Source organism: Microbacterium sp. KNMS, assembly GCF_053851835.1.
In genome coordinates this window covers 1-50035 of sequence record NZ_JBSQBP010000026.1, presented here as the reverse complement: position 1 = coordinate 50035, position 50035 = coordinate 1, and the positions used below count along the sequence as shown (strand labels likewise).

The following is a 50035-nucleotide window of genomic DNA, read 5'->3' as shown; positions in this document are numbered from 1 at the left end:
ACCAGGCCCGAGGCGAAGAAGAACAGCGGCATGCGGAACGTGTCGAGCAGGTTGATGTACCTCGCCCACGCCGAACCTGCGCCCAGGGGTGCGAGCACCAGCGTCGCGTGAAACACGACGACCGCGATGATCGCGATGCCGCGGGCGGTGTCGACCCATTTCACGCGAGACATGGTGCCCGAGCCTACCCGGACACCGAACGACTTCCCAACCTCCCCGCGCTAGAAGCCGGGTGCGTTCCACCACCCAACAGAGAGGAGGCCGCATGGCCGACAACATCGTGAGGACCGATGGCTGGCCCGTCGCAGTCGGCACCGCGTCGGGGTTCGGTCGTCTCAAGGCAGCTTTCGACGCGGCTTTTCCCGGGGTGACGTTGCACGTCTACTCCGGGTACCGCTCCTATGCGGAGCAGGAGGCCATCTTCCGATCCCGCTACCGGGCCGGTGCGTACTCGCCGTTCGGGGACTACCGGTGGTGGAACGGGACGCGGTGGGGTCGTGTCTCCGGTGAGGGGACGGTCGCTGTCCCGGGCACGTCGAACCACGGCAACGGACGCGCGCTCGACATCCGCGACTCCGGGAACGACGCCGGAGTGACCCGGGCAGGGAACGCTCGGTCGAACTGGATCCGCGCGAACGCGCACCGATTCGGGTTCGACCCCGCGGGCTACGGGTTCGGGGAGCCGTGGCACATCGAGCTCGACGGGAACCTCGACCCCTGGCAGGGCGGTGCCCCGGCCGGAACAGACCAGGGCGCAGCGGCGCCCGCAGACGACGACGGCACGGCCGTCACGACTCCCGAGGGGGACGACATGGCAACCACCGATCACCGCTTCTACCGCCACCAGAAGGACGGACGCGTGTTCGTCGTCGCCGGCGGCAAGAGCGTCGACCTCAACGAGGCGGATGCCCGGAAGCTCATCGACATCCAGCGGCTCAACCACAAGCTGAACCCGGACTACTTCCTGCCCGCCCCGGAATTCAAGAAGCCGGAGACGTTCTTCAACCTCGACCAGGCGGGCTGGAACCTGCTCCGAGCCCTCTACCCGCCCCGAGGCTGACCTGTGGTGGCCCGGCAGGTCGTGGCCCGGCGAGCAACCCTCGTCGCGGTCACGGCCCTCACCATGTGGGCGCTCGGTATCGCAGGGTGCGCGTGGATCGTCTCACGCACATACGGAGGTAACGCATGATCGAACTCCCAATGGGCATCTGGAACCTCACACCCATCGGCGGGCTCGTCGGAGTGATCGTGATCCTCTACTGGCTGCTCGCGTCCGGGCGACTCGTCCCGCGCTCCACGCTCGAACGGATCGAAGCGACGAACGCGATCGTCGTCGCGGCGGAGAAGAAACGCGGCGACGAGTGGAAGGAGACCGCCATCGACCAGCGGGCGGTGAACCAGGAGATCCGCAAGCAGAACACACTGCTCCTCGAAGCCACCCGCACCTCGGCACACTTCTTCTCGGCGGTGACACCGCAGGTCGACGGGGAGGTGCCTCGTGTGGCCCCGTAAGCGCCGCGTGCGCACCCCAGTGCCGACCGTCGAGCAGGTCGAGCAGCGCCTCGAGCAGTCCGACGTCGGAGAAGCCCGAGAGCTGCGGCAGGAAGCGACGGATGAGATGCGTGTGCTGAAAGCGCAGTCGTCGACCGTCGCTGTCCTCGCGGACAAGCTCATCGAGCGCCGGAAGATGAACCGTTTCGGCGAGGAGCTGACGGTCTCGTGGACACCCAGGAGGCTGCACGGATGACAGACACGCTCATCATGGACGTCGGTGACATCGTTATGACGGTCACCATGCTCGGGACGGCCGCGTTCGCTGTCTCCTATGCCGTGTTCTTCAACTGGCGGAAGACGCAGGCCGGCAAGTCTCTCATGTACTTCGTGCTCGCCCTGGTCCTGTGGGCCGGTTTGAGTACGTTCACTCGCCTCGTCGGGGGCGAGTTCCCCGGGCGCCCGTATGTGCGCCTGGCCGTGTTCCTCGCGATCCTCGCGACGGTCATCCGGCTGCTCGTCGTCCTGTGGCGACGGTGGCGGAACACGCCCCAGCGAATCGAACCCCGAAACAAGGAGACGCCATGAGCATCCCCAGTAACCAGACCCCGAACGTTGTCATCGAGAACCCGAAGACGCGTCGGGTCATCCGCACCGTCCTCGACGTTCTCGGTCTGGCGCTCGCTACGACCGTTGCCGTCGACCTCGCCTCGGAGGCGTTCGACATCGTCGCCTTCACCGCCCCCATCACGGCAGGCCTGATCGTGCTCCGCTCCGGCGTCGGGCTCGGCATCGACAACCCGAACACGCCCACCGCCTGACTTCAACGAATCCGCCCCGTCTCAGCGACCCTGCTGGGGCGGGGCGATTTCGTGTTCCGCTTAACTTCCCACCCAGTGAAGCAGAACACTTACGCATATCGGGCAGGTGTCCGAACATGCGTCTACACTCCACCCCATGCACGACTACCACCCCATGCTCCGCACCCAAGAAATCAACCCCGGACACTGGATCATGGGCGACAGCGTCTCCGGCACCTACGCCGAGATCGAACTCCGCCGCGTCAAGATCGGCGTCCGCTACAAGGTCACCGTCCACGGGGAAGTCGCAGGGTGGACAACCACGTTCAAAGACGCATGCGAAGGCGCACACGCGAGGCATGTGAAGATCCAGGACGCGAAGTATGCCGGACCACCCAACGGGCGCCGCTAACCCAGGTACTCGAGCAGCATCCGGATCAGATCGTCCACGTCCTCAGCACCCGCCACGGCCAGCAGGTCGCGAACCTCAGACGGCGTCAACATGGTGATGATCGTATGTCCGTGGTCCGCGAGAGGATCACCCTCATGCCGACCATGCCCACACTCATCGACTTCGAAACCCAGCACCCCGGACACGACTGGATCAAAGAAGAGAAGATCCGGGATGAGCTCGGCACCACGCCGGCCCGCTACTACGTCCTCCTACACCGGGCAGCGATGAGCGCGGAAGGCATCCGGCACAACGCCCTCACCTGCGGACGGGTGCGGGCACAGATACGCGCGGCCTAGCCCCCGCGGAATCGCGTTAGATTACGATTCGGATACACGGGCGGATACACCGAGCGGGGTTCGCGGTAGGTTGATACAGGAAAACCCCGGGCTAAGCCGGGGTTCCTTGTGGCTCCGACGGGCGTCGATCCCGTGACCTCACGATTTTCAGTCGTGCGCTCTACCAACTGAGCTACAGAGCCGAGCTGCAGAAAACTGCCGCTTCCTAGACGAAAGGCCTTCTCGAAAGAAGGCCCGTCGCTTGGAGCGACCCTGACGGGACTTGAACCCGCGACCTCCGCCGTGACAGGGCGGCACGCTAACCAACTGCGCTACAGGGCCATGAATGTGCTTTCGCACACGATTTTCAATTGTATCAGCTTGAGTGACCCCAACGGGATTCGAACCCGTGCTACCGCCGTGAAAGGGCGGCGTCCTAGGCCGCTAAACGATGGGGCCGCGGTGTGAACCCGGGGCTCACGCTTGCCGACGATCAAGCATACGCAGACGCTCTCCGAAAATCCAAACCGCGCCCGCGCGCCGGGCGTGCCGCGCCGCCGATCCGGGTGAGGATGGCTCTGTTCCGCGCCCCGAAGCGGATCTTTCATAGTGCCAGAAGTGAATGATGTTGCTACTGTTGCGGATGTGATTGGCCGGAGAAGGGTGTGATGGAAGCCGAGAAGAATCTCGCGGAAGAGTGCGGCTGTGCGCCCACCGCCGCTGAGCGACGCATTCTCTGGAACCCCATCTCGCGGCGCAACGCCCTCGTGATGGGCGCGCTCGGCGTCGCCGCCATCGGCGCGGCGACCGCCACGAGCCCCTTCGGCCCCGGTGTCTCCGGCGCGTTCGCCGCGTCGTACAACCCCGACGACTATCCCTCCTGGGAGGACGTCGAGGCAGCCCGCAACAACGAGGCCGCCAAGGCGGCCGAGGTGCAGCGCATCGAGGGCCTCATCGCCGGTCTCAAGCAGCGCGTCGCCGAGACCCAGGCGGCCGCGAAGGCCGCGGCCGACGCCTACTACGCCGCACAGCAGGCCTTCTACGAGGCGGCCTACCGCGCCGACGAGCTCCAGAAGCAGGCTGACGAGCAGGCCGAGAAGGCTGATGCCGCCGCGCTGACCGCGGCCCGCCTCGCCGCGCAGCTCTCGCGCTCGGGCGGAGACGACACCTCGCTCGAGCTCCTCTTCGCCGGCTCGGCCGAGAACGCCGACCAGCTCCTCACGCAGCTCGGCCAGATGGACAAGCTCATCGAGCGCAACGAGTCCGTCTACGCGGAGGCCGCGTCAGCCCGCGACTCCGCGCAGTCCCTGAGCGATCAGGCCGAGGTGGCCCGCGCCGAGCGCGACCGCCTGCAGAAGATCGCCGAGGAGAAGATGGTCGCCGCCCAGGAGGCGCAGCAGGCCGCCGAGGCCGCACTCGCCGACCAGGAGGAGAACCTCATCACCCTCGAGGCACAGCTCGCGGCCCTCAAGGACACGACGAGCAAGACCGTCCAGGAGTACCAGGAGGGCGTCGAGGCCAAGCGGAAGTACGAGGAGCAGCTCCGCCGCGAGGCCGAGGAGCGCGCCCGCAAGGAGGCCGAGCGGCAGCGCGAGCTCCTCCGCCAGCAGCAGCTCGAGCAGCAGCGCCAGCTCGAGCAGCAGCAACAGCAGCAGAACAGCGGCGGTGGCGGCGGCGGTGGTGGAGGCGGCGGCCAGCAGGCACCCGCCGACAACGGCGGCGGGGGCGGCACGACCCAGCCCGGAACGGGCGGATGGGTGCGCCCCAACAACGGCACGCGCACGTCGGGCTACGGCCCGCGCTACCAGATCTGCGGCTCGAGCTACTGCTCGTCGTCCTTCCACGCGGGGGTCGACCTCGCCGCCGGCTGCGGCGCGGGCATCTACGCGGCACACTCGGGCACGGTCGTCTACGCCGGCTACAACGGCGGCTACGGCAACTACATCCACATCGACAACGGCGACGGCACGGGCACGGGCTACGCGCACATCGTCGACGGCGGCGTCCTCGTCGGCTACGGACAGTGGGTCGAGGCCGGCCAGCTCATCGCCCTCGAGGGCAACACGGGCAACTCGTTCGGCTGCCACCTCCACTTCGAGGTCTACGTCAACGGCGCGACGGTGAACCCGATCGACTTCATGGCGGCGCGCGGCATCTGGGTCTGACCGCCGGACACGCGAAGGGCGCCTGCCGGCCGGCAGGCGCCCTTCGCGTATCCGCAGCGCGGGATCAGGAGCGGGAGTCGGGCAGCTCGCCCTCGCCCTGCGTGCGCGTCTGGCCCTCGTGCTCCTCGAAGCGCTCGAACGCCTCCTTGACGAGGCGCTCGGCCTCGGCGGCGTTCGCCCACTCGTCGACCTTGACCCACTTGTTGGGCTCGAGGTCCTTGTAGTGCTCGAAGAAGTGCTCGATCTCCTTGCGGGTGTACTCCGGGAGGTCGTCGACGTCCTGGATGTGGTCCCAGCGCGGGTCCTTCGCGAGCACGGCCACGACCTTGTCGTCGCCACCGGCCTCGTCGCTCATCTTGAGCACGGCCACGGGGCGGACCTTGGCGCTCACGCCCGGGTAGATCGCGTGGTCGAGCAGCACGAGCACGTCGAGCGGGTCGCCGTCCTCGCCGAGGGTGTTGTCGAAGAACCCGTAGTCGGTCGGGTAGCCGAAGGTCGTGTAGAGCACGCGGTCGAGGTACACGCGCCCCGTGCCGTGGTCGACCTCGTACTTCACGCGGCTGCCGCGCGGGATCTCGATGACTGCGTCGTACGCGCCCATGCGAGTGGTGTCCTCTCGTAAGGAAATCTGACGTCAGCAAGCGTAGCCGCGCCCGCGAGCCGCGACGAAGCGGGGTCCGCGGGGAGGGCGATCCGCCGCGGGCGGACTACCGTTGACGCGTGCTCGATCCCGCCATCGCCGCCGTCCGCCTCGCCGTGCGCACCGCGCTCGCTCCGCTGGAGGGATCGGCCGCGACCGTCCTCGTCGCCCTGTCCGGCGGCGCCGACTCGCTCGCGCTCGCAGCGGCCGCCGCCTTCGAGGCCCCGCGGCTCGGCCTCCGCGTCGTGAGCGTCACGGTCGACCACGGGCTGCAGGAGGGGGCGGCGGAGGTCGCCGCGCGAGCCGCCGAGCAGGCGCGGATGGCCGGGGTGACGGATGCCCGGATCGTGCGCGTCGAGGTGGGCGCGGAGGGCGGCCCCGAGGCCGCCGCCCGGACGGCGCGCTATGCGGCCCTGCGCGAGGCCGCGGCGGAGACCGGCGCCGTCGCCGTGCTCCTCGGCCACACCCTCGACGACCAGGCCGAGACCGTCCTCCTCGGGCTCGCGCGCGGCGCGGGCGCGGGGAGCCTCGCGGGCATGGCCCCGCGCCGCGCCGAGCGCGGACTGGCCTGGATCCGCCCGCTCCTGGCCATCCGACGCGAGCAGACCCACGGCTTCTGCGAGGCCTCGGGGCTCGAGCCGTGGCACGATCCCCACAACGCCGACGCGCGCTTCTCGCGGGTGCGGGTGCGGCGCGCGGTCCTCCCCATGCTCGAGGCCGAGCTGGGCCCCGGCGTCGCGCTCGCGCTCGCCCGGACGGCCGAGCAGCTGCGCGAGGACAACGAGGCCTTCGCCGAGATGATCGACGAGACGATCGAGGACATCGTCGAGCACATCGAGGCGGGCATCGCGATCTCGGTGCCCGCGCTCGCCGCCAACCCGCCCGCGCTCCGGCACCGGATCATCCGCCACGTCGCGCAGAGCGAGTTCGGCGCGAGCCTCACGCGCACGCAGACCCTCGAGGTCGCGCGGCTCGTCTCCGACTGGCAGGGCCAGGGGCCGATCGACCTCCCGGGCTTCGTCGCCGACCGGCGCGGCGCGCTCATCGCGTTCACGGCCCGCGGCGCGGAGCAGGGGAGCGAGGAGCAGGGGGGCGCGGGGTGAGCGGACCGCGCGACATCGAGCCCCTCCCGGTCGGGCCGGCGCTCGCGTTCGCGGCTGGCCTCGCGCGGACGACGGGTGGGGCCTTCGTCGCCTCGGGGATCGTCTTCGTCGTCGTGCTCGTCACGGGCATCATCGGCGAGGAGGCGTACTCCCTCCCGTCGGTGTTCGACGCGATGCTCCGCGCGCTCATGGGCGGCGTCCTCGTCGTCACGGGCGCCGCGCTCCTCGTCGAGCTGCTCCGCGGCATCGCCGAGCGGAGGATGCGGCTGCGCGCGGCCGAGCGCCGGCACGCCCAGCCGGCCGCGCCGCGCGTGCCGGTCGTCGAGGCGCGGCGCCTCCGCGAGGATCCGTACGGCGGCATCATGGTGCTCGCCTGGTTCGCCGTCGTCCTCGGCCCCGTCACGGCGCTCGTCGACCTCGTCTCGGGCTTCGACTACGACGGCATCGCCCTGCTCGCCGGAGTGGGGATCACGCTCGCCGCGGTCGCGCTCTTCACGCTGCGCGGCTGGCTCGGCCGGCGCTGGGAAGCGCGGGTGAAGCGCCTGCCGGGGCCCGGCGGCGGCGCGCGGATGGCCCATCCGCGGCCCGCAGGCGCGAAGCGGCGCCAAGGGCGGTGGGCCGCAGCGGGCTTCGCGCTGCAGCTCGGCGCCTACGTGTTCTTCGCGGGCGTCCTGCTGCGCCAGCCGTGCCGCGACTGCGACCCCGTCGACTACGGCGGCGGCCCGATCGAGGGCGTCATCGATGCGCTGGTGAGCGTCGGCGGGGTGCTGATCCTCATCCCGATCGCCCTCCTGCTGCTCTCGACGGTCCCGTTCCTCGTCCGCACCGCGGTCCTCGAGCGGCGGACGCTCCGGGCCGCGCGCGAGGGCGCCCTCTCGCCATCCGCGGACGTCGACGCGCAGCTGACCGGAGCCGGCGCGCTCTCGCACCTCGCGTCGGGCCTCACCGTGATCGGCTTCCTGCTCGTCATCCTCGGCGCGACCCCGTGGACCGTGCTCGCGAACGACTCGGCGGGCGACGACGACATCGCGGCGCTCGCGGCCTTCCAGCCGCTCCTCGCCCCCGGCTGGGCGCTCATCGCCGCCGGGCTCGCGGCGGGCATCGCCGCGGTCGTCGAGACACGTGCGCGGAGGGCCGCGATCCACCGCGCGCTCCTGCACTACGACGTCGGGGTCGCAGCGGAGGAGTCGTAAGATGGCCTCCATGCGTGCTGCCGACATCTCCGGTGACCTCGACCGCGTTCTCGTGACCGAGGAGGAGATCCAGGCCAAGCTCCGCGAGCTCGCCGCCCAGGTCGAGAAGGACTACGAGGGCAAGAAGCTCCTCCTCGTCGGCGTGCTCAAGGGCGCCGTCATGGTGATGGCCGACTTCATGCGCTGCCTCACGCGCGAGGTCGTCATGGACTGGATGGCGGTGTCGAGCTACGGCACGAGCACCAAGTCGAGCGGCGTCGTGCAGATCCGGAAGGACCTCGACACCGACCTCGAGGGCTACCACGTGCTCATCGTCGAGGACATCATCGACTCCGGCCTCACCCTCAGCTGGCTGCTCAGCAACTTCGCCTCGCGCGGCGCCGAGTCGATCGAGGTGCTCGCCCTCCTGCGCAAGCCCGACGCGGCCAAGGTCGAGATCGACTGCCGCTACCTCGGGTTCGACATCCCCAACGAGTTCGTCGTCGGCTACGGCCTCGACTACGCCGAGCACTACCGCAACCTGCGCGACGTCGCCGTGCTCGCGCCGCACGTCTACGCCTGACGTACGCCGTGGGCGAATCCCAGTCGGCGCATAGACGCGCCGGGGTAGCCTGAGACGACTACGCGCTCGTCGCGTCGACGGGAGGAAGTCACCCCAGGTATGGACGTCAAGAAGCTCACTCGCAACCCGCTGATCTACATCCTGCTGGTCGGCGTGCTGCTGATCGTCGGGTTCTCGCTCGTGTCCAACCTGGGCGCCCCGCGCCAGGTGTCCACGCAGGAGGGGCTCGAGCTGCTGGACGGCGACACCGTCAGCAAGGTGCTCATCACGGATGGCGACCAGCGCGTCGACATGACCCTCACGAAGGCCTACGAGGGCGCCACGGACGTGCAGTTCTACTACGTCTCGGCGCGTGCCGAGGAGGTCGTCGACGCGGTCGAGGCGGCGGCTCCCGCCGACGGCTACGACGACGCCGTGCCGCGCGCGACGATCTGGGACAGCCTGCTGTCGCTGGCCATCCCGATCCTCCTGCTCGGCCTGCTCTTCTGGTTCCTCATGTCGAGCGCCCAGGGCGGCGGTCGCGGCGTCATGCAGTTCGGCAAGTCGCGCGCGAAGCTCATGAGCAAGGAGCACCCCGACGTCACGTTCGGCGACGTCGCGGGCGCCGACGAGGCCATCGAGGAGCTCCAGGAGATCAAGGAGTTCCTGAAGGACCCGGCGCGCTTCCAGGCGGTGGGCGCGCGCATCCCGAAGGGCGTGCTGCTGTACGGCCCTCCCGGCACCGGCAAGACGCTGCTCGCGCGCGCGGTCGCGGGCGAGGCGGGCGTGCCGTTCTACTCGATCTCGGGCTCGGACTTCGTCGAGATGTTCGTCGGCGTCGGCGCGAGCCGCGTGCGCGACCTCTTCAACCAGGCCAAGGAGAACTCGCCGGCGATCATCTTCATCGACGAGATCGACGCCGTCGGCCGGCACCGCGGCGCCGGCATGGGCGGAGGCCACGACGAGCGCGAGCAGACGCTCAACCAGATGCTCGTCGAGATGGACGGCTTCGACCCCAAGGTCAACGTCATCGTCATCGCGGCGACGAACCGCCCCGACATCCTCGACCCCGCGCTTCTGCGCCCCGGCCGCTTCGACCGCCAGATCGGCGTGGACGCGCCCGACCTCAAGGGCCGCCTGCGGATCCTCCAGGTGCACAGCCGCGGCAAGCCGCTCGCCGACAACGTCGACCTCGAGGTCGTCGCGCGCAAGACGCCCGGCTTCACGGGCGCCGACCTCGCGAACGTGCTCAACGAGGCGGCCCTCCTCACGGCGCGCTCGAACGCCCAGCTCATCGACGACCGCGCGATGGACGAGGCGATCGACCGCGTCATCGCGGGCCCCCAGCGCCGCACGCGCGTCATGAAGGACAAGGAGAAGCTCATCACGGCGTACCACGAGGGCGGCCACGCCCTCGCCGCGGCGGCGATGAACCACTCCGACCCCGTCACGAAGATCACGATCCTGCCGCGCGGCAAGGCCCTCGGCTACACGATGGTGCTGCCCCTCGAGGACAAGTACTCCGTGACGCGCAACGAGCTCCAGGACCAGCTCGCGTACGCCATGGGCGGCCGCGTCGCCGAGGAGATCGTCTTCCACGACCCCACGACCGGCGCGTCCAACGACATCGAGAAGGCGACGAGCATCGCCCGCAAGATGGTCACGGAGTACGGCATGACGACCGCCGTCGGCCCCGTCAAGCTCGGCAGCGGCAGCGGCGAGGTCTTCATGGGCCGCGACATGGGCCACGGCCGCGACTACTCGGAGCGCATCGCCGAGCACATCGACGAGGAGGTGCGCGCGCTCATCGAGCTCGCGCACAACGAGGCGTACGAGGTGCTCAACGCGAACCGCGACATCCTCGACAAGCTCGCCCTGGCCCTCCTCGAGCACGAGACGCTCGATCACGTCCAGATCGAGGAGATCTTCAAGGACATCAAGAAGCTGCCCGAGCGCCCCCAGTGGCTCTCGTCGAGCGATCGACCGGTGTCGGCGCTGCCGCCCATCGATGTCCCGCGCAAGCGCCAGCACGACGGGATCGCCGCTTCGACGACGGCCGAGAGCTCGCCGTCGCAGCCCGCGACCCGGCCGGCGTCCGGTCACGCGCGGCCCGCGACGGCCTGAGGACGCGACGCGTGACCGTCGATCGGGAGCGCGTCGCGGCGCTCACCCGCGAGCTGCTCGTCGCGATCGGGGAGGACCCCGATCGCGCGGGTCTGCGGCAGACCCCGCAGCGCGTCGCCGACGCGTACGCCGAGTTCTTCGCGGGCGTGGGCCAGGACGCCGCCGAGCCCCTCGCGCACACCATCAGCGTCAGCCGCGGCCCCGCGCCGGACACGCTCCCGTCTGGCGCGGTCCTGCTCCGGGGCGTGCGCTTCCGCTCGGTCTGCGAGCACCATCTGCTGCCGTTCATCGGGCACGCCCACATCGCCTACCTCCCCGGTGAGCAGGTGGTCGGCCTCGGCGCGCTGCCGAAGGTCGTCGACGTGCTCGCCGCGCGCCCGCAGGTGCAGGAGCGGCTCGGCGAGCAGATCGCCGACACGATCGCGGGCTCGCTCGACACCCGCGGCGTCGTCGTCGTGCTCGACGCCGTCCACCAGTGCGTGACGATGCGCGGCGGCCGTCAGAGCGACAGCTCGACGGTGACGGTGGCGGCCCGCGGAGAGCTCGCCGAGCCCGCGGCGCGGGGCGAGATCGTGTCGCTCATCGCGCTCGGGGGCGGAATCGCCCACGAGGACCTCGCATGAACTCCATCTGGGGCATCGTCAACGTCACGCCGGACTCGTTCTCGGATGGCGGCGCCCACTACGCGGCCGACGACGCGATCGCGCACGGCCGGCTTCTGCGCGAGGGCGGCGCGACCGTGCTCGACGTCGGCGGCGAGTCGACCCGTCCCGGCGCGGAGCCGGTGGGCGCGGAGGTCGAGATCGCGCGCATCCTGCCCGTCATCCGCACCCTCGCGGCCGACGGCGCCACCGTGAGCGTCGACACCTACCGCGCCGCGACCGCCGAGGCCGCGATCGACGCAGGGGCCGCGATCGTCAACGACGTCTCGGGCGGCCTGGCCGATCCGGCGATCCTCGATGTCGTCGCCGAGCGGGGCGTCGACATCGCCCTCGGCCACTGGCGCGGCCCGTCATCCGACATGTACGCGCAGGCGACCTACACGCACATCGGCCGCGAGGTCGCCGACGAGCTCTCGGCGCGCGCGGAGGCCGCGATCGCCGCGGGCGTTGCGCGCGAGCGGGTCATCCTCGACCCGGGCATCGGGTTCGCGAAGCGCGGCGAGCAGAACTGGGCGCTCCTGCGGGAGCTCGACGCGATCGTCGGCCTCGGGTACCGGGTGCTCGTCGGGACATCGCGCAAGCGGTTCCTCGCCTCGGCGCTCGGCGAGGAGACGACCCTCGAGCGGCGGGATCTCGCGACAGCGGTCACGAGCGTGCTCGCCGTGCAGGCCGGTGCGTGGGGCGTGCGCGTGCACGACGCGGCGGCGACCCGCGACGCGCTCGCGGTCGCACGGGAATGGAAGGGCTGAGGGATGAATCCATTCGACATGATCGAGCTCCGCGGGCTCACCGCCTTCGGGCGCCACGGCGTCTACGAGGCCGAGCGCGCGGAGGGGCAGGACTTCACCGTCGACCTGCGGCTGCACGTCGACACCGCCCGTGCCGCCGAGACCGACGACATCGCCGACACCGTGCACTACGGCGAGCTCGCCGAGAAGGTCGTCGCGATCGTCGAGGGCGAGCCGGTCGATCTCATCGAGACGCTCGCGCACCGCATCGCCGACGCGGTGCTCGAGGACGAGCGCGTGCACGGCGTCCTCGTCACCGTGCACAAGCCGCACGCGCCCATCCGCGCGCGCTTCTCGGATGTCTCGGTCACGGTGCACCGCCTGCGTCAGGAGCGCGCATGACCGCCGGCCGCCGCCCCGACCCGCCGCTGCGCCCCCTCGCGGCGCCGCCCGCGCCTCGCCGCCGTGAGCCCGTGACCGCCGTCGTCGCGCTCGGCGCGAACCTCGGCGACCGCGCGGCGACCCTCGCCGCCGCCGTGCGCGAGCTCGACCGGCTGCCGCTCACGGATCGGGTGGTCTGCTCCTCCGCCCACGAGTCCGTCGCGGTCACGCTGGACGGCCCCGATGCCGAGGCGCCGGCGTACCTCAACGCCGTGGCCCTCGTGACGACGCGCCTCGCGCCGAGCGTGCTCCTCGGGTTCCTGCACGCGATCGAGGAGCGGCACGGGCGTGTGCGCCGCGAGCGCTGGGGCGACCGGACCCTCGACCTCGACCTCGTGGCCTACGGCGACGTCGTCTCCGACGACCCCCGGCTCACCATCCCGCACCCGCGGGCAGCCGAGCGCGACTTCGTGCTCGGCCCGTGGCTCGAGGTCGACCCCGACGCCGAGCTCCCTGGTGCCGGACGCGTCGACGCCCTCCTCGCGCGACTCCGCGGAGCCGCGCCGTGAGGCGGACGAGCCTCCTCGCGCTCCTCGTCGCCGCCCTGCTGGGCGGAGGCGGCGGCTTCCTGCTCGACCACCTCCTCACCTCGTCGGGACGCTCGACCTTCGCGCCCTCGCTCATGCTGCCCGTGCTCCTCGTGCTCCTGGGCGCCCTGTGCCTCGCGCTCGCGTGGCCCGTGCGCCGCTCGGTGCGCGACCCCGACGCGCCGCGCATCGACCCGTTCCGCGCACTGCGGATCGCGATGCTCTCGAAGTCGGCGAGCATCGTGGGGGCCGCCGTCACGGGCGCAGCGCTCGGCCTCCTCCTGTACGGCGCGACGCGTCCTGTGGCCCCCGCGCTAGGGTCGTTGGGGACGACCATCGCGAGCGCGATCGCGGGCGCACTGCTCGTGGGCGCGGCGCTGCTCGCAGAGCATTTCTGCACGCTGCCGAAGGATCCAGATGAGCGACAGCCCGACGACACCCCAGCCGGACTCGAACCAGACTGACCCCCAGACCCCGACCCCGCTCACGCGCGCCGAGGCGCGCGCGGCCGCAGCCGCGCCATCCGCACCCGCACCGGACGCAGCCGCGCCGGAGGTATCCGCCGGACCCGCACAGCCCGAGGTGCTCGACGCCGGCACCTTCACCGCGATCCGCGAGCCCCGCGGCGCCGGCCGACTCGCTCTCGACGGGGCGTGGCATCAGATCTCGCCCAAGTACGTCGTGTCTCAGCTCGTGCAGAACGCGATCTTCCTCGCGATCGTGTGGGCCGCGGCCTTCGTCGTGGCCGAGGTGGCGCGCCTGGGCATGTGGGCGTGGATCGTCGCGGGCGCGATCACGGTCGTCACGCTCCTGACCCTGATCGTGCTGCCGCGGCAGGCGCGCGCGCTCGGGTACATGCTGCGCGACGACGACATCGTGTTCCGCAAGGGCATCCTGTGGCAGCGGATGGTCGCGGTGCCCTACGGCCGCATGCAGCTCGTCGACATCACGCACGGGCCCATGGACCGGGCGTTCGGCATCGCCAAGCTCAAGATGGTGACCGCCGCCGCGACCACGGGCGTGGAGATCCCCGGGATCAGCCAGGCGGCGGCCGAGGCGCTGCGCGACACGCTCATCGAGGTCGCCGAGACGCGCAGGACCGGGCTGTGACCGGTCAGCCTCCCACCGCGGCGGAGACAGCCGAGGCGCCCGTCCTCCCCGGCGGCGGTTCGTCTTCGCTCGCCGACGGCGCCTGGCACCGGCTCCACCCGCTCACGCCCCTGTTCAAGGGCGGGCTCGTGCTGCTCATCGTCGCGGGCATCGCGATCGGGAATGCGCGTGACCGGATCATCTTCTGGGTCGTCTCCCTCTTCACTCCCGAGGAGGCGCACGTCGAGGACTACGCGGGAGGGGACCCCTTCGACTGGGTGCTCGCGAACAACCTCATCCTCGTGGCGCTCCTCGCCCTCGTGGGCGTGCTCGCGGTGCTCGTCCTCGCGTTCTGGCTCGTCTGGCGGTTCCAGCAGTTCCGGATCACCGACGAGCACGTCGAGGTGCGCAAGGGCATCGTCTTCCGCTCGCACCGGCGGGCCCCGCTCGACCGCGTGCAGGGCGTGAACCTCACGCGCCCGTTCCCCGCGCGCCTCATCGGGATGGCCAAGCTCGAGGTCGTCGGCGCGGGCACCGACGCGAACGTCGCCCTCGAGTACCTCGCCACCCCGCGCGCGGAGGCCGTGCGCTCCGACATCCTCCGCCTCGCCTCGGGAGCGCGCGCCGCGCGGGAGGCCGCGCGCACGGGGCAGCCAGCGCCGCGCCCCGGTGCACGCGGACAGCTCGTCGGACACCTCAACGACGGCGTGAGCGGCCTCATCGAGGGAGTCGACCTCTCCGACGTCGCGCCCGAGAGCGTCGTCAAGATCCCCACGGGCCGCCTCATCGGCTCGCAGGTGATCAGCGGCGTGCTGTGGCTGGTGTTCTTCGGCCTCCTGTTCGCCGTCGTCATGGCCTTCCTGCTCCCCATCGCCCTGGCCGACGGCGAGGGGCTCATCGTGCTCCTCGGCGCGGGCCTCGGCACCGGCATCCCGCTCGTCCTCACGGCGGTCGCGATCACGTGGGCGCAGATCTCGAAGTCGCTGCGCTACGCGATCGCCCCGACGCCCGACGGCGTCCGCATCACCTACGGCCTGCTCACCACGGTCACCGAGACGCTCCCTCCGGGCCGCATCTTCGCGGTCGAGGTCTCGCAGTCGCTCCTGTGGCGGCCGTTCGGATGGTGGACCATCAAGATCAACCGGATGTCCGGCAAGAGCGCCGCGCAGCAGCAGTCGGGCAGCGCGCAGCAGTTCAACGTCGTCCTGCCGGTCGGCAAGCGCGCCGACGTCGAGCGCGTGCTCGCGCTCATCCTCCCCGACGCCCCGGTCGAGGATCTCCCGCTCGTCTGGGAGCACGGCATCCTCGGCCCGATCGAGGGCGACCCGTACCGCACGATGCCCGCGCGCGCCTGGTGGCGCCGCCCGGTCTCGTGGCGACGCCACGGATACGCGATCACCGACTTCGGGCTCCTGCTGCGGCGTGGGCGCGTCTGGCGCAAGCTCGCGATCTTCCCCCTCGCGCGGCTCCAGGGCGTCTCGATCGCGCAGGGCCCCGTCGACCGCCTGCAGCGCGTCGCGTGGGGGCAGGCGCACACGGTCGCCGGGCCCATCTCCGGCCAGGTCGTCGGCCTCGAGCGCGACGACGCCATCGCGCTCCTGCAGCGCGCGAGCCGCGGGGCGGTCGAGGCGGCATCGCGCGATCACACGCATCGCTGGGGCGAGAGGTAGGGCGCGTGCGACGCGACGGACGCCTGGGGGTCGGCATCATCGGGGCCGGTCGGGTCGGCCCCGTGATCGGCGCCGCGCTCGCGGGCGCGGGGCACGCCATCACCGGCATCACCGGCGGATCCGACGACGATCGCGCGTCGGCCGTGCTGCCCGACGTGCCGGTGCTCGACCCGCTCGAGGTGGTGCGCCGGTCGGAGCTCGTGGTCCTGGCCGTTCCGCGCGCTGAGCTGCCCGGCCTCGTGCAGGGGCTCGCCGACATCGGCGCGTGGCAGATGGGGCAGCTCGTCCTGCACACGGACGCGTCGTTCGGCATCGAGGTGCTCCGCCCCGCGGCCGAGAAGGGCGCCATCCCGCTCGCCGTGCATCCCGCGATGGCGTTCACCGGGACGACGATCGACCTCCGTCAGCTCGCCGCCTCGTACGCCGCCGTCACGGCGCCGCCCGCCGTGCTGCCGATCGCGCAGGCGCTCGCGGTCGAGCTCGGCTGCGAGCCCGTCGTCGTCGCGGAGGACGACCGGCCCGCCTACGCCGAGGCGATCGAGACGGCGTCGGCGTTCTCGCGTCAGATCGTGCACCAGGCCACGGGCCTGCTCCGGGGGATCGGCGTCGAGAACCCGGGCGGCTACCTCTCCGCGCTCGTGCGCTCGACGGTCGACCAGGCGCTCACCGAGGCGACCCCGGCCATCCCCGATCTGCCGCCCGAGGACTGAGCCCGCCCGCAGGGAGCGCCGAGGCCTGCTGACTAGACTTGACGGCAGACTTTCCTGAGGAGCTTTTGCATGTCTGAGACGCCCGCCGAGAACGCCCCCGAGACCGAGGAGGACGTGTTCGAGCAGAAGGCGGTGCGCCTCGCCAAGCGCGAGCGCCTGATCGCCGAGCGCGCCTCCGCCGCGGGCGGCGCCTACCCGGTCACCGTGCCCGTCACGACGACGATCCCGGCGCTGCGCGCGGAGTACGGCGACCTCGAGCCGGGCGCCGAGACGGGCGTGATCGCGGGCGTGGCCGGCCGCGTCGTGTTCAGCCGCAACACGGGCAAGCTCTGCTTCGCGAGCCTGCAGTCGGGCGATGGATCGCGGATCCAGGCGATGGTCTCCCTCGCGAACGTCGGCGACGAGTCGCTCGCGCGCTGGAAGGAGCTCGTCGACCTCGGCGACCACGTGTTCGTGACGGGCGAGGTCATCTCGAGTCGCCGCGGAGAGCTCTCGATCATGGTGACGGACTGGCAGATCGCCGCCAAGGCCGTGCTGCCGCTGCCGAACATGTACACGGAGCTCAGCGAGGAGAGCCGCGTCCGCAGCCGGTTCCTCGACCTCATCGTGCGGGATCAGGCGCGCACGACCGTGCGGGCACGCGCCAAGGTGAACGCGAGTCTGCGCGCCACCTTCGAGCAGCACGACTTCGTCGAGGTCGAGACGCCCATGCTGCAGGTGCAGCCGGGCGGCGCGACCGCGCGCCCGTTCATCACGCACTCGAACGCGTTCGACACCGAGCTGTACATGCGCATCGCGCCCGAGCTCTACCTCAAGCGCGCGGTCGTCGGCGGCATCGACCGGGTGTTCGAGATCAACCGCAACTTCCGGAACGAGGGCGCCGACTCGACCCACAGCCCCGAGTTCGCGATGCTCGAGGCGTACCAGGCGTACACCGACTACAACGGCATCGCCGACCTCACGCAGGAGCTCATCCAGAACGCCGCGATCGCGGTCGCCGGCGACACGAAGGTGACGTGGGCCGACGGCACCGAGTACGACCTCGGCGGGCAGTGGGACCGCGTGCCCATGTACCCCTCGCTCTCGGAGGCCTCGGGCGTCGAGATCACGCCTGAGACCTCGCTCGACGAGCTCGTGAAGCTCGCCGAGGCGAACGGCGTGGACGTGCCCCCGCACGCGACCCACGGCAAGCTCGTCGAGGAGCTCTGGGAGCACTTCGTCAAGCAGCACCTGACGCGCCCGACGTTCGTGATGGACTTCCCCGTCGACACGAGCCCCCTCGTCCGCGAGCACCGCACGACACCCGGCGTCGTCGAGAAGTGGGATCTCTACGTGCGCGGCTTCGAGCTCGCGACCGGCTACTCCGAGCTCGTCGACCCGGTCATCCAGCGAGAGCGCTTCGTCGAGCAGGCGAAGCTCGCCGACCGCGGCGACGACGAGGCCATGCGCATCGACGAGGAGTTCCTCCGCGCGCTCGAGCACGGCATGCCGCCGACCGGCGGGATGGGCATGGGGATCGACCGCCTGCTCATGGCGATCACCGGGCTCGGCATCCGCGAGACCATCCTCTTCCCGCTCGTCAAGTAGCGTCACGGGCGCTCGAACGCCCACGGCGGCAGGTAGCTCGCCTCGAGCATCGACGCGATGATGCTCGCGAGGCCGTGCTCGGGGTCGATCTCGGCCACGAGGGCGACGTAGCGGGCCGCGTGCGTCGCCCGGCCGAGCGCCCAGCTGAGCCAGGCCGCCGAGACGAGCGGGCCCACGCGCGCCTCGCGGGGTGCGGCTGCCGCGAGCCTGCGGACGAGGGCGAGCGCGCGCTCGAGCCGGTCGGCGTCGGGTCGCGGGCCCTCGCCCATGAGGCGGACGGGGCCCGTCGGCTCGGCCCGGTGCCCCGCCCGCCAGCGCTCGTTGAAGGCCAGCGTCTCGTACCCCTCCTCGATGTCGGCGCTCCACTGCGAGAGCGCGACGTCGCGGAAGAACGGGCGGTTGAGCGCCCACGCGACCGCGCCGGCGAGGTACGGCTCGAGGGCCTCGACATCCCAGGCCAGGCTCTCCTCGAACACCTCGGGGATCTGCCCGAGGAGGCATGCCGTCGCGAGCGCGCGCGGGTGGATGCCGGCGATGCCGCTCTCGTCGCCGTCGCTGCCGAGGGCCGCGCACGCGCGGTCGATCTCGGCGAGCGCGCGGCCCAGGCGCTCCTTCTCAGCGAGGTCGCATGCGGGCAGCTCGGCGCCGTCGCCCTGATCGGCCCGCACGGGTGTCGGCTCGACACCCTCGGGCAGCGCTCCCTCGAACGCGATCTCGTCGAGGGGGCGCCCATGCTCGGGTGAGGGATCGTCGAGGTACGAGCCCCAGCCGTCGGCCGCGACGCACAGCGCGTCGACGACCTCGACGCCGCAGTGGTCGGCGCGCTCGCGGAGGTAGCCCATGAACCCCTCGAACGCGATCGCACCGTCGCGGTCGACGAACGGGTCGTCGGTGTACACGACCGCAGCGAAGCGCCCGGCGTCGGGCAGGCGGCACACGATGCCGAGCGCGGTCGCGGCGACCTCTCCCCACGCCTCCTCGTCCTGCGGGAGGTCGAGCCGTGCGACGCCGGCGGTGCGGCCGTCGACGATGGGGACCACGACGAGGCTGAGGCGCGGCACGTAGCCGCACACGTGGGGGAGGACCGAGAGGAAATTCTGCGCGGATCGCGCGGGGATGATCGTCGTCATGCTCCGAGGCTCGCGCGCCGGGTGGCCGCGGACCCCGATCCGCCGGGTGCTGTGGAGGCCAGGACGGAGCGCCGCGGTGCTGTGCACGCGGCGTCGATCCGCGCACGCCCGGGTTTCTCTCGACCACGCCTCGTAAGATGGGCGCGTGGACAGTTTCTGGGTGGCGGCGCTGTGGTCGCTCGCGCCCACCGTGGCGATCGCGATCGTGTTCTGGCTCATCCTCCGGAACATCCTCCGATTCGACCGCACCGAGCGCCGCACGTACGCCGCGATCGAGGCCGAGGAGCGCGCCAAGCGCGGACTCCCGCCGCGCGCGGACGGCGAAGCGGGCTAACGCCCGGCCGCGCGGCCTGTCAAGGCACTCCCGCGCGGGCCGTGTGCACGCGACCCTGGAGGCCATGTTCATCGGCTATCACGCGTCGCACGAGCAGCTCGCGCCGAGCGAGCTGCTGTCGTCCGTCCAGCTCGCCGAGCGCGTCGGCTTCCACGGCGCCATGTGCTCCGACCATCTCGCGCCGTGGGGCGTCGCGCAGGGGCACTCGGGGTACGCGTGGTCGTGGCTCGGCGCCGCGCTCGCGCTCACGCGCTTCGGCTTCGGCGTCGTCACGGCGCCCGGCCAGCGCTACCACCCTGCCGTCGCCGCGCAGGCGATCGCGACCCTCGCCGAGATGTTCCCCGGGCGGTTCTGGGCCGCTCTCGGCAGCGGAGAGCTCGTGAACGAGCACGTCACGGGCGATCCGTGGCCCGAGAAGGGCGAGCGCGATCGGCGTCTCGACGAGAGCGCGTCGGTCATCCGCCGCCTCCTGCACGGGGAGCGCGTCGACCACGACGGCGCCGTCCGCGTGCACGACGCACGCGTGTGGAGCCTGCCCACCGCGCCGCCCCTGCTCGTCGGGGCCGCGATCTCCCCCGGCACGGCCGAGCGGGTCGCGGCCTGGGCGGATGGCCTCATCACGACCGGCACGGACGCCGCGGCGCTCGCGGACGCGATCGGCGCCTACCGCGCGGCCGGAGGGCGGGGCGAGGTGAGCCTCCAGGTGCACCTGAGCTTCGCGCGGACCGCCGACGACGCGGCGGCGCTCGCGCGCGACCAATGGCGACATGGGGCCGTGACGCGCGTCTCGCCCTGGGATGTCGCGCAGCCCGAGGACTTCGACCGGCTCGCGGCGGAGTCCGACGCCGACCCCGCCGAGTCGGTCATCGCGGGGGTCGAGCCGCACGAGATCGCCGACAGGGTGCGCGCGCTGTGCGCCGGCGTCGACCGCGTCTACCTGCACCACATCGGGAAGGATCAGCGGCGGTTCGTGGAGGAGGACGCCCCCGCGCTCATCGCCGCGCTGGAGGAGGCCTCATGAGGCGGGAGAACATCGCGGACCTCTGGTGGCGGTCGTCGGTCATCTACTGCCTCGACGTCGAGACGTTCCTCGACGCGGACGGAGATGGCACGGGCGACCTGCAGGGGCTCGCCCGCGCGGTCGACTACATCGCCGATCTCGGGGCGGACGTCATCTGGCTCATGCCGTTCTACCCGACGCCGAACCGCGACGACGGCTACGACGTCACCGACTTCTACGGGGTCGACGCGCGCTACGGCACGCACGGCGACCTCCTCGAGGTCATCCGGCTCGCGCACGATCGCGGGATCCGCGTGATCGTCGACCTCGTCGTGAACCACACCTCCGACGAGCATCCGTGGTTCCAGTCCGCGCGCAGCTCCCGGAAGTCGCCCTACCGCGACTTCTACGTGTGGCGCGACGAGAAGCCCGAGAACGACGCCAACACGGTGTTCCCGGGCGAGGAGTCGAGCATGTGGGAGTGGGAGCCGCGCACGCGGCAGTACTTCCTGCACAGCTTCTACCGCCATCAGCCCGACCTGAACTTCGGGAACCCGCGCGTGCGCGACGAGATCGCGAAGGCGATCGCGTTCTGGCTGAGTCTCGGGATCGACGGCTTCCGCGTCGACGCGGTCCCGTTCCTCATCGACGTGCCGCACGAGGGCGTCGCCGATCCGCACGAGTACCTGCGCGACATCAAGCGCTTCCTGCGGCGGCGCTCGCCGCAGGCCGTCCTCCTCGGCGAGGTCGGTCTCGATCACGCGGGCCAGGAGCCGTACTTCGGGGCCGGAGGCGACGAGCTCGATCTGCAGTTCGACTTCGAGACGAACGTCGCGATGTACCTCGCGCTCGTCCGCGAGGATCCCGAGCCGATCGTCCGCGCCATCCGGAGTCGCATGGCGCCCTCCTCCGATGTCGGCTGGGCGATCTTCCTCCGCAACCACGACGAGCTCTCGCTCGAGCTGCTCGCCGAGGACGAGCGCGCCGAGGTGTTCGATGCGCTCGCGCCCGACGAGGATCAGCGGGTGTACGGGCGCGGCATCGTGCGGCGGCTCCCGCCCATGCTCGGCGGCGATCCGCGGCGCGTGCGACTCGCGTACAGCCTGATGTTCTCGCTGCCCGGCGCGACGGCGCTGCTCTACGGCGAGGAGATCGGGATGGGCGAGAACCCCGCGCTCGAGAAGCGCCGGGCCGTGCGCACGCCCATGCAGTGGACCGCGCAGGGCGGCTTCTCGACGGCGGAGGCTGCGGAGCTCGTCGCGCCGTTCCCCGAGGGCGGCTACGCACCCGAGCACGTGAACGTCGCCGACCAGCGGCGCGATCCCGCCTCGCTCCATCGCTTCATGCGCGCGATCATCGCGGCGTACCGGGCGACGCCCGCGATCTCGTGGGGCGCGTTCGAGGTGCTCGAGCACGACGCGCCGTCCGTCCTCGTCCACCGGATGCGCTCCGACGTGGGCGACGCGCTCTTCGCGCACAATCTCGGCGGAAGCCCGGCGACCGTGCGGATCCGCCTCGACGAGGCCGACGACGCGGTGCTCATCGACCTGCACGGCGAGAGCGCGCCGCTCGAGGTGAGCGACCCCCTCGAGCTCGCGCTCGACGGCTACGGGTACCGGTGGTTCCGGCTGCGCAGGGAGTCGGACATCGGCCCCGACGAGGCGGGGCCGACCGTGCGCGGGCACGCACCCTGAGCGCAGGGGCGCCCCGCACCCGCGGGGAGGAGCGGGCACGGGGCGGATGGCGTCAGAGGGAGATCTGCTCGACCGTCTCCCCGGTCTCGACGGGGGCCAGCGCGAGCGCGATGTCGGCCTGGCTGACGATGCCGACGAGGAGGTGGTCCTCGATGACGGGGAGCCTGCGCACCTGGTGGTCCTGCATGAGCGTGAGCGCGTCGCGGATGTCCTGATCCGCGTCGACCGTCACGGGCTTGCCCTCGGCGAGCTCTCCCGCGGTCGTCGTGGCCGGGTCCGCTCCCTTCGCGAGGCCCTTCACGACGATGTCCCGGTCGGTCAGCATGCCCTTGAGCTTCCCGTCGTCGCCGCAGATCGGCAGCGAGCCGACGTCGAGGTCGGCAAGCAGCCGCGCCGCCTCGGTGAGGGACTCGTGCTCGCCGACGCAGCGCGGCGACGGGGTCATGATGTCGCGTGCCGTGGTCATGATGTCTCCTCTCTCTTCTCATTCCGTGTTCGCGGGCGACGATACGAGGCGCGAGAGCGCCGGGCAGGGCGGTTGACAGATCCGGATCGCGTGATCTCGCGACGAGCATCCCGCGCCGCCCGCGCGCAACCCCCTGTCGCGGGCCCGCGGCCGCGGATACTGTCGCGCCATGACCGTCACACTGACCGGCCTCGCGACCGTCGTGCCGCCGACCGTGCTCCATCAGGACGAGGTGAGGGAGGTGTTCGCGGCGCAGCCGGGGCTCACCCGCCTCTCGCAGCGGATCGTCAGCACGTCGTTCGGCGTCTCGGGCATCGAGCGCCGCTACACCGTTCTCACCGAGCTCGGCGACCGCACGGCCGAGCCGGGCGCCGAGCGCCGCTTCTACGACCCGACCACGGGCGAGCTCGCCTCTCCCGGCACGAAGCTGCGCAACGACATCTACGCGGTCGAGGCGAGCCGTCTCTACGTCGAGGCCGGCCGCGCCGCGCTCGCGCAGCAGGAGGACTTCTCGGCCGACGACGTCACGCACGTCATCACGGTGTCGTGCACGGGGTTCTACGCGCCCGGGCCCGACTTCGTCGTGGCGCGCGACCTGGGCCTCCCGGCCGACGTCCAGCGCTTCCACCTGGGCTTCATGGGCTGCTACGCGTCCCTCCCCGCGCTGCGGCTCGCGAGCCAGCTCGCGCAGGCCGACCCCGACGCCGTCGTCCTCGTGATCAGCGTCGAGCTGTGCACGCTGCACCTGCGGACCTCGAACGACCCCGACACGATCGTCGCGACGTCGCTCTTCGGCGACGGAGCCGGGGCGGCGCTCGTCACCTCCCGCCCCGTCTCGGCCCACGAGCCCGGCTTCGAGCTCGAGCGCTTCGCGTCGCGCGTCGCGCCCGAGGGCGAGAGCGACATGGCGTGGCGCATCGGCGACCACGGCTTCGAGATGGTCCTCTCCAACGCGGTCCCCGCGATCCTCGGGCAGCACGTGACGGGAGCCGTGCGTCCGCTCTTCGCACCCGAGCCCCGTCTCGAGCGCGCTCTCGACGAGCGGCGGGCGAGCGAGGCCATCCCGCACTGGGCCATCCATCCCGGCGGCCGGAGCATCCTCGACAAGGTCGAGTCGGCGCTCGAGCTGAGCGAGGCGCAGCTGCTGCCCGCGCGCGCCACGCTGCGCGACTTCGGCAACATGTCGAGCGCCACCGTGCTCTTCGTGCTCCGGCACATCCTCGACTCGCCCGCCGCATCGGCCGGCGAGCGCGTCGTCGCGATGGCATTCGGCCCGGGCCTCACGGTCGAGTCGGCGCTGCTCACCCTGCGAGGCTCGTGATGCCGGGGCGGCTCGCCGTGCGCGACGCCGTCGCGACCGAGCGGATGGACGACCCGCACTGCGACCCCGACCGGCTCGCGCGGACGTACGCGCGCTTCGGCCTCGTCAACGCGGTCGTCGCGTCGCCGCGAGCGACGTACCGCCGCTGGATCGCGCCGCGCCTGAGGCAGGGCGACGTGCGCCTCCTCGACATCGGCACGGGCGGGGCCGACTTCCCTCGCGCGGTGTGCCGATGGGCGCGCCGCGAGCGCGGCCGGCTCGACGTGCTCGCGATCGACCCCGACCCGCGTGCGTTCGCGTTCGCGGCGCGCGGTCCTCGGGGGCGCGGGCTGCGGGTGCGGCAGATGGATGCGGCGGCCGTGATCGCGACCGGTGAGCGCTTCGACGTGGTCGTGTCCAACCACGTGCTCCACCATCTCTCCGACGCGGAGGTCACCGCGCTCCTCGAGGAGTCCGCGCAGCTGCTGCGACCGGGCGGCGTCGCCGTCCACCGCGACATCGAGCGCTCGTGGGGTGCGTACCTCGCGTTCTGGATCGGGACGCTGCCCTTCGTGCCGTTCGTCCTGCGGGGCACGTTCCTGCGCGAGGACGGTCTCACGTCGATCCGCCGCAGCCGGACGGCGCGCGAGCTCGCGCAGCTCGTCCCGACGGGCTGGCGCGTGGAGAGGGGATGGCCCGCGCGCGTCGAGGCGGTGCGCGAGGCATGACGCGCGTGCACGACGCCGCGATCGTCGGCGCGGGGCCGGTGGGCCTGCTCGTCGCCGCGCTGCTCGCGCAGGGCGGTGCCGACGTCGTCGTCATCGAGCGGGCGCAGGCGCCCTCCGCCAGCACGCGCGCGATCGGCATCCATCCGCCCGGGCTCGCGGCGCTCGACGCGGCCGGCGTCGGCGACCGCGTCCGCGGCGAGGCGGCGCTCGTGCGCGGTGGCCAGGCGCTCCGCGCCGGCCGGACGCTCGGCGCGCTCGCGTTCGACGAGCCCGTCCGCACGCTCCCTCAGCACCGCACGGAGGCCCTCCTCGTGCAGCGCCTGCGCGCGCTCGCCCCCGACGCGCTCCGGCGCGGCGAGAGCGTGCGGGGCCTGCGCTCCGTCGCGGGCGGCGTCGAGCTGCGGACGGATGGCGGCATCGCGCGCGCCCGCGCCGTCGTCGGCGCTGACGGCACGCGCAGCGCGGTCCGCACGGCCGCGGGGATCGGGTGGGAGCGCCGCGATCCCGACACGCGGTGGGTCATGGGCGACGCCGACGACACGACGGGGCAGCCCGAGACGGCGCTCCTTCATCTCGAGCGCGAGGGCGTCGTGGAGTCGTTCCCGCTCCCGGGCGGCCGGCGCCGATGGGTCCTGCGCGTCGACGACGGCGCGGGCCCGGAGACGGCGGCGGGCTTCGCGGCCCTCGTGCGCGAGCGCGTGGGCGTCGACCTCGAGGGGCTGGACGAGCCGAGCCGGTTCGCCGCGCGGCAGCGGATGGCGCGCGCGTTCGCGCGGGGACGGATCGCGCTCGTGGGCGATGCGGCGCACGAGATCAGCCCCATCGGCGGGCAGGGGATGAATCTCGGATGGCTCGACGCGCTCGCACTCGCCGAGGCCTTCGCCGCGGCCCGCGCGCGGGGAGCCGAGGGGGAGGAGCCCTGGGCGGGCTGGGCGGAGGAGCGCAGGGCCGCCGCGCGCCGCGCGATGCGCCGAGCCCGCTTCAACATGGCGATGGGCGCGCCCCGCGACGGTGCGGCGCTCGCGGCGCGCGATGCCGCCGTGCGCGCGCTCTCATCCGCGCCCTTCCGCGGAGCGCTCAGCGCGGCCTTCACGATGCGCGGACTCTGACGCGGGGGCGCGGTGTCAACCCCCTGCCGCGGGTGCGCCGTGCGCGGTTGCCTGGGGGAACGGCAATCACCGCAGCAGAGGAGACACAAGAATGAGCGACAGAACCGTGAACAGGGTCCGATACGCCGGCACGGCCATCCAGAAGGCCGCGCTCGTGTTCGGCATCGTGTTCCTGCTCGTCGGCATCGCCGGGTTCATCCCCGGGATCACGACGGGGACCGACCAGCTCGAGTTCGCCACGCACACGTCCGGCGCGATGCTGCTGGGGATCTTCCAGGTGTCGGTCCTGCACAACCTCGTCCACGTCATGTTCGGCGTCGCGGGGCTCGCGCTCGCCGGGTCGGCGCCGGGGTCGAAGGGCTACCTCATCGTGGGCGGCGCCCTGTACGCGGTGCTCTGGGTGTACGGCCTCGTCGTGCCGCACGACCACGCGGCGAACTTCGTCCCCCTCAACGCAGCGGACAACTGGCTCCACCTCGTCCTCGCGGTGGCGATGATCGCGCTCGGCGTCTTCCTCGGGCGGGACGCGCGCAACCGGGTCTGATGTCCAGGCACGCGCGAGCCGCCGTCCGCCGTGCGCGGGCGGCGGCTCGCGCACTGTGCGCGGGGCTCGCCATCGGCGCGCTCCTCGCGGCGCCCGGATGCGGCCTGCGCGTTCCGGAGGACCCCGACGGCACGCTCGACCGCGTGATCGCGGACGGCGTGCTCGAGGTCGGGGCGACGGACGAGGAGGGCCTCGTCGAGGAGGGACCGGGCGGCGCGGCGGAAGGGCCCCTCGCCGACCTCGCGGAGGGGTTCGCCGACGAGGTCGGGGCGCGCGTGGAGTGGACATGGGCGAGCGAGGAGTCCCTCGTGGGCCTGCTCGAGCGCGGGAGCATCGACCTCGCGGTCGGCGGCTTCACCGATCAGACGCCGTGGGTCGACCGCGTCGGCGTCACGCGCGGCTACCCCGGCGTGCCGGGCGCCGAGGGGCGGTCGATCGTCATGCTCGTCCCGCTCGGCGAGAACCGGCTCCTGTCGGCGCTCGAGAGCCACCTCGACGAGGAGGTCGGCGGATGAGCGAGACCTGGCGGCGCTTCGGCCGCGCCGACCTGCCGGATGAGCAGCGCGGCGCGCTGCGCAGCGCCGTCCGCTGGGAGATCTTCACGATCTGCTACACGACGGTCACGATCGCCCTCGTCGCCCTCGTGGTCGGCAACTCGCAGGCCATGCGGACCGCGTGGATCGAGGACATGCTCTCCCTCATCCCGCAGCTCGCCTTCCTCATCGCCCTGCCGTTCGTGCGCAGCGCGCCCTCGCGCCGGTACCCCTTCGGCAAGCACAGGGCGATGGGCGTGGGTCACCTCGTCGCGGGCGTCGCCCTGCTGACGGTCGGCCTGAACCTCGCGGTCGAGGCCGTCGTCGGGCTCGTCTCGCAGGAGCATCCGACCATCGGGACGGTGCGGCTCTTCGGCCACACCGTCTGGCTCGGCTGGCTCATGGTGGCCGTGATGGTCGTCATCGTCGTCGGCCCGGTCTTCCTCTACGGCCCGGCCAAGGCGCGCCTCGCGCCCGTGCTCCACAACAAGCTCCTGTACGCCGACGCCGACATGGCGAAGGCCGACTGGCACACGAATGCGGCGTCGATCGTGGGCGTGCTCGGCGTCGGCATCGGCGTCTGGTGGCTGGACGGTGCCGCGGCCCTCTTCATCTCCGTCGGCATCGTGTGGGACGGCGTGCGCAACACCCGCTCCGCGGTCGTCGACCTCATGGACCGCCGCGCGCTCACCTACGACGACGCGGCCCCGCACCCGCTCGCGGCCGCCGCCGTGACGCGGCTGCGCTCCCTGCGCTGGATCGAGGACGCCGCCGTGCGCGTGCGCGACCAGGGACAGGTCCTCCACATCGAGGCCTTCGTCATCCCGCGTCGAGGCCGGGTCGCCGTCGACCGGCTCGTGCGCGCGTCGCAGGCCGTGGCGGCGCTCGACTGGAAGATCCGCGACGTGCAGGTCATCCCCGTCGACGTGCTCCCCGAGGAAGCCGACCCGGCGCGCTGAGTCGGCGCGGCGCGGGGCCTCGGTCCCCGCTTCGCTAGGCTGGCGGGGACGAGGAGGATGCCGATGGACTGGTGGGCGAATTCCGCGTTCTGGTTCGGCGCCTACACGGTTGTCGACATCATCGTCCGCATCGTCGCGCTCATCGTCGTCCCCGGCAACCGCAAGCCGACCTCGGCGATGGCATGGCTGCTCGCCATCTTCCTCCTGCCGATCCCGGGCATGCTGCTCTTCCTCCTCATCGGCAACCCGCGTCTGCCGCGCAAGCGCCGCAGGATGCAGACCGAGATCAACGCCGTGCTGCGCGAGGCGAACGAGCACCTCGAGCGCGGGACGCTGCGGCCGCACGAGCCGGCGTGGTTCACCTCCCTCGTCCGGATGAACCGCGAGCTCGGCGCCCTTCCGCTCTCGGGCGACAACGGCGTTCGCCTCGTCACGGGATACCAGGAGAGCCTCGACGAGATGGCCGAGGCCATCCGCTCCGCCCGGCGCTACGTGCACGTGGAGTTCTACATCCTCAAGTCCGACCGGTCGACGGAGAACTTCTTCCGCGCGCTCGAGGAGGCGTGCGCGCGCGGCATCCCCGTGCGCGTGCTCATGGATCACTGGGCGAACCTCTCCAAGCCGCTGCATCGCCGGACACGCGATCGCCTCGAGCGGATGGGCGCGGACTGGCACTACCTCCTTCCGCTGCGGCCGCTTCACGGCCGCTGGCAGCGCCCCGACCTGCGCAACCACCGCAAGCTGCTCATCGTCGACGGCGAGGTCGCGTACCTCGGCTCCCAGAACGTCACGGACGCGAGCTACAACGTGCGCGCGAACATCAAGCGCGGCCTGCAGTGGGTCGACCTCATGGTGCGGCTCGACGGGCCCGTCGTCTCGAGCGTCGACGCGGTCTTCCTCAGCGACTACTACAGCGAGACCGGCGAGACGCCGGCGGGCGTCGACCTGCGCGAGATGGACGCCGGGTCGGGCGACCTCGACTGCCAGGTGGTGCCGTCGGGCCCCGGGTTCGAGGTCGAGAACAACCTGCGCCTGTTCCTCGGGCTCATGTACGCGGCGCAGGAGAAGATCATCATGATCAGCCCGTACTTCGTCCCCGACGAGGCGCTCATGCTCGCCGTCAGCGCGGCGGTCTCGCGGGGCGTCCGGGTCGAGCTCTTCGTGTCGGAGATCAGCGACCAGGCGATGGTGTTCCACGCGCAGCGGAGCTACTACGAGGCGCTGCTGCGGGCCGGCGTGCGGATCTACCTCTTCCCGCCGCCGTACATCCTGCACACGAAGACGCTCTCGATCGACGACGAGGTCGCCGTCATCGGATCGAGCAACATGGACATGCGCTCGTTCGGCCTCAACTTCGAGGTCTCGCTGCTCGTGCGCGGCGAGGAGTTCGTGCAGCAGCTGCGCCGCGTGGAGGACGACTACCGCGACCGCAGCACGCGGCTCTCGCTCGTGGACTGGGTGCGCCGGCCGTTCGGGAGCCGGGTGCTCGACAACCTCGCGCGGCTCACGTCGGCGCTGCAGTGACCGGTCAGAGCCGGTCGGTCGGGTGCCCCTTCGGGACGGCCATGAGCAGGGCGCCCTTCTCGATGCGGCAGTAGACGCGGGTCGCCTCGCCGAACTCGTCGCCGTCGAGCTCGACCGGCTGCACGTCGACCGACGCGGTCTCGATCCCCTCGCCGCGCAGGAACCGCACCGACGTGTCCCTGCGCCGCTCGACGACGCGGCGGCCGAGCCGAGAGCGCCGCAGGACGGAGTTGTCCCACCACACCTTGCGGAAGACCCCGAGCCATCCGAAGGGGCCGGATGGCTGGATGATCGCGATGTCGAGCTGGCCGTCGGCGACCGAGGCGCCGGGGATGAGCTCGATGCCGGCCGGGAGCGCGCCGCAGTTCGCGAAGAGGACGCTCTGCACCTTGGCCGCGTGGAGGCGGCCGCCGTCGAGCTGGTACACGACGCGGAACGGCTCGGCGCCCGGGAGGGACCGCGCGGCGCCGTCGACGTAGGCGACCCAGCCGACCTGCTTCTTCAGCTTCGCGTTCGTGTTGGCGATCATCGCCGCATCGAGGCCGATGCCCGCCATCACGACGAAGGCGTGGTCCTCGACGGCGCCGTCGGGGCGGCGCAGCCGCGCGATGCCCAGGTCGATCGCGACCGTGTCGCCGTCGATCGCGGCCCGCACCATCTCCGCCGGGTCGGTGAGGGGGAGACGGAGGTTGCGCGCGAGGAGGTTGCCCGTCCCGCTCGGGACGATCGCGAGCCGCACGCCCGTCCCGTTCATCGCCTCGGCGACCGCGCGCACCGTGCCGTCGCCGCCCGCGACGAGCACGGCCGAGACGCCCTCCCTGAGCGCCCGTCGCGTCGCCTCCTGCCCCGGATCCTCGATCGTCGTCTCGAAGATGAGCGGCGGCAGCCATCCCGCCTCGTGGGAGACGAGCGCGACCGCCGACCGGAGGGCGTCGGACGAGGCGACCTTGACCGGGTTGTAGACCAGCGCGGCCCGCTGCGCGGAGGCGGCGGGGGCGGTCATGGTCACACTCTAAGGTGCGCTCTGCACCGGGGGCCGGACGGTCGGCCACTCCTCAGCGAGCAGGGCGTAGGTGAAGCCGTCGAGCCACTCGCCGGACCGGTGCAGGCTGCTTTTCAGACTGTGCTCTTCGCGCCGCATGCCGATGCGCTCCATGAGACGCCACGAGGGCTCGTTGTCGGCGAAGCACGCGGCGAGCACACGGCGTACGCCAATCGGGCCGAAGCAGAGATCGATCGCCGCTCGCACCGCCTCCGTCGCATAGCCATGCCCGCCGTACGCGGGATGCAGCGTCCAGCCGAGCGAGGCCTGCGCTCCGCGCGCGGGAGCGGTGAGCTCGCGCTGAGACCAGGCGTCCTCGACTCGGAGCATCAGGTCTCCGACGACCTCTCCGTCGTCCGCCCGCTCGATGATGAGCGTGACCGCGAGCTTCGCAGGGTCCGTCATGATCGTGCGGAAGTCGTCGAGCGTCTCGGGGCCGGTCGTGATCCATTGCGAGACCTCCGGCAGGCGGCGGTGGCGCCAGAGCGCATCGACGTCGGCCTCGGCCGCTCTGCGCACGATCAGCCGCTCGGTGCGGACGGGCCAGGCCACGGAGTCGAGCGGGTCGCGCATGCTTCTCAGGATAGGGACGACGGCACCTCCGTCGCGGCGGCGAGCCCGGGCGCGCCCCGCGCCTAGACTCGTAGGGTGATCGACCCCGTACTCCTCCGCGAAGACCCCGAGCTCATCAAGCGTTCTCAGGTCGCGCGCGGCAGCTCGCCCGACACGGTCGACGCGGCCCTCGCCGCCGACGCGGCGCGCCGTGCGGCGATCACCGCGTTCGAGGAGCTGCGCGCCGAGCAGAACGCGTTCGGCAAGACCGTCGCGAAGGCCCCCAAGGACGAGAAGGCCGCGCTCGTGGCGCAGGCCAAGGAGCTCGCGGACCGCGTGAAGGCCGCCCAGGCCGCCGCGAACGAGGCCGAGGCCGCGTTCCGCTCGGCGATGGACGCGATCCAGAACGTCGTCATCGAGGGCGTGCCGGAAGGCGGCGAGGACGACTTCGTCGAGCTGCGCCGCGTGGGCGAGATCCCCGCGTTCGACTTCGAGCCGCTCGATCACCTGGCGCTCGGCGAGAAGCTCGGCGCGATCGACATGGAGCGCGGCGCGAAGGTCTCGGGTGCGCGCTTCTACTTCCTCACGGGCATCGGCGCGCGCCTCGAGCTCGCGCTCATGAACTACGCGCTGAACACCGCCCTCGAGCACGGGTTCACGCCGATGATCACGCCGACGCTCGTGCGGCCCGACATCATGGCGGGCACGGGCTTCCTCGGCGCCCACGCCGACGAGATCTACCGGCTCGAGGAGGACGACCTCTACCTCGTGGGCACGAGCGAGGTCGCGCTCGCCGGGTACCACAAGGACGAGATCCTCGACCTGCAGGGCGGTCCGATCCGCTACGCCGGATGGTCCACGTGCTACCGCCGCGAGGCGGGCTCGCACGGCAAGGACACCCGGGGGATCATCCGCGTCCACCAGTTCAACAAGCTCGAGATGTTCGTCTACACGGCGCCCGAGGACGCGGAGGCCGAGCACGAGCGCCTGCTCGCGCTCGAGGAGCAGATGCTCACCTCGCTCGGCCTCGCGTACCGCGTCATCGACGTGGCGGCGGGCGACCTCGGCTCGAGCGCCGCGCGCAAGTTCGACACCGAGGCCTGGGTGCCGACGCAGGGCGCGTACCGCGAGCTGACGTCGACGTCGAACTGCACGACCTATCAGGCGCGCCGTCTCGACATCCGCCACCGCCCCGAGGGCGGCCGCACGCAGCACGTCGCGACGCTGAACGGCACGCTCGCGACGACCCGCTGGATCGTCGCGCTGCTCGAGACGCACCAGCGCGCCGACGGCTCGGTCGTCGTGCCCGAGCCGCTGCGCCCCTACCTCGGCGGCCTCGAGGTCATGGAGCCGATCGCGTGACGATCCCCGCGCCCGAGGAGGAGCGCCTCTTCATCGCGCTCGACATCGACGGAACGGTGCTGCTCGAGGACGGCTCGTACAGCCCCGGCGTCGAGGAGGCGGTCGCCGAGGCCGCCGAGCGCGGGCACCTCGTGACGCTCGCGACCGGGCGCAGCTGGGAGTCGACCCATCCCGTGATGACGCATCTCGGCATCCTGCCGCCGTACGTCGTGTGCGCGAACGGGGCGACGATCATGTCGCGCGACCCCGATGACCCGACCGGGTACATCCGCCACACGATCGAGACGTTCGATGCGACCGAGGCGCTGCGGTTCATCCGCGAGCACCTCCCCGGCGCGAACTACATGGTCGAGCTCGCCGACGGCACGCGCCTCTTCACGGAGTACATGGACGACTGGGACCTCAACCGTCCCGGCGCGCGCCACGTCGCGTTCGACGAGATGCTCGGCCTGCAGGTGACCCGCGTGGTCGTCGTCTCTCCCGAGCACGACGGCGACGAGTTCAACGCGTTCGTCGAGCGGATGGGGCTGCAGCAGGTGACCTACTCGGTCGGCTGGTCCGCGTGGCTCGACATCGCTCCGCAGGGCGTCAACAAGGCGACAGCGCTCGAGAAGGTGCGCGAGTGGCTCGAGGTCGACCCCTCGCGCGTCGTCGCGATGGGCGACGGCCGCAACGACATCGAGATGCTCACCTGGGCGCACGAGGGCGGCGGTCGCGGCATCGCGATGGGCCAGGCGCCGGACGAGGTGCAGGAGTGCGCGACGCAGCTGACGCTGCCCGTTGAGGGCGGGGGAGTGGCCGCCGCGCTCTCGGAGCTGGGCGCCGCGACGTCCACGATCGCGTGAGGCGCTGACAGGGCTCGCCCAGGGACCGCGTCGACAATAGCGGGAAGGCCGGTCGACTAGACTCGACGCCAGTCCGCGCGCGAGCGGGGGCACGGAGGGTTGTCCGAGCGGCCGAAGGATCCGGTCTTGAAAACCGGTGGGCAGCAATGTCCCGTGGGTTCGAATCCCACACCCTCCGCAGAGCGGGGCGCGCGCCCCGAGGTCGGAGCACCGTTCGTCCCAGCCCGAGAGGACTCGAGTGAGCGAGACCCCGAAGCACGCCGTGCGGCGCACGATCGCCCGCCACGGGCAGCTCTCCTCGCCCGGACCGGTGCAGCAGCTGCTGCGCGTGCTCGGCGTCGCCGTCGCCGTCGTGATCGTGAGCGCGTTCGGCGTGGTCGGCTACGCCGCGTACGACTTCGGCGCGACCTTCAGCGCGGACGCGGTCGTGCTCGAGGGGCAGGAGGCCGCCCCGCCGGACATCGGCGAGCTCGACAACAAGGGCGTGAACATCCTCTTCGCCGGCCTCGACGCATGCGAGGAGGAGTACAAGCAGTACTTCGGCGGGCGCTGCCCCGACGACGCGGCCTACGACCCCGAGTCGCGCGAGGCTGTTCTGAACGACGTCAACATGCTCGTGCACATCTCGCCCGAGCCGCGCCGCGTGACGGTCGTGAGCTTCCCCCGCGACCTCATGGTCGAGGGGCCGGAGTGCACCGACCCGCAGGGCGACGTCGCCTCCGCGCTCTCGCGCACGCAGCTCAACGAGGCGTACTACCGCGGCGACCTCGGCTGCATCGTGAAGACGATCGAGGAGCTGTCGGGCCAGACGATCGACTACGGCGCGACCGTGACGTGGGGTGGCGTGATCGAGATCACGAACGCGATCGGCGGCGTCGACGTGTGCGTCGGCGGAGAGGGCATCTACGACGAGCACACGGGCCTCGCGATCCCGCCGTCGGAGAAGTACACGCTCGCGGGCGTCGAGGCACTGCAGTTCCTCCGCACGCGCTACGGCGTGGGCGGCAGCGACCTCAACCGCATCAGCAACCAGCAGGTGTACATGTCGGCGCTCGCGCGCAAGCTCACGAGCGAGGAGGTGCTGTCCAATCCCAGCACGCTGCTCACGCTCGCGCGCACGACGCTCGAGAACGTCGACCCGTCGTCGAGCCTGACGAACCCGGTCACGCTCGTGCAGATCGCGATGGCCGCGAAGGACGTGCCTCTGCAGGACTTCACGTTCGTGCAGTACCCGGTCGTCGACGACCCGTACGACAGCAACCGCGTCGCTCCGGACTACGCCTCGGCCGAGGCGCTGTGGGCCGCCCTCGAGCAGAACGTCCCGCTGCAGATCACGGGCGACACCGGCGGCGGCGCCATCCTCGCGGAGGGCGAGGAGGGAGCGGAGACCCCCGCTCCCGAGGACACGCAGGCGCCCGTGGAGACCACGACGCCCGAGACGCCCTCGATGACGGAGACGCCGGCCCCGACCGACACCCCGGCGAGTGGCGAGCTGAGCGCCAACGTGCACGGCTCCGACGCGAGCCAGGTCACCTGCTCCAACGGCGTCGGCTGAGCCGGAGACGCGGATGGCGCAGCGGCGGGGCGTGCTCTGAGCCGCGGTTCGCAGCACCCCCTCGGACCCGTTAGGATGGTCTACGTGTCTGCGTGCAGGCACCTGGAGACGTCGCATAGTCAGGCCTAGTGCACCACCCTGCTAAGGTGGAGTCCCCTTTAAGGGGACCGAGGGTTCAAATCCCTCCGTCTCCGCCAGACGTCAGAGCCCGGCCCCGTGATCACGGGGCCGGGCTCTTCGCGTATGCGCTGCGAGGGCGGCGCTAGTGCGCAGCAGGCGCCGACTCGGCGCCACCGCCTGCGGCCAGCAGCTCCTCGCTCAGGTGCCACAGCCGTCGAGCGGCATCGGGATCGATCGCGTGCGGCGCGACATCGGTGGGCGGCGGGCCGTCGAACGCGACGGACATCGGCGTTGCGTCGACCGCGGAGATGTCGTTGTCCTTGAGGTAGACGCCCCCGATGCCCTCGAGCAGGGGACTCGTCGCCGCGAACACCATGGTGCTCGCACCCTGCGCGACGGTCTTGAGTCCGTGCTCCGGCGCGATCACCGGCCGCCCTTCCGCGTCGATCAGGCCCTGCGCGCGCTGGAGCTCCTGCGGGGCCTCGATGCGCTCGCCGACTGCGCGCGCCGGCCCGAGGGACGTGCCGACGATGATGCCGGGGTGCACGGCGTAGCCGCGGATGCCGACCTCCGCCCACCGGCGGTCGAGCTCGACGGCGAACAGCACATTGGCGGTCTTCGACTGGCCGTAGGCGACGTGCCCGTCGTAGTCGTCGACGAGGAAGTTCGGATCCTCGAAGCGGATGCCCGTGAGCCGGTGGGCGCCGGAGGTCATGTTCACCACGCGGGCGCCGGCCGCTGCCCGCAACGCGGGGAGGAGGCCGATCGTGAGCTGGAAGTGGCCGAGGTGGTTCGTGGCGAGATTCGCCTCGTAGCCGCGCGCGTCGCGCACGAGCGGGCCGGCCATGATCCCGGCGTTGTTGATCAGGATGTGGAGCGGACGACCCGACCCGAGGAAGCCGGCGACGAAGGCGTCGATCGAGGCCGGGTCCAGCAGGTCGAGCTGCGCGGTCTCGACGCGGGCGATGCCCTCGAGCGCGACGGCGGCGCGCTCCGGATCGCGTGCAGCCACCGTGACGGATGCTCCTGCTGCGCTGAGGACGCGGGTCGCCTCGCGGCCGAGGCCCTGGTGCCCGCCGGTGATGATGACGTTCTTCCCGGCGAGGTCGATGCCCACGGCGACCTCCTCGGCGGTGGAGGCGGGTGAGAAGCCGGTTCCGATGGGGTGCTGGGTGCTGGTCATGAGAGTTCTCCTGTCGTGAGTGCGGGGAGGGGGAGGAGGGCGCGGGTCAGCGCGACGGCGGCCAGCGCGACCGCCGCCGACATCACCACGGCGGTCGCGAGTCCATCGCCGCCGAGGGTTCCGACCGCGGGTGCCGTGAGCGCGCCGCAGGTGAACTGCGCCGCGCCGATGACGGCGGCTGCGGTGCCTGCCGCCTCGCCGTGGCGCGAGAGGGCGGCCGCCGTCGTGTTCGGGATGACGAGCCATCCGCCGGCGAGCATCACGGCGACGGGGAGCAGGAAGCCGAGGACACCGCCCAGCTGGAGCAGCTGCAGGGTGATGAGCACGACGCCGGCGACGAGGACGGCCGCGAGTGCGGCGGCGGCGATGCGCTCGGGTCGGTGATGCCGCAGCAGCACGGGGTTCACCTGGGAGCTCGCGATCATCACGACAGCGCAGGAGCCGAAGATCGCGCTGAACTGCCGCTCGTCCATGCCGTACTGCCCCTGCAGGACGAAGGACGAGCCCGCGACGAACGCGAACATCGCCGCGAAGCTCAGCGCCGTCGTGGCGACGAGCAGCCGGAAGCGCGGATCGTCGAGGACCGCCCGGTACGACGCGAGCACCTGCCGGATGCCGAGCGTGCGCCGCCGTGCGGGAGGGAGGGTCTCCGACAGGGCGAGAGCGGCGAGCACGATGACGCCGATTCCGAGCACGGCGAGGATTGCGAACACCCACCGCCAATCGCCGACGACCAGCACGGCGCTCCCGAGCGTCGGCGCGAGGATGGGCGCGACGCCCATCACCAGCATGAGGCGGGAGACGGCTGCGGCCGCCCGGTGCCCGTCGAAGAGGTCGCGGACGATCGCCATGGCGACGACCGTCGCCGCCGCGGCGCCGAGCCCCTGCAGGATGCGCAGCGCGCCCATCGCGGCGAGGTCGGCGGCGCACGCGGTGAGCGCGGAAGCGATGACGTGCACGGCGACGCCGGCGAGGAGCGGACGACGGCGCCCGAGGGCGTCGGACAGCGGGCCGATGGCGAGCTGACCGAGCCCGAGGCCCAGCAGGGTCCCGGTGAGAGTGAGCTGGACGAGGGCGTCAGACGCTCCGAGGTCGGAGACGACGCGCGGCAGCGCGGGCAGGTATATGTCGATCGTGAGCGGGCCGAGCGCGACGAGCGCGCCCAGCACCGCGATCACGCGGGCAGAGCCCTGGCGTGTGGAGACATCCGGCGGGGACATCACGGCTCCCATCTGATTTCGGTGCGGTGCCTCCACCGTCGCGGGCGCTCCGGGATGCAGGAAGGCCCGCTTCATCCAGGGACGACCCGTCCCTGGATGGCTCAGAGCGCGCGAACGATACTGGGGTCATGATCGACCGCGCCGGGCTCGCCGCCTTCCTCCGCCGTCGTCGGGATCAGCTGCGCCCCGCCGACGTCGGTCTGGCCGACGGCGTGCGGCGTCGGGCGCCCGGCCTTCGGCGCGAGGAGGTCGCCCAGCTCGCGGGCATCTCGAGCGACTACTACGCGCGGATCGAGCAGGCGCGCGGGCCCCATCCGTCGGAGCCCATCATCGCGTCGCTCGCGCGGGCGCTGCGTCTCGACGTGGACGAGCGCGACTACCTTCTCCGCCTCGCCGGCTTCGCGCCTTCTCAGCGAGGAGGACATCACATCAGCCCGGGGCTGCTCCGCCTCGCCGATCGCCTCGCCGATGTCCCCGTGCTGATCGCGACCGATCTCGAGGTCGTGCTGTGGCAGAACCGCCTCGCGGCGGCGCTCGTGGGGCCGAGGAATCAGTCGCCGGGAGTCGAGGCGAGCGTGACCTGGCAGTGGTTCATGCGGCCGGAGACGCGGGCGATCTTCCCGCGGGAGGACTGGGAGCGGCACTCCGCGGCTCACGTGGCCGACCTGCGCGCGACCTCTGCCCGCCGCGGCGGCGATGCCGATGTGCGGCGGCTCATCCGGAGCCTCCAGGAGAGCGAGGAGTTCCGCCGGCTGTGGGAGCGGCATGACGTCGCCGTGCGCCGCTTCGACCGGAAGACCTTCCTCGTTCCGAGCATCGGCGAGATCGCGCTGACCTGCGAGGCCGTGCTGAGCGCCGAGACGGACATCCGCCTGCGCGTGTTCTTCCCGGCCGAGGGGAGCGACGCGGGCGAGAAGCTCGAGCTGCTCGCCGTGATCGGCACTCAGAGGTTCGACGCCACCGCGCTGGGCTGAGCCGCAGCGCGGTGGCGTCGAACGGGCTCAGCGAGCGCTCACCTCGACCCTCAGGATGCGGTCGTCGCCGGGTCGCGGCTCAGTACCGCCCCACGTCGCGCCGTCCGTGTTGGACGTGATCAGCCACAGCGAGCCGTCGGGTGCGGCCTCGACCGTGCGGATGCGGCCGTACTCCTCGACGAGATGGGCGATCGGCTCGGCCGCGGCCGTGCCGCCCTCGACGGGCAGCTGCCAGAGCCGCTGCCCGCCGAGCGCCCCGATCCAGAGCGATCCGCCCGCGTAGGCGACGCCGGATGGACTCGCCTCGTCGGGGTGGATCGTCGTCATCGGCGGCTCTCCTGTGTCCCCCGCGATGCCCTCCGTCTCCGGCCAGCCGTAGTCCGCGCCGGCGCGCAGGACGTTGACCTCGTCCCACGTGCGGTGGCCGAGCTCCGTGGCATAGGCCGTGCCATCGGGGCCGAAGACGATTCCCTGGACGTTGCGATGGCCCGAGGAGTAGATGGGGGAGTCCCGCGGATTGTCCTCCGGGATGCTCCCGTCCACCGCGATGCGCAGCATCTTGCCGTTGAGCGAGTCGGCCGTTGCCGCGTTCTCGGGCTCGAACGCGTCGCCGGTGCCGATCCAGAGGTGCCCGTCGGGGCCGATCGCGATCCGACCGCCGTGATGCCGGTCGGCGGTCTCGATGCCGTCGAGGAGCACGCGCTCGACGCTCAGGGAGCGCCAGTCGTCGGCCACCCTCACCGCGACGACCTGATTCTCATCGGCCCCGGACCGGTAGGCGAAGACGGTGCGGTCCTGTTCGAACGTCGGCGACGCGACGATGCCGAGGAGGCCCCCCTCCGACGAGACCTCGACGTCGGGGACGACGCCGACGGGCTGCGCCGGTCCGCCCCCTGCCGGAATGCGGAGGATCCGCGCGGTGAGTCGCTCGGTGACGAGGGCGGACCCGTCGGGCAGGAACGTCAGTCCCCATGGAGAGCGCAGTCCGGTGGTGAGCTCGACGGGATCGGACAGGGTGGCGATGGCGGCCCTGTCGGGTGCCGCAGCGGGCCGACTCGGCCGAGCCGAGCCATCCGCGTCGTCGGCGTCTGCCGTGCCCGTGCACGCAGTCAGCATGCCGAGCACGAGAGCCAGGGCGGCGGCGGGAAGCGCCCTCGTCGCGCGGACCCGGCGTCGGGTGTTCATGCGTCTTCTCTCCTCGACGGCGGCTCAGGCGGCGCCGCCGTTGACGAAGATGTTCTGCCCGTTGACCCACCGGGCGGGGCCGGCGAGGAAGGCCACCGCCTCGGCGATGTCCTCCGGCGTGCCGAGCCGCTGGAACGGGTTGCCGCCGGCGATCTGGTCGATGAGCTCCTGGCTCTTGCCCTCGAAGAACAGGGGCGTCGCCGTCGGGCCCGGTGCGATCGCGTTCACGGTGATGTCCCGACCCCGCAGCTCGCGGGCGAGGATCAGCGTGATGGCCTCGACCGCCCCCTTCGACGCCGCGTAGGCAGCGTAGGCCGGGTACTGGAGCCGCGTGATCGATGTCGAGAAGTTGATGATCGCGCCGCCGCGGCGGATGCGCTGAGCGGCGAGCTGGTCGACGACGAAGGTGCCGCGCACGTTGACCCGCTGGACGCGGTCGAAGACCTCGAGGTCGAGCTGCTCGAGCGGCGACAGCGGCATGATCCCGGCGGTGTGCACGAGGACGTCCACGCCACCGAACTCCTTCTCCGCGAGGTCGAAGAGCGCCTTCGCCTCGGCTTCCTCGGCGATGTCCGCCGAGGCGGCGATGGCGCGCCCGCCGTCGGCCTCGATCGCCGCGACGACCTCGTCGGCACCCTCCCGGTTGCTGCCGTAGTGCACGACGACGTCCATGCCCTCGGAGGCGAGGCGCCGAGCGGCGAGACCGCCGATGCCGCCTGAGCCGCCCGTGACGATGGCCACACGGTCGCTGATGCTGTTCATGAAGACTCCGTTCCTTATATGGACAGTATGTACATTACCGTGTCGCGGAGGAAATGGACAGAGGGTCCAGATGTATTCTCGGACGATGCGAGATGAGGCGAACACGCCGCAGAGGCCGGCGACGCCGCGGCGCGGGCGAGGTCGTCGCCCCGCCGCCGAGGTACGTGCGGAGGTGCTCGCCGCGACCGGTCGCGTCCTTCTCGGCGAGGGACTGTCGGCCGTGACGTTCGGCCGAATCGCGGACGAATCCGGCGCGAGCAGGATGACGCTGTACAAGTGGTGGCCGTCGCCGGGCGCGCTCGCGGCGGAGGCGTACTTCGCGCAGAGCGCCCCGGTGCTCGACTTCCCGGATACGGGCGACGTGCGCGAGGACCTCGTCGCCCAGCTGACGGCGTTCGTGCGGTGGCTGACGGGTGGCGCGGCCGCCCCGGTCTCGGAGCTCATCGGGGCGGCGCAGCGGGATCCGGACGTCGCAACGGCGTGGGCCGAGAGCTACGCTCGCCCGCGGAGAGAGCTCGCGCGCAAGCGGCTGCAGAGAGCTCAGCAGCGGGGCCAGCTCCGGCCCGACGTCGACCTCGACGTCATCGTGGACCAGCTCTGGGGTGCGTGCTATCACCGGCTCCTCGTGCTCAAGGTGCCGCTGGACGAGGAGATCGTTCCTCGCCTCGTCGACCAGGCGCTCTTCGGCGCGGCCAGGCCCGATGCCACAGCCCGGTGACCCTGTCAACCGAGTGCGCCCGGCGACCCGCGCGCGTAGCGTCGCACGTGATCCCACCTCGAGACGACGGAGGAGCACATGCAGGAGACGCCGCACGCGACCGACGAGGACCTCGCCCGCATCGCCGGGATTGTGAAATCCGCCAAGATCGGGCTGCTCACGACCACCAGTCCCGAGGGGCAGCTCCACAGCCGCCCGCTCGCCGCGCAGGACGTCGAGTTCGACGGCGACCTCTGGTTCTTCACCCAGGACCCGAGCGAGAAGGTGCGCGACATCGCCGTGCACCCCGCCGTGAACGTCGCGTTCGAATCGGGCAAGGGCTACCTCTCGGTCGCCGGCACCGCGGAGGTCGTGCACGACCGGGCGAAGGTGGACGAGTACTGGACCCCCGCGGTCGAAGCCTGGTTCCCCGAAGGGCGGGAGGATCCGACCGTCGCGCTCATCCGCGTGCGCGCAGAGTCCGCCGAGTACTGGGCGACGGATGAGCCCGGCATCGTGTCGGCGTTCAAGATCGCGAAGGCCGTCGTGACGCGCACGCAGCCCGACGTCGGCGAGAACCGCGCCGTCGAACTCTGAATCGAGAGGAGCACATCATGGCGGATGCCCAGAGCCAGCCCGAGGAGAGCGTCGACGAGGAGGCGGCCGACACCATCCTGGACGAGCCCAGCACGGAGAAGGACCCGGGTGAGGAGCCCAAGGCACCTCAGCCGCAGGAGGGGGAGCCGAGCCACCACGCGGTCGGCATCGGCGTCATCGACGCGGAGATCCCGGGCGAGGAGGAGTAGTCCTCACCACGCGGCTCGGCGCCCCACGGCGGCGAGCCGCGTGAGCGCGTCGGCGGGATGTCTCAGCAGGGCGCGAGACTCGGCGGAAGAGGTCAGCACCTCGACGATGCGCTGCGCCGAGCGCACGTGCGACCGCCGGTAGCCCGCGATGTAGTGCGGGTCGACCTCCCACGTCACCTCGTCGCCCGAGGCGACCGTGAGCACGACCGGATACCGCTCGACCTCGCCCAGCGGGCTGACGTCGCCGAGCACGGCGAGCAGCAGCGAGCCGACCGTCTCCTGCATTCCTGGCCACGGCCAGATCGTGGTGGGCGGGCTGAAGCGCAGGGCGCGGATGTCCGACCATGGCAGCACGGCCCTCGGCGCGTCTCCGACGCACTCTGCGACTCCGTCGGCGCGGAGCCGGACGTGGCGCGCGGCGACGTCGCCGATCGCGAGGCCGTCGGGGGTCGCGGTGAGGGGGCCGTGTCGAGACGCCATGCGTCGATCCTCACACGGCCCCCGCCGCCGCCGATGTCAGGGGAGGTCCTCGACCTCCACCCGGTCGTCATCGTCCTCCGCATCGTCGCGCCCGGGGCCGCGAATGGCATCGGGCGGCACCTCGCCGTCGCTCGAGCCGAGCCCGGGCGCGCCCTCGTCGGGGAGACGGCCGGGGTCGCTCACAGCGTTCTCCCGCGCGAGGTCGGAATCGGACGTCTTCTTCTCTTCTGCGCTCATGTCGCGATCCTCGCGCGGACGGGCGGATGGCGCGAGGGCGTTGACAAGCTCGGGATGCGCTGCGAAGCCGTCGCGCTATCGCCAGACGGCCCGCGGCGCAAGGGGATGACGTCGCCCGGTCGCCTCCCGCAGGGTGGAGACGACCCGACGAGGAGGACACCATGGGCAGGGAAGACGAGATCAAGCGCCAGGAGGACGAGGGCGAGTACACCGACGTCGAGGAGCCGGACGGCGAGCGACGGCCCGACCGGGTCATCGAGGAGCCCGGTCAGTACACCGACGTCGACCGCGACGAAGAGGTCTGAGCGGTCGGCATGACGGCGCCCGGGGCGAGCAGATCGACACGTCGGGCGCCGCACCGCGTGCAGCGGACGTAGAGGACGACGCCCTCGGACGTCGGATGGCGTGACTCCGTGCGCCATCCGTGCTCGCACGTGCGCGCGGTCGCGAGGTCGACGAGGTGCTGGCTGCGCGGGGAGGTCATGCGACCAGCGTGATGTAATGCTCTTATGCATCTCAACCCTTACGGCGAGTACGCGGTGCTCCTCGCGGCGTCGCTCGCGAACGCATGGCCGCACGATCGTGCGGGCATCGAGAGCCGCACGCGCGACTTCGGGATGACGATGCCGTTTCCCGAGGGCCCCGATGACCACGCCGCGACGCGCGCGGTGATCGACCACTGGCTCGCGGTGGTCGACGCGGATTCGCCGGATGAGCGCGCACGTCTGCTGAACGGGCTCATGAAGGAGGCGACCGCGTACCCGCGTCTGACCGACCATGACGGCGAGGGATGGCACCTCCACTACCGCGACGACGACCAGTCGCTCGCGCACGTGCTGCTCGCCGTCATCTCCGTCGGGACCGCTCTGCACCTGACGACCCGCGGGATGACCCGGCTCGGGCGGTGCGCCGCGGGCCGCGCGCCCGGCGATCCGTGCCGCAACGTCGTCGTCGACATCACCCGGAACGGCCGGCAGCGCTACTGCTCCGTCCGCTGTGCGAACCGCGACGCCGTGCGCCGCCATCGCGCCCGGCTCCGGTGAGCGTCGAGGCTACTTCTTGCCGTTGCCCTGGCCGCCGTTCCCGCCGCCCTGATTCCCGCCGCCCTGATTCCCGTTGCCCTGGCCGCCGTTCCCGCCGCCCTGATTCCCGCCGCCCTGATTCCCGTTGCCCTGGCCGCCGTTGCCCTGGCTGCCGTTCCCGCCGCCTTGATTCCCGTTGCCCTCACTCCCGTTGCCCTCGCCCTCATCGCCGTCGCCACCGTCGCCGGCGCCGTCCTCGGCAGGCGGGGCTGACGGGAGGACAGCCGGCTCCTCGCTCGGAGTCGGCGTCGGAGACGGTTCGGCGAGCCGCTCGAGGTCGGCGCGGACGGCGTCGATCGCCTCCCGGATGGCGACGGCGCGCGCCGCGTCGATCCGCCCGTCCACGAGGGCCTCGTCGACGTCGGCCTCGAGCCTGTCGAGAGAGGCGAGCGCCCCCGCAGCGTCGCCGTCCGCGGCCTGCTCGGCGACGGTCGCCACGGCGTCCTGGAACGCGGCGGTCGGGGTGTCGGAAGGCGCGCAGCCGGTCAGGACGACGGCCGAGACGATCAGGGTGGGGAGCAGGAGGCGCCTCATGGTGTGACCGCCTCCATGAGGTCGTCGAGATGGCCGCGCAGGGGCTCGTCGAGCGCGGGCAGGGCGGGCGGCGCGGGTTCCTCCTGCGGGAACATCGTCGGCGCGCCGAGCGCCAGCGCGAGCGCGATCAGGGCGACCGCCGTCATCACCGCGACCATCGCGAGGATGCGCCGAGGGCGCCGGCGAGGAGCGGCCGCCGCGGCCGGCGGCTGGAGCGTGCCCAGCGGGATCGCGGCGGTCGGCGCAGGGCGGGATGGCAGGGGCGCGGTCGCCTGCGCGACGGGGAACGGCCGCGTCTCCTGCTCGTGGACGGCGGCCGACCGCGGCGTGAGCGGCTCGCTCGGGTCGGCCGCGATCTCCCGCGCGGCCGCGGCGACCTCGCGCGCCGTGGGGCGCCGCGCCGGGTCGCGGTCGGTCATCGCGGTGAGCAGGACGCGCCATCGCGGATCGAGCTCGTCGGGCATCTCCGGCTCGCCCGCGATGCGCGAGGCAAACAGCTCCTGCGCCGTGCCCGAGGGGAAGGGATGGCGGCCGATGAGGAGCTCGAGCAGCATGAGCCCGAGCGAGTAGATGTCGGATGCGGGGGCCGGCTGCATGCCGCGGACCTGCTCAGGGGAGAGGTACGCGGCCGTCCCGATCGTCGTTCCCGGCGTCGTGATGCGGCTCGAGTCGAGCAGGTAGGCGATCCCGAAGTCGGCCAGCGTCGCCGCGCTCGTGACGCCCGGCAGCTTCGGCGCCCGCATGAGCACGTTCGACGGCTTCACGTCGCGGTGGACGATGCCGGCGTCATGGACGACGGCGAGCGCGTCGGCGAGCGCGACCGCGGTCTCGGCGACCTCCCGCCCCGAGAGCGGGGCTGCGGCCATCCGATCGCGCAGGGTCGGGCCCTCGACGTACTCCATGACGAGGTACGGATGGTCGTCCTCGTCGACATGCGCGTCGAACAGCGTGACGAGGGACGGATGGTTCAGGGCTGCGAGCAGGCGGGTCTCCGCGAGCCGACGCTGTCGCGACTGCGGATCATCCGGCATCGGGCGGAAGAGCTTGACGGCGACGTCGCGGCCGAGCAGCTCATCGCGCGCGCGGTAGACGGTGGCCATGCCGCCGGCGCCCACGCGCGCGATGAGCCGATAGCGGCCGTCGAGCACCTCTCCCGTGACGGGCTCGTCGAGGAGGTCGGACATGCGCGCTCAGGCGAGCGGCTCTCCGTTGTCCGTCGTCCGCCGCGTCGTGATCTGCTCGCCGCTGGCCGGGTCGACCGCCGTGCGCTGAGTGGAGACGGCGCTGCGGCGACGGAGCATGAGGACGAGGCTGATGAGGAAGACGACGGCACCGGCCGCCATGAGGATGTACCCGATGAGGGTGAGGTCGACCGCTCCGCCAAGGTCCACGTTGATGGCGAAAGCGATGATCGCGCCGATCGCGATGAGGGCGATTCCGGATCCGATTCCCATGGTCGTGCTCCTTCCAGGCGCTGGGCCCTGCGGCCGCTGACGGACGGGCTCGGGTGGCTCGTCACCGCGTCAGCGGGTTCCTCCAGGTGTACCGTCCGCGTCGTCCTGGCGTCTCGCGGTTGACATCGCGGCGACGGGACGGTAGCCGCGCACGCCCGGCATCAGTCCTCGACGGTCGACGGCGGCGTGCCGAGCTTCTCGAGCTCGGGCCAGAACTCGTCCGGCACGTGCGTCGCGCAGAGCTCCTCGAGGTCGGCGATGCGCTCGGGCCGGCCGACTCCCACGACCGTCGAGTGGACGCCGGGATGCCGCAGGGAGAAGTGGAGCGCGGCGGCCGGGACCGAGAGCTTCCATTCCGCGCAGAGCTCGCGGACCCGGGCGAGCCACGCGAGCAGATCGGCGGGCGCCTCGCGATACGCGTAGCTCGTCGACGTTCCGGCGAGAAGCCCGCCGCCGAACGGCGCGGCGTTGAAGACGCCCATGCCGCGCTCGTTGGCCTCCGCGATGAGCTCCTCGGCGCTGCGGTCGACGATCGTCATGCGGTTGTGGGTGAGGACGGCGTCGAAGATGCCCGTCCCGACATACGCCTTCTCGAGGCTGATCTCGCCGACGGCGATGCCGATCGCCCCGGCCAGGCCCTGCTCGCGCAGCTCGATCATCCCCTGGACTGCTCCGCCGGGCCCGAGCGCCTCCTCCACCGTGACGGCCCACGGATCGTGGAGGTGCACGAGCGGGAACCGCTCGAGCCCGAGCTTCTCGACGCTCTCCTCGAACGAGCGCCACACGCGGTCGCGGTCGAATCGTCCGTCCTTCCCGACGTCGACCTTCGTGACGATGCTGTGGCCATCCGCGAGCCCGCCTCGGGCATCCAGCGCCCGCCCGAGCACACGCTCGCTCTCGCCGCCCGCGTAGTTGTTCGATGTGTCGACGACCGCGAACCGGGAGGACAGCATCGCCTCGGCGACCTCGAGCGGGTCGGAGGCCGAGCGCTGCGGATCGCCCAGCGACGAGGCGCCGAGCGTCACGGGGCTCACGACGAGAGGAGTCGCGCCGAGCGGGCGGGGGTCGAGCACGGATGACATGGGGCCTCCATCGGTCGCAGGTGTCCTCACCAGCATGGCGCACGGGTCCGCGGATGTCTGCCGCCCACAATGGACTCGTGCCCATCATCGACAACGCCGTCTACGTCGACGGGCGGCGCATCGCCGACCCGGCGAGCCTCGACCAGACCTTCGAGTACATGCGCGACCAGAAGGGGATGGGCTGGATCGGCCTGCTGCGCCCGACCGACGACGAGCTGATGACCGTTGCGGCCGAGTTCGAGCTACACGCGCTCGCCGTGGAGGATGCGCGCAAGGGGCACCAGCGCGCGAAGCTCGAGCGCTACGGCGACACGCTCTTCCTCGTGCTGCGGCCCGCCTGGTACATCGACGAGACCGAGACGGTCGAGTTCGGCGAGCTGCACGTGTTCGTCGGGCCGGACTTCGTGCTCACGGTCCGTCACGGGGAGGCTCCCGACCTCTCGCGCGTCCGGCAGCGGATGGAGGCCGACCCGGCTCTCCTCGCGCGCGGGACCGAGGCCGTGCTCTACGCCATCCTCGACGAGGTGGTCGATCAGTACACCCCGGTCATGCGCGGCGTCGAGAACGACATCGACGAGATCGAGGACGCGCTCTTCACCGACACCGCGACATCCCTCTCCCGCCGGATCTACGAGCTGTCCGGCGAGGTGATCGCGTTCCAGCGCGGCACGCAGCCGCTCGACGGCATGCTCGCCGGCCTGCTGCGCGGAGGCGAGAAGTACCGTGTCGACCTCGAGCTGCAGCGCCTGCTGCGCGACGTGCACGATCATGTGCTGCGTCTCAACGACCGCATCGCGTCTTTCCGGGCCATCCTCGACAACGCGCTCACGGTGCACGCGACGATCGTCACGCAGCGGCAGACCGAGACGTCGCTGCAGCAGAACGAGCAGGTCAAGAAGATCTCGGGGTGGGCGGCGATCCTCTTCGGCCCGACGCTAATCGGCGGCATCTACGGCATGAACTTCGATCACATGCCCGAACTCCACTGGGCGTGGGGATACCCGCTCGCCCTCGCGCTCATGGCGGCGACGAGCGTCACCCTGTGGGCGCTGTTCAAGTGGCGGAAGTGGATGTGAGGACGACCGTGGCGTGCGGCTCGAGGCGCAGCGTGTCGCCGCAGCGGAAGCTCGCGATGCCGCGCGTGCCCACGTGGACATGCTCGCCGGATGCTCCGGACATGCCGGTGCCCGAAAGATCGAGCTCGATGGGCTCATCCCACTTGCTGACCAGGAGCAGCGACCTCCTGCCGTCGGGGCGCGTGAGGCCCTGCGCATGCAGGCGGGCGTCGGGGAATCCGGGGTAGCCCGTCGACGTCGGAACGGCGCGATCTCCCGGAGCGAAGTGGCGCAGGAGGAGCTGCGTCACGGCATACCGGGCATTCGGCTCGCCGGTCTCCCAGTCGAGGAGCGACGTGCCGGGGATCATGCCGGGGTAGTCCATGAACTCCGCGATGCCGAGCAGGTCGACCCCCATGGGCAGCAGCCGCGCCCAGAGGTAGGCGTGGATCGACCCGCTGAGGGCCCAGTAGAACGCCGGGATCTGCGGAGCGGGGTTCATGATGTCAGCCGGGTACGTCCCGATCTCATTGAGGAACATCCGCGCGCCAGGCGCCAGCCGCCGCGCGATGGACTGGATGTACGCCACGCTCTCCACGAAGGCATCGGCCTGCGCGAAGAAGGTGCTGCGCCACGTGCTCGGGTCGGCGTTGCCTTCCGGCCCGAACGGGTTGACGATCTCCGGCGACGCATAGAAGTGGCAGGAGAAGGCGTCGATGGGGATGCCGTCCTGGTGATTCGCGGCGTCGAGGAAGTGCCAGAAGTACTCGGGGTCGTGGTGCACGTGACTGAGGGACAGGCCGATGAACTTCATCTCGGGGTCCAGGGGCTGCAGCCGCTCGACCACGGCGTCGTACAGCCGGGTGTAGACCTCGGGCGGCATGCGCCGGTTGAGGTCGGGCTCGCAGAGCACCTCCCAGTACGCGAAGCGGTATCTGTGGCCCGACTCGTGCCAGCGGCCGAGCTCGTCGGTGAAGCCTCCCGCGATGTACCAGCTGGCGAGTCGGAAGAAGTAGTCTGCGACCTCGGCGAGCGTCTCGTCGCGGAAGTCCGATCCCTGCTCGTACTGCCAGTGGATCTCGTCGGGGTCGCGCGAGACCACGACGTCCTCGGCGCCCTCGAACATCCAGTGCGGGATGGTCGCGAAGTTCGCGACGACCGGTCGCCCCTCGGCCGCGGCCATGAAGTCCTCGACGAACGGATCGAGGTGCGAGAAGTCCCATGAGGTGGTCGTCTCGGTGGGCGGCTCCAGGGCGGGCACGGAGAGCACCGGATGCGAGAACCAGGGGAGGAAGCGCGCGCAGTCGGCCTTCAGATCGCGGAGAGCCGCGAACGCGCGATCGTGGATCGGCGACTCGCGGCGGAGGGGCGGTGCGGCCCAGAGGTGCGTGGTGAGAACCGTCTGGTTGACGTGGAACGCGCCATCCCACGACACCGTGACGGGTACGGCGATGCTGCCGGCGTCGGGCGACACGGGCGGGGTCTGCTCTGCGGACATGAGGCTCCTCGAGAGTTTGATACGTGCGTCTTATACGTATGTATAGCACGCCCGTACAGGGTGCGCCGTATGCTCGAGGAATGGGGCAACGTGAAGCGCTTCTCGCGGGAGCGAAGCAGTGCCTGGCCGAGCGCGGGTACGCGCACACCACGGCGCGCGACATCGTGGGCGTCACTGGGGCCAATCTCGCTGCGATCGGATATCACTTCGGCTCGAAGGACGCTCTGCTCAACGCCGCCGTCATCGAGACCTTCGAGGAGTGGGGCGATGCCGTCGCCAGCAGTGTGACCGCCGACCTCGACGGCGGCCCGGGGCGACGCCTCGAGCACTTCCTCGCCGGTCTGCTCGCGGCGGCGCCGGATAAGCGCAGCGTCCTCGTCGCCAGTGTTCAGGCCTACGCCCAGGCGGAGTTCGCCGAGGAGGTCCGCAGGCAGCTTCTCCGCATCTATGCGGAGAGCCGCCGCGACCTCGCCGCGCTCGTGCTGGAGGTCGACCGGAACGAGGTCTCGGCGGATGACGCCCGCACCGTGGGTTCGCTTGCACTCGCCCTCATCAACGGCGTGATGCTGCAGTGGATGCTGGACCCCTCAGCCACTCCGTCGGCAGAGGAGCTGTCGCGCGCGATCCGGGCGGTCGCGGCGTAGGTCCGGTCGACGGTCGCGTCGGTTGCATGGCCATCGTCTTTATCTCCGAATGTGGAGTTATCCACAGTTTGGGATTGTTCGGTGGAATGTCCGATGGGGTGGGTAGTGTGGGGGTATGTCGAGGACGATGCCGCGGGAGGATGCG

Annotated in this window: 60 protein-coding genes and 5 tRNA genes; 44 read left to right on the top strand and 21 right to left on the bottom strand. The window is 71.6% G+C overall.

Features of this window, described 5'->3' with window-relative positions; all coding sequences use genetic code 11:
• The coding region (locus ACWXWW_RS15060) for an acyltransferase family protein (protein WP_455970657.1) at positions 1 to 173 on the bottom strand (173 nt) is incomplete at its 3' end.
• A 92-nt stretch (positions 174 to 265) separates the two neighbouring features.
• On the opposite strand from ACWXWW_RS15060, the gene ACWXWW_RS15055 reads away from it, so the two are divergent.
• The 7 genes from ACWXWW_RS15055 to ACWXWW_RS15025 all read left to right on the top strand — a co-directional run bounded on the left by ACWXWW_RS15055 (position 266) and on the right by ACWXWW_RS15025 (position 3041).
• Positions 266 to 1060 carry a M15 family metallopeptidase gene (locus ACWXWW_RS15055; protein WP_455970655.1) on the top strand — a complete coding sequence of 265 codons (795 nt, stop codon included), beginning with the start codon at positions 266 to 268 and terminating at the stop codon, positions 1058 to 1060.
• A gap of 125 nt (positions 1061 to 1185) precedes the next feature.
• Positions 1186 to 1512, top strand: coding sequence for a hypothetical protein (locus tag ACWXWW_RS15050; protein WP_455970653.1), 327 nt, complete (start codon positions 1186 to 1188; stop codon positions 1510 to 1512).
• Positions 1513 to 1519: 7 nt separating this feature from the next.
• Positions 1520 to 1747 (top strand): DUF7620 family protein, encoded by a 228-nt coding sequence (locus ACWXWW_RS15045; RefSeq protein WP_455970651.1) that lies wholly within the window; start codon positions 1520 to 1522, stop codon positions 1745 to 1747.
• A complete protein-coding gene (locus tag ACWXWW_RS15040; protein WP_455970649.1) occupies positions 1744 to 2079 on the top strand; it encodes a putative phage holin in 336 nt (111 codons plus the stop codon). Before ACWXWW_RS15045 ends, ACWXWW_RS15040 begins: the two co-directional genes overlap by 4 nt.
• On the top strand, positions 2076 to 2312 hold the full coding sequence (locus ACWXWW_RS15035; protein ID WP_455970647.1) for a hypothetical protein: 237 nt from the start codon (positions 2076 to 2078) through the stop codon (positions 2310 to 2312). Before ACWXWW_RS15040 ends, ACWXWW_RS15035 begins: the two co-directional genes overlap by 4 nt.
• Before the next feature lie 136 nt (positions 2313 to 2448).
• Positions 2449 to 2703 carry a hypothetical protein gene (locus ACWXWW_RS15030; protein ID WP_455970645.1) on the top strand — a complete coding sequence of 85 codons (255 nt, stop codon included), beginning with the start codon at positions 2449 to 2451 and terminating at the stop codon, positions 2701 to 2703.
• Between the two features lie 134 nt (positions 2704 to 2837).
• Positions 2838 to 3041: a DUF3263 domain-containing protein gene (locus tag ACWXWW_RS15025; RefSeq protein ID WP_455970643.1), complete on the top strand. Its 204-nt coding sequence runs from the start codon at positions 2838 to 2840 to the stop codon at positions 3039 to 3041.
• 109 nt (positions 3042 to 3150) lie between these two features.
• Here the strand turns inward: ACWXWW_RS15025 and ACWXWW_RS15020 are convergent.
• From ACWXWW_RS15020 to ACWXWW_RS15010, 3 genes are all read right to left on the bottom strand, one after another.
• Positions 3151 to 3223, bottom strand: a tRNA-Phe gene (locus tag ACWXWW_RS15020).
• A gap of 65 nt (positions 3224 to 3288) precedes the next feature.
• Positions 3289 to 3362, bottom strand: a tRNA-Asp gene (locus ACWXWW_RS15015).
• A 44-nt stretch (positions 3363 to 3406) separates the two neighbouring features.
• Positions 3407 to 3479: transfer RNA gene (locus ACWXWW_RS15010), tRNA-Glu, on the bottom strand.
• Between the two features lie 209 nt (positions 3480 to 3688).
• Between ACWXWW_RS15010 and ACWXWW_RS15005 the strand changes: the two genes are divergently transcribed.
• The gene (locus ACWXWW_RS15005) at positions 3689 to 5185 is read left to right on the top strand and encodes a peptidoglycan DD-metalloendopeptidase family protein (RefSeq protein WP_455970641.1); all 1497 of its coding nucleotides are present in this window, start codon (positions 3689 to 3691) and stop codon (positions 5183 to 5185) included.
• Positions 5186 to 5249: 64 nt separating this feature from the next.
• Here ACWXWW_RS15005 and ACWXWW_RS15000 read toward each other — a convergent pair whose 3' ends face one another.
• Positions 5250 to 5786 carry an inorganic diphosphatase gene (locus tag ACWXWW_RS15000; protein WP_271174647.1) on the bottom strand — a complete coding sequence of 179 codons (537 nt, stop codon included), beginning with the start codon at positions 5784 to 5786 and terminating at the stop codon, positions 5250 to 5252.
• 119 nt (positions 5787 to 5905) lie between these two features.
• On the opposite strand from ACWXWW_RS15000, the gene tilS reads away from it, so the two are divergent.
• The 13 genes from tilS (at position 5906) to lysS (ending at position 18200) form a co-directional block, all read left to right on the top strand.
• Positions 5906 to 6928, top strand: a complete 1023-nt coding sequence (tilS, locus tag ACWXWW_RS14995; protein ID WP_282980422.1) for a tRNA lysidine(34) synthetase TilS — start codon at positions 5906 to 5908, stop codon at positions 6926 to 6928.
• Positions 6925 to 8121 (top strand): hypothetical protein, encoded by a 1197-nt coding sequence (locus tag ACWXWW_RS14990; RefSeq protein WP_455970639.1) that lies wholly within the window; start codon positions 6925 to 6927, stop codon positions 8119 to 8121. Before tilS ends, ACWXWW_RS14990 begins: the two co-directional genes overlap by 4 nt.
• Before the next feature lie 10 nt (positions 8122 to 8131).
• The gene (gene hpt, locus ACWXWW_RS14985; RefSeq protein WP_271174690.1) at positions 8132 to 8683 is read left to right on the top strand and encodes a hypoxanthine phosphoribosyltransferase; all 552 of its coding nucleotides are present in this window, start codon (positions 8132 to 8134) and stop codon (positions 8681 to 8683) included.
• A 99-nt stretch (positions 8684 to 8782) separates the two neighbouring features.
• Complete coding sequence (ftsH, locus tag ACWXWW_RS14980; RefSeq protein ID WP_271174650.1) at positions 8783 to 10786, top strand: ATP-dependent zinc metalloprotease FtsH; 2004 nt, start codon at positions 8783 to 8785, stop codon at positions 10784 to 10786.
• Between the two features lie 11 nt (positions 10787 to 10797).
• Positions 10798 to 11409, top strand: a complete 612-nt coding sequence (gene folE / locus ACWXWW_RS14975) for a GTP cyclohydrolase I (protein WP_271174651.1) — start codon at positions 10798 to 10800, stop codon at positions 11407 to 11409.
• A complete protein-coding gene (gene folP / locus ACWXWW_RS14970; protein ID WP_455970637.1) occupies positions 11406 to 12197 on the top strand; it encodes a dihydropteroate synthase in 792 nt (263 codons plus the stop codon). The genes folE and folP overlap by 4 nt, the downstream gene beginning before the upstream one ends.
• A gap of 18 nt (positions 12198 to 12215) precedes the next feature.
• Positions 12216 to 12578, top strand: coding sequence for a dihydroneopterin aldolase (gene folB / locus ACWXWW_RS14965; RefSeq protein ID WP_374727764.1), 363 nt, complete (start codon positions 12216 to 12218; stop codon positions 12576 to 12578).
• On the top strand, positions 12575 to 13126 hold the full coding sequence (gene folK, locus ACWXWW_RS14960) for a 2-amino-4-hydroxy-6-hydroxymethyldihydropteridine diphosphokinase (RefSeq protein ID WP_271174654.1): 552 nt from the start codon (positions 12575 to 12577) through the stop codon (positions 13124 to 13126). The genes folB and folK overlap by 4 nt, the downstream gene beginning before the upstream one ends.
• Positions 13123 to 13608 carry a DUF3180 domain-containing protein gene (locus ACWXWW_RS14955; RefSeq protein WP_271174655.1) on the top strand — a complete coding sequence of 162 codons (486 nt, stop codon included), beginning with the start codon at positions 13123 to 13125 and terminating at the stop codon, positions 13606 to 13608. Before folK ends, ACWXWW_RS14955 begins: the two co-directional genes overlap by 4 nt.
• Positions 13562 to 14254: a PH domain-containing protein gene (locus ACWXWW_RS14950; RefSeq protein WP_455970634.1), complete on the top strand. Its 693-nt coding sequence runs from the start codon at positions 13562 to 13564 to the stop codon at positions 14252 to 14254. The genes ACWXWW_RS14955 and ACWXWW_RS14950 overlap by 47 nt, the downstream gene beginning before the upstream one ends.
• Complete coding sequence (locus ACWXWW_RS14945) at positions 14251 to 15903, top strand: PH domain-containing protein (RefSeq protein WP_455970632.1); 1653 nt, start codon at positions 14251 to 14253, stop codon at positions 15901 to 15903. Before ACWXWW_RS14950 ends, ACWXWW_RS14945 begins: the two co-directional genes overlap by 4 nt.
• A 5-nt stretch (positions 15904 to 15908) precedes the next feature.
• The gene (locus tag ACWXWW_RS14940) at positions 15909 to 16613 is read left to right on the top strand and encodes a DUF2520 domain-containing protein (RefSeq protein WP_271174657.1); all 705 of its coding nucleotides are present in this window, start codon (positions 15909 to 15911) and stop codon (positions 16611 to 16613) included.
• A 69-nt stretch (positions 16614 to 16682) separates the two neighbouring features.
• Complete coding sequence (gene lysS, locus ACWXWW_RS14935; protein WP_455970630.1) at positions 16683 to 18200, top strand: lysine--tRNA ligase; 1518 nt, start codon at positions 16683 to 16685, stop codon at positions 18198 to 18200.
• Positions 18201 to 18202: 2 nt separating this feature from the next.
• Here lysS and ACWXWW_RS14930 read toward each other — a convergent pair whose 3' ends face one another.
• Positions 18203 to 19330, bottom strand: a complete 1128-nt coding sequence (locus ACWXWW_RS14930; protein WP_455970628.1) for a DUF4192 family protein — start codon at positions 19328 to 19330, stop codon at positions 18203 to 18205.
• Positions 19331 to 19475: 145 nt separating this feature from the next.
• Between ACWXWW_RS14930 and ACWXWW_RS14925 the strand changes: the two genes are divergently transcribed.
• The 3 genes from ACWXWW_RS14925 to ACWXWW_RS14915 all read left to right on the top strand — a co-directional run bounded on the left by ACWXWW_RS14925 (position 19476) and on the right by ACWXWW_RS14915 (position 22358).
• Positions 19476 to 19664 carry a hypothetical protein gene (locus tag ACWXWW_RS14925; RefSeq protein ID WP_271174660.1) on the top strand — a complete coding sequence of 63 codons (189 nt, stop codon included), beginning with the start codon at positions 19476 to 19478 and terminating at the stop codon, positions 19662 to 19664.
• A gap of 64 nt (positions 19665 to 19728) precedes the next feature.
• Entirely contained in the window at positions 19729 to 20685 is a 957-nt protein-coding gene (locus tag ACWXWW_RS14920; RefSeq protein WP_455970626.1) for a TIGR03557 family F420-dependent LLM class oxidoreductase, read from the top strand.
• Complete coding sequence (locus tag ACWXWW_RS14915; RefSeq protein WP_455970624.1) at positions 20682 to 22358, top strand: alpha-amylase family protein; 1677 nt, start codon at positions 20682 to 20684, stop codon at positions 22356 to 22358. Before ACWXWW_RS14920 ends, ACWXWW_RS14915 begins: the two co-directional genes overlap by 4 nt.
• A gap of 52 nt (positions 22359 to 22410) precedes the next feature.
• Here the strand turns inward: ACWXWW_RS14915 and ACWXWW_RS14910 are convergent, their stop codons facing one another.
• Positions 22411 to 22824, bottom strand: coding sequence for a CBS domain-containing protein (locus ACWXWW_RS14910; RefSeq protein ID WP_271174663.1), 414 nt, complete (start codon positions 22822 to 22824; stop codon positions 22411 to 22413).
• A 169-nt stretch (positions 22825 to 22993) separates the two neighbouring features.
• Between ACWXWW_RS14910 and ACWXWW_RS14905 the strand changes: the two genes are divergently transcribed.
• The 7 genes from ACWXWW_RS14905 to cls all read left to right on the top strand — a co-directional run bounded on the left by ACWXWW_RS14905 (position 22994) and on the right by cls (position 29521).
• Positions 22994 to 24145, top strand: coding sequence for a type III polyketide synthase (locus ACWXWW_RS14905; protein ID WP_455970622.1), 1152 nt, complete (start codon positions 22994 to 22996; stop codon positions 24143 to 24145).
• Positions 24145 to 24852, top strand: a complete 708-nt coding sequence (locus ACWXWW_RS14900) for a methyltransferase domain-containing protein (RefSeq protein WP_455970620.1) — start codon at positions 24145 to 24147, stop codon at positions 24850 to 24852. The genes ACWXWW_RS14905 and ACWXWW_RS14900 overlap by 1 nt, the downstream gene beginning before the upstream one ends.
• Entirely contained in the window at positions 24849 to 25961 is a 1113-nt protein-coding gene (locus tag ACWXWW_RS14895; RefSeq protein ID WP_455970618.1) for an FAD-dependent oxidoreductase, read from the top strand. Before ACWXWW_RS14900 ends, ACWXWW_RS14895 begins: the two co-directional genes overlap by 4 nt.
• A 91-nt stretch (positions 25962 to 26052) precedes the next feature.
• The gene (locus ACWXWW_RS14890) at positions 26053 to 26505 is read left to right on the top strand and encodes a DUF4383 domain-containing protein (RefSeq protein WP_282980438.1); all 453 of its coding nucleotides are present in this window, start codon (positions 26053 to 26055) and stop codon (positions 26503 to 26505) included.
• Positions 26505 to 27020 carry a transglycosylase SLT domain-containing protein gene (locus tag ACWXWW_RS14885; RefSeq protein WP_282980439.1) on the top strand — a complete coding sequence of 172 codons (516 nt, stop codon included), beginning with the start codon at positions 26505 to 26507 and terminating at the stop codon, positions 27018 to 27020. Before ACWXWW_RS14890 ends, ACWXWW_RS14885 begins: the two co-directional genes overlap by 1 nt.
• Positions 27017 to 27997, top strand: coding sequence for a cation transporter (locus ACWXWW_RS14880; RefSeq protein ID WP_455970616.1), 981 nt, complete (start codon positions 27017 to 27019; stop codon positions 27995 to 27997). Before ACWXWW_RS14885 ends, ACWXWW_RS14880 begins: the two co-directional genes overlap by 4 nt.
• A 63-nt stretch (positions 27998 to 28060) precedes the next feature.
• The gene (cls, locus tag ACWXWW_RS14875) at positions 28061 to 29521 is read left to right on the top strand and encodes a cardiolipin synthase (protein ID WP_455970614.1); all 1461 of its coding nucleotides are present in this window, start codon (positions 28061 to 28063) and stop codon (positions 29519 to 29521) included.
• Positions 29522 to 29525: 4 nt separating this feature from the next.
• Here cls and ACWXWW_RS14870 read toward each other — a convergent pair whose 3' ends face one another.
• Complete coding sequence (locus ACWXWW_RS14870) at positions 29526 to 30524, bottom strand: diacylglycerol/lipid kinase family protein (RefSeq protein WP_282980443.1); 999 nt, start codon at positions 30522 to 30524, stop codon at positions 29526 to 29528.
• A gap of 9 nt (positions 30525 to 30533) precedes the next feature.
• A complete protein-coding gene (locus tag ACWXWW_RS14865) occupies positions 30534 to 31136 on the bottom strand; it encodes a GNAT family N-acetyltransferase (RefSeq protein WP_455970612.1) in 603 nt (200 codons plus the stop codon).
• Between the two features lie 75 nt (positions 31137 to 31211).
• Here ACWXWW_RS14865 and serS point away from each other — a divergent pair, with 75 nt between their 5' ends.
• From serS to ACWXWW_RS14840, 5 genes are all read left to right on the top strand, one after another.
• Entirely contained in the window at positions 31212 to 32477 is a 1266-nt protein-coding gene (serS, locus tag ACWXWW_RS14860) for a serine--tRNA ligase (protein ID WP_282980445.1), read from the top strand.
• Positions 32474 to 33322 carry an HAD family hydrolase gene (locus ACWXWW_RS14855; RefSeq protein ID WP_271174672.1) on the top strand — a complete coding sequence of 283 codons (849 nt, stop codon included), beginning with the start codon at positions 32474 to 32476 and terminating at the stop codon, positions 33320 to 33322. The genes serS and ACWXWW_RS14855 overlap by 4 nt, the downstream gene beginning before the upstream one ends.
• Before the next feature lie 93 nt (positions 33323 to 33415).
• Positions 33416 to 33500: transfer RNA gene (locus ACWXWW_RS14850), tRNA-Ser, on the top strand.
• Between the two features lie 60 nt (positions 33501 to 33560).
• Positions 33561 to 34877, top strand: coding sequence for an LCP family protein (locus tag ACWXWW_RS14845; RefSeq protein ID WP_455970610.1), 1317 nt, complete (start codon positions 33561 to 33563; stop codon positions 34875 to 34877).
• Between the two features lie 104 nt (positions 34878 to 34981).
• Positions 34982 to 35074 (top strand) — tRNA-Ser (locus tag ACWXWW_RS14840).
• A gap of 65 nt (positions 35075 to 35139) precedes the next feature.
• On the opposite strand, the gene ACWXWW_RS14835 is transcribed toward ACWXWW_RS14840, so the two are convergent.
• A complete protein-coding gene (locus tag ACWXWW_RS14835; protein ID WP_455970608.1) occupies positions 35140 to 36180 on the bottom strand; it encodes an SDR family NAD(P)-dependent oxidoreductase in 1041 nt (346 codons plus the stop codon).
• The gene (locus ACWXWW_RS14830; RefSeq protein ID WP_455970606.1) at positions 36177 to 37400 is read right to left on the bottom strand and encodes a multidrug effflux MFS transporter; all 1224 of its coding nucleotides are present in this window, start codon (positions 37398 to 37400) and stop codon (positions 36177 to 36179) included. The genes ACWXWW_RS14835 and ACWXWW_RS14830 overlap by 4 nt, the downstream gene beginning before the upstream one ends.
• A gap of 128 nt (positions 37401 to 37528) precedes the next feature.
• Here ACWXWW_RS14830 and ACWXWW_RS14825 point away from each other — a divergent pair, with 128 nt between their 5' ends.
• Positions 37529 to 38374, top strand: coding sequence for a helix-turn-helix transcriptional regulator (locus ACWXWW_RS14825; RefSeq protein ID WP_421076190.1), 846 nt, complete (start codon positions 37529 to 37531; stop codon positions 38372 to 38374).
• 27 nt (positions 38375 to 38401) lie between these two features.
• Here ACWXWW_RS14825 and ACWXWW_RS14820 read toward each other — a convergent pair whose 3' ends face one another.
• Together ACWXWW_RS14820 and ACWXWW_RS14815 are read right to left on the bottom strand one after the other, a co-directional pair.
• Entirely contained in the window at positions 38402 to 39559 is a 1158-nt protein-coding gene (locus ACWXWW_RS14820; RefSeq protein WP_455970604.1) for a PQQ-dependent sugar dehydrogenase, read from the bottom strand.
• Between the two features lie 24 nt (positions 39560 to 39583).
• On the bottom strand, positions 39584 to 40321 hold the full coding sequence (locus tag ACWXWW_RS14815; RefSeq protein ID WP_455970603.1) for an SDR family oxidoreductase: 738 nt from the start codon (positions 40319 to 40321) through the stop codon (positions 39584 to 39586).
• A gap of 85 nt (positions 40322 to 40406) precedes the next feature.
• Here ACWXWW_RS14815 and ACWXWW_RS14810 point away from each other — a divergent pair, with 85 nt between their 5' ends.
• The 3 genes from ACWXWW_RS14810 (at position 40407) to ACWXWW_RS14800 (ending at position 41824) form a co-directional block, all read left to right on the top strand.
• Positions 40407 to 41039 carry a TetR/AcrR family transcriptional regulator gene (locus ACWXWW_RS14810; protein WP_421076193.1) on the top strand — a complete coding sequence of 211 codons (633 nt, stop codon included), beginning with the start codon at positions 40407 to 40409 and terminating at the stop codon, positions 41037 to 41039.
• A gap of 78 nt (positions 41040 to 41117) precedes the next feature.
• The gene (locus tag ACWXWW_RS14805; RefSeq protein WP_282980450.1) at positions 41118 to 41615 is read left to right on the top strand and encodes a pyridoxamine 5'-phosphate oxidase family protein; all 498 of its coding nucleotides are present in this window, start codon (positions 41118 to 41120) and stop codon (positions 41613 to 41615) included.
• 17 nt (positions 41616 to 41632) lie between these two features.
• On the top strand, positions 41633 to 41824 hold the full coding sequence (locus ACWXWW_RS14800) for a hypothetical protein (RefSeq protein ID WP_455970601.1): 192 nt from the start codon (positions 41633 to 41635) through the stop codon (positions 41822 to 41824).
• A 3-nt stretch (positions 41825 to 41827) separates the two neighbouring features.
• Here the strand turns inward: ACWXWW_RS14800 and ACWXWW_RS14795 are convergent, their stop codons facing one another.
• Together ACWXWW_RS14795 and ACWXWW_RS14790 are read right to left on the bottom strand one after the other, a co-directional pair.
• Positions 41828 to 42304, bottom strand: a complete 477-nt coding sequence (locus ACWXWW_RS14795) for a hypothetical protein (protein ID WP_455970600.1) — start codon at positions 42302 to 42304, stop codon at positions 41828 to 41830.
• 36 nt (positions 42305 to 42340) lie between these two features.
• Positions 42341 to 42541, bottom strand: coding sequence for a hypothetical protein (locus tag ACWXWW_RS14790; protein ID WP_271174678.1), 201 nt, complete (start codon positions 42539 to 42541; stop codon positions 42341 to 42343).
• Positions 42542 to 42702: 161 nt separating this feature from the next.
• Between ACWXWW_RS14790 and ACWXWW_RS14785 the strand changes: the two genes are divergently transcribed.
• The gene (locus ACWXWW_RS14785) at positions 42703 to 42846 is read left to right on the top strand and encodes a hypothetical protein (RefSeq protein ID WP_271174679.1); all 144 of its coding nucleotides are present in this window, start codon (positions 42703 to 42705) and stop codon (positions 42844 to 42846) included.
• On the opposite strand, the gene ACWXWW_RS14780 is transcribed toward ACWXWW_RS14785, so the two are convergent.
• Complete coding sequence (locus ACWXWW_RS14780; protein ID WP_271174680.1) at positions 42810 to 43025, bottom strand: hypothetical protein; 216 nt, start codon at positions 43023 to 43025, stop codon at positions 42810 to 42812. The two genes, ACWXWW_RS14785 and ACWXWW_RS14780, sit on opposite strands and share 37 nt — an antisense overlap.
• 25 nt (positions 43026 to 43050) lie before the next feature.
• Here ACWXWW_RS14780 and ACWXWW_RS14775 point away from each other — a divergent pair, with 25 nt between their 5' ends.
• Positions 43051 to 43584 (top strand): CGNR zinc finger domain-containing protein, encoded by a 534-nt coding sequence (locus ACWXWW_RS14775; protein ID WP_455970598.1) that lies wholly within the window; start codon positions 43051 to 43053, stop codon positions 43582 to 43584.
• 9 nt (positions 43585 to 43593) lie between these two features.
• On the opposite strand, the gene ACWXWW_RS14770 is transcribed toward ACWXWW_RS14775, so the two are convergent.
• The 4 genes from ACWXWW_RS14770 to ACWXWW_RS14755 all read right to left on the bottom strand — a co-directional run bounded on the left by ACWXWW_RS14770 (position 43594) and on the right by ACWXWW_RS14755 (position 46693).
• On the bottom strand, positions 43594 to 44157 hold the full coding sequence (locus tag ACWXWW_RS14770; RefSeq protein WP_455970596.1) for a hypothetical protein: 564 nt from the start codon (positions 44155 to 44157) through the stop codon (positions 43594 to 43596).
• Complete coding sequence (locus ACWXWW_RS14765; protein WP_455970594.1) at positions 44154 to 45341, bottom strand: serine/threonine-protein kinase; 1188 nt, start codon at positions 45339 to 45341, stop codon at positions 44154 to 44156. Before ACWXWW_RS14765 ends, ACWXWW_RS14770 begins: the two co-directional genes overlap by 4 nt.
• 6 nt (positions 45342 to 45347) lie before the next feature.
• On the bottom strand, positions 45348 to 45611 hold the full coding sequence (locus ACWXWW_RS14760) for a DUF6458 family protein (RefSeq protein WP_271174684.1): 264 nt from the start codon (positions 45609 to 45611) through the stop codon (positions 45348 to 45350).
• Between the two features lie 161 nt (positions 45612 to 45772).
• Entirely contained in the window at positions 45773 to 46693 is a 921-nt protein-coding gene (locus tag ACWXWW_RS14755; RefSeq protein ID WP_455970592.1) for an aldo/keto reductase, read from the bottom strand.
• Between the two features lie 77 nt (positions 46694 to 46770).
• Here ACWXWW_RS14755 and corA point away from each other — a divergent pair, with 77 nt between their 5' ends.
• Positions 46771 to 47769, top strand: coding sequence for a magnesium/cobalt transporter CorA (corA, locus tag ACWXWW_RS14750; RefSeq protein WP_455970590.1), 999 nt, complete (start codon positions 46771 to 46773; stop codon positions 47767 to 47769).
• Here the strand turns inward: corA and ACWXWW_RS14745 are convergent.
• Complete coding sequence (locus tag ACWXWW_RS14745; RefSeq protein ID WP_455970588.1) at positions 47747 to 49246, bottom strand: hypothetical protein; 1500 nt, start codon at positions 49244 to 49246, stop codon at positions 47747 to 47749. The genes corA and ACWXWW_RS14745 overlap by 23 nt on opposite strands.
• Before the next feature lie 80 nt (positions 49247 to 49326).
• On the opposite strand from ACWXWW_RS14745, the gene ACWXWW_RS14740 reads away from it, so the two are divergent.
• The gene (locus ACWXWW_RS14740) at positions 49327 to 49890 is read left to right on the top strand and encodes a TetR/AcrR family transcriptional regulator (RefSeq protein ID WP_455970587.1); all 564 of its coding nucleotides are present in this window, start codon (positions 49327 to 49329) and stop codon (positions 49888 to 49890) included.
• The last annotated feature ends 145 nt before the right edge of the window (positions 49891 to 50035 follow it).

Bases quoted from the DNA above. Each gene is read 5' to 3' on its own strand.
- ACWXWW_RS14805 (WP_282980450.1), top strand. From the start codon at position 41,118: ATGCAGGAGACGCCGCACGCGACCGACGAGGACCTCGCCCGCATCGCC.
- ACWXWW_RS14870 (WP_282980443.1), bottom strand. From the start codon at position 30,524: ATGACCGCCCCCGCCGCCTCCGCGCAGCGGGCCGCGCTGGTCTACAAC.
- ACWXWW_RS14760 (WP_271174684.1), bottom strand. From the start codon at position 45,611: ATGGGAATCGGATCCGGAATCGCCCTCATCGCGATCGGCGCGATCATC.
- ACWXWW_RS15025 (WP_455970643.1), top strand. From the start codon at position 2,838: ATGCCGACCATGCCCACACTCATCGACTTCGAAACCCAGCACCCCGGA.
- ACWXWW_RS14755 (WP_455970592.1), bottom strand. From the start codon at position 46,693: ATGTCATCCGTGCTCGACCCCCGCCCGCTCGGCGCGACTCCTCTCGTC.
- ACWXWW_RS14900 (WP_455970620.1), top strand. From the start codon at position 24,145: ATGCCGGGGCGGCTCGCCGTGCGCGACGCCGTCGCGACCGAGCGGATG.
- ACWXWW_RS14915 (WP_455970624.1), top strand. From the start codon at position 20,682: ATGAGGCGGGAGAACATCGCGGACCTCTGGTGGCGGTCGTCGGTCATC.
- hpt (WP_271174690.1), top strand. From the start codon at position 8,132: ATGCGTGCTGCCGACATCTCCGGTGACCTCGACCGCGTTCTCGTGACC.
- ACWXWW_RS14745 (WP_455970588.1), bottom strand. From the start codon at position 49,246: ATGTCCGCAGAGCAGACCCCGCCCGTGTCGCCCGACGCCGGCAGCATC.
- folB (WP_374727764.1), top strand. From the start codon at position 12,216: ATGATCGAGCTCCGCGGGCTCACCGCCTTCGGGCGCCACGGCGTCTAC.
- ACWXWW_RS14775 (WP_455970598.1), top strand. From the start codon at position 43,051: ATGCATCTCAACCCTTACGGCGAGTACGCGGTGCTCCTCGCGGCGTCG.
- ACWXWW_RS14930 (WP_455970628.1), bottom strand. From the start codon at position 19,330: ATGACGACGATCATCCCCGCGCGATCCGCGCAGAATTTCCTCTCGGTC.
- ACWXWW_RS15035 (WP_455970647.1), top strand. From the start codon at position 2,076: ATGAGCATCCCCAGTAACCAGACCCCGAACGTTGTCATCGAGAACCCG.
- ACWXWW_RS14790 (WP_271174678.1), bottom strand. From the start codon at position 42,541: ATGAGCGCAGAAGAGAAGAAGACGTCCGATTCCGACCTCGCGCGGGAG.
- ACWXWW_RS14910 (WP_271174663.1), bottom strand. From the start codon at position 22,824: ATGACCACGGCACGCGACATCATGACCCCGTCGCCGCGCTGCGTCGGC.
- ACWXWW_RS15030 (WP_455970645.1), top strand. From the start codon at position 2,449: ATGCACGACTACCACCCCATGCTCCGCACCCAAGAAATCAACCCCGGA.
- ACWXWW_RS14820 (WP_455970604.1), bottom strand. From the start codon at position 39,559: ATGAACACCCGACGCCGGGTCCGCGCGACGAGGGCGCTTCCCGCCGCC.
- ACWXWW_RS14780 (WP_271174680.1), bottom strand. From the start codon at position 43,025: ATGACCTCCCCGCGCAGCCAGCACCTCGTCGACCTCGCGACCGCGCGC.
- ACWXWW_RS14785 (WP_271174679.1), top strand. From the start codon at position 42,703: ATGGGCAGGGAAGACGAGATCAAGCGCCAGGAGGACGAGGGCGAGTAC.
- ACWXWW_RS14950 (WP_455970634.1), top strand. From the start codon at position 13,562: ATGAGCGACAGCCCGACGACACCCCAGCCGGACTCGAACCAGACTGAC.
- ACWXWW_RS14905 (WP_455970622.1), top strand. From the start codon at position 22,994: ATGACCGTCACACTGACCGGCCTCGCGACCGTCGTGCCGCCGACCGTG.
- lysS (WP_455970630.1), top strand. From the start codon at position 16,683: ATGTCTGAGACGCCCGCCGAGAACGCCCCCGAGACCGAGGAGGACGTG.
- ACWXWW_RS14800 (WP_455970601.1), top strand. From the start codon at position 41,633: ATGGCGGATGCCCAGAGCCAGCCCGAGGAGAGCGTCGACGAGGAGGCG.
- ACWXWW_RS14825 (WP_421076190.1), top strand. From the start codon at position 37,529: ATGATCGACCGCGCCGGGCTCGCCGCCTTCCTCCGCCGTCGTCGGGAT.
- ACWXWW_RS14835 (WP_455970608.1), bottom strand. From the start codon at position 36,180: ATGACCAGCACCCAGCACCCCATCGGAACCGGCTTCTCACCCGCCTCC.
- ACWXWW_RS14895 (WP_455970618.1), top strand. From the start codon at position 24,849: ATGACGCGCGTGCACGACGCCGCGATCGTCGGCGCGGGGCCGGTGGGC.
- ACWXWW_RS14890 (WP_282980438.1), top strand. From the start codon at position 26,053: ATGAGCGACAGAACCGTGAACAGGGTCCGATACGCCGGCACGGCCATC.
- ACWXWW_RS15055 (WP_455970655.1), top strand. From the start codon at position 266: ATGGCCGACAACATCGTGAGGACCGATGGCTGGCCCGTCGCAGTCGGC.
- ACWXWW_RS14765 (WP_455970594.1), bottom strand. From the start codon at position 45,341: ATGTCCGACCTCCTCGACGAGCCCGTCACGGGAGAGGTGCTCGACGGC.
- folK (WP_271174654.1), top strand. From the start codon at position 12,575: ATGACCGCCGGCCGCCGCCCCGACCCGCCGCTGCGCCCCCTCGCGGCG.
- ACWXWW_RS14880 (WP_455970616.1), top strand. From the start codon at position 27,017: ATGAGCGAGACCTGGCGGCGCTTCGGCCGCGCCGACCTGCCGGATGAG.
- ACWXWW_RS15005 (WP_455970641.1), top strand. From the start codon at position 3,689: ATGGAAGCCGAGAAGAATCTCGCGGAAGAGTGCGGCTGTGCGCCCACC.
- ACWXWW_RS14740 (WP_455970587.1), top strand. From the start codon at position 49,327: ATGGGGCAACGTGAAGCGCTTCTCGCGGGAGCGAAGCAGTGCCTGGCC.
- ACWXWW_RS14815 (WP_455970603.1), bottom strand. From the start codon at position 40,321: ATGAACAGCATCAGCGACCGTGTGGCCATCGTCACGGGCGGCTCAGGC.
- ACWXWW_RS14920 (WP_455970626.1), top strand. From the start codon at position 19,729: ATGTTCATCGGCTATCACGCGTCGCACGAGCAGCTCGCGCCGAGCGAG.
- ACWXWW_RS14795 (WP_455970600.1), bottom strand. From the start codon at position 42,304: ATGGCGTCTCGACACGGCCCCCTCACCGCGACCCCCGACGGCCTCGCG.
- ftsH (WP_271174650.1), top strand. From the start codon at position 8,783: ATGGACGTCAAGAAGCTCACTCGCAACCCGCTGATCTACATCCTGCTG.
- ACWXWW_RS14830 (WP_455970606.1), bottom strand. From the start codon at position 37,400: ATGTCCCCGCCGGATGTCTCCACACGCCAGGGCTCTGCCCGCGTGATC.
- folP (WP_455970637.1), top strand. From the start codon at position 11,406: ATGAACTCCATCTGGGGCATCGTCAACGTCACGCCGGACTCGTTCTCG.
- ACWXWW_RS14865 (WP_455970612.1), bottom strand. From the start codon at position 31,136: ATGCGCGACCCGCTCGACTCCGTGGCCTGGCCCGTCCGCACCGAGCGG.
- ACWXWW_RS14770 (WP_455970596.1), bottom strand. From the start codon at position 44,157: ATGAGGCGCCTCCTGCTCCCCACCCTGATCGTCTCGGCCGTCGTCCTG.
- ACWXWW_RS15050 (WP_455970653.1), top strand. From the start codon at position 1,186: ATGATCGAACTCCCAATGGGCATCTGGAACCTCACACCCATCGGCGGG.
- cls (WP_455970614.1), top strand. From the start codon at position 28,061: ATGGACTGGTGGGCGAATTCCGCGTTCTGGTTCGGCGCCTACACGGTT.
- ACWXWW_RS15000 (WP_271174647.1), bottom strand. From the start codon at position 5,786: ATGGGCGCGTACGACGCAGTCATCGAGATCCCGCGCGGCAGCCGCGTG.
- ACWXWW_RS14810 (WP_421076193.1), top strand. From the start codon at position 40,407: ATGCGAGATGAGGCGAACACGCCGCAGAGGCCGGCGACGCCGCGGCGC.
- ACWXWW_RS15040 (WP_455970649.1), top strand. From the start codon at position 1,744: ATGACAGACACGCTCATCATGGACGTCGGTGACATCGTTATGACGGTC.
- ACWXWW_RS14885 (WP_282980439.1), top strand. From the start codon at position 26,505: ATGTCCAGGCACGCGCGAGCCGCCGTCCGCCGTGCGCGGGCGGCGGCT.